This window comes from Pseudoalteromonas sp. SCQQ13 (assembly GCF_015864415.1).
GTDB classification, from domain to species: domain Bacteria; phylum Pseudomonadota; class Gammaproteobacteria; order Enterobacterales; family Alteromonadaceae; genus Pseudoalteromonas; species Pseudoalteromonas nigrifaciens.
In genome coordinates this window covers 346,029-389,517 of record NZ_JADYXG010000001.1, presented here as the reverse complement: position 1 = coordinate 389,517, position 43,489 = coordinate 346,029, and the positions used below count along the sequence as shown (strand labels likewise).

The 43,489-nt window shown below is 40.7% G+C and carries 38 protein-coding genes (1 of these 38 running past the window's edge); 20 read left to right on the top strand and 18 right to left on the bottom strand.

What is annotated here, in order from left to right; genetic code table 11:
• The 3 genes from I6F41_RS01665 to I6F41_RS01655 all read left to right on the top strand — a co-directional run.
• Window positions 1–833, top strand: an 833-nt coding sequence (locus tag I6F41_RS01665; RefSeq protein ID WP_197107621.1) for an HNH endonuclease, incomplete at its 5' end; no start/stop codon positions are given.
• Window positions 833–1,300, top strand: coding sequence for a methylated-DNA--[protein]-cysteine S-methyltransferase (locus I6F41_RS01660; protein WP_086994528.1), 468 nt, complete (start codon window positions 833–835; stop codon window positions 1,298–1,300). The genes I6F41_RS01665 and I6F41_RS01660, both read left to right, overlap by 1 nt.
• Before the next feature lie 91 nt (window positions 1,301–1,391).
• On the top strand, window positions 1,392–1,976 hold the full coding sequence (locus tag I6F41_RS01655) for a thymidine kinase (protein ID WP_011329924.1): 585 nt from the start codon (window positions 1,392–1,394) through the stop codon (window positions 1,974–1,976).
• Here I6F41_RS01655 and ltaE read toward each other — a convergent pair.
• Window positions 1,959–2,963, bottom strand: a complete 1,005-nt coding sequence (gene ltaE / locus I6F41_RS01650) for a low-specificity L-threonine aldolase (protein ID WP_197107619.1) — start codon at window positions 2,961–2,963, stop codon at window positions 1,959–1,961. The two genes, I6F41_RS01655 and ltaE, sit on opposite strands and share 18 nt — an antisense overlap.
• 22 nt (window positions 2,964–2,985) lie before the next feature.
• Window positions 2,986–3,918 (bottom strand): 23S rRNA (adenine(1618)-N(6))-methyltransferase RlmF, encoded by a 933-nt coding sequence (gene rlmF, locus I6F41_RS01645; protein ID WP_041454980.1) that lies wholly within the window; start codon window positions 3,916–3,918, stop codon window positions 2,986–2,988.
• Between the two features lie 130 nt (window positions 3,919–4,048).
• On the opposite strand from rlmF, the gene I6F41_RS01640 reads away from it, so the two are divergent.
• On the top strand, window positions 4,049–4,957 hold the full coding sequence (locus I6F41_RS01640) for an alpha/beta fold hydrolase (protein WP_197107618.1): 909 nt from the start codon (window positions 4,049–4,051) through the stop codon (window positions 4,955–4,957).
• Here I6F41_RS01640 and I6F41_RS01635 read toward each other — a convergent pair.
• From I6F41_RS01635 to I6F41_RS01625, 3 genes are all read right to left on the bottom strand, one after another.
• Window positions 4,926–6,368: a tetratricopeptide repeat-containing sulfotransferase family protein gene (locus tag I6F41_RS01635; RefSeq protein WP_197107617.1), complete on the bottom strand. Its 1,443-nt coding sequence runs from the start codon at window positions 6,366–6,368 to the stop codon at window positions 4,926–4,928. The two genes, I6F41_RS01640 and I6F41_RS01635, sit on opposite strands and share 32 nt — an antisense overlap.
• A 100-nt stretch (window positions 6,369–6,468) precedes the next feature.
• A complete protein-coding gene (locus tag I6F41_RS01630) occupies window positions 6,469–9,051 on the bottom strand; it encodes a TonB-dependent receptor plug domain-containing protein (RefSeq protein WP_011329929.1) in 2,583 nt (860 codons plus the stop codon).
• A gap of 326 nt (window positions 9,052–9,377) precedes the next feature.
• Complete coding sequence (locus I6F41_RS01625) at window positions 9,378–9,539, bottom strand: oxidoreductase-like domain-containing protein (protein WP_080516836.1); 162 nt, start codon at window positions 9,537–9,539, stop codon at window positions 9,378–9,380.
• Between the two features lie 103 nt (window positions 9,540–9,642).
• Here I6F41_RS01625 and I6F41_RS01620 point away from each other — a divergent pair, with 103 nt between their 5' ends.
• Together I6F41_RS01620 and I6F41_RS01615 are read left to right on the top strand one after the other, a co-directional pair.
• Window positions 9,643–10,065 (top strand): hypothetical protein, encoded by a 423-nt coding sequence (locus I6F41_RS01620; protein WP_041454912.1) that lies wholly within the window; start codon window positions 9,643–9,645, stop codon window positions 10,063–10,065.
• A gap of 83 nt (window positions 10,066–10,148) precedes the next feature.
• Entirely contained in the window at window positions 10,149–11,510 is a 1,362-nt protein-coding gene (locus tag I6F41_RS01615) for a leucyl aminopeptidase family protein (protein ID WP_197107616.1), read from the top strand.
• A 24-nt stretch (window positions 11,511–11,534) separates the two neighbouring features.
• Here I6F41_RS01615 and gloA2 read toward each other — a convergent pair whose 3' ends face one another.
• Window positions 11,535–11,921: an SMU1112c/YaeR family gloxylase I-like metalloprotein gene (gene gloA2, locus I6F41_RS01610; protein ID WP_179807158.1), complete on the bottom strand. Its 387-nt coding sequence runs from the start codon at window positions 11,919–11,921 to the stop codon at window positions 11,535–11,537.
• An 87-nt stretch (window positions 11,922–12,008) separates the two neighbouring features.
• On the bottom strand, window positions 12,009–13,088 hold the full coding sequence (locus I6F41_RS01605; RefSeq protein WP_011329933.1) for a ketoacyl-ACP synthase III: 1,080 nt from the start codon (window positions 13,086–13,088) through the stop codon (window positions 12,009–12,011).
• A 186-nt stretch (window positions 13,089–13,274) separates the two neighbouring features.
• Here I6F41_RS01605 and I6F41_RS01600 point away from each other — a divergent pair, with 186 nt between their 5' ends.
• The 4 genes from I6F41_RS01600 to I6F41_RS01585 all read left to right on the top strand — a co-directional run bounded on the left by I6F41_RS01600 (window position 13,275) and on the right by I6F41_RS01585 (window position 16,990).
• A complete protein-coding gene (locus I6F41_RS01600) occupies window positions 13,275–14,582 on the top strand; it encodes a metal-dependent hydrolase family protein (RefSeq protein WP_011329934.1) in 1,308 nt (435 codons plus the stop codon).
• A 189-nt stretch (window positions 14,583–14,771) separates the two neighbouring features.
• Window positions 14,772–16,031 (top strand): HAMP domain-containing histidine kinase, encoded by a 1,260-nt coding sequence (locus I6F41_RS01595; protein WP_197107615.1) that lies wholly within the window; start codon window positions 14,772–14,774, stop codon window positions 16,029–16,031.
• The gene (locus I6F41_RS01590; protein ID WP_197107614.1) at window positions 16,028–16,555 is read left to right on the top strand and encodes a response regulator transcription factor; all 528 of its coding nucleotides are present in this window, start codon (window positions 16,028–16,030) and stop codon (window positions 16,553–16,555) included. The genes I6F41_RS01595 and I6F41_RS01590 overlap by 4 nt, the downstream gene beginning before the upstream one ends.
• Window positions 16,556–16,711: 156 nt before the next feature.
• Window positions 16,712–16,990 (top strand): peptidylprolyl isomerase, encoded by a 279-nt coding sequence (locus I6F41_RS01585; RefSeq protein ID WP_011329937.1) that lies wholly within the window; start codon window positions 16,712–16,714, stop codon window positions 16,988–16,990.
• A 128-nt stretch (window positions 16,991–17,118) separates the two neighbouring features.
• On the opposite strand, the gene I6F41_RS01580 is transcribed toward I6F41_RS01585, so the two are convergent.
• The 4 genes from I6F41_RS01580 to I6F41_RS01565 all read right to left on the bottom strand — a co-directional run bounded on the left by I6F41_RS01580 (window position 17,119) and on the right by I6F41_RS01565 (window position 19,709).
• Window positions 17,119–17,781: a DsbA family oxidoreductase gene (locus I6F41_RS01580; protein ID WP_011329938.1), complete on the bottom strand. Its 663-nt coding sequence runs from the start codon at window positions 17,779–17,781 to the stop codon at window positions 17,119–17,121.
• 123 nt (window positions 17,782–17,904) lie between these two features.
• Entirely contained in the window at window positions 17,905–18,513 is a 609-nt protein-coding gene (locus I6F41_RS01575) for a flavin reductase family protein (RefSeq protein WP_197107613.1), read from the bottom strand.
• A gap of 66 nt (window positions 18,514–18,579) precedes the next feature.
• Complete coding sequence (locus tag I6F41_RS01570; RefSeq protein ID WP_197107612.1) at window positions 18,580–19,314, bottom strand: SDR family oxidoreductase; 735 nt, start codon at window positions 19,312–19,314, stop codon at window positions 18,580–18,582.
• Complete coding sequence (locus tag I6F41_RS01565; protein WP_182677991.1) at window positions 19,311–19,709, bottom strand: thiol-disulfide oxidoreductase DCC family protein; 399 nt, start codon at window positions 19,707–19,709, stop codon at window positions 19,311–19,313. Before I6F41_RS01565 ends, I6F41_RS01570 begins: the two co-directional genes overlap by 4 nt.
• 120 nt (window positions 19,710–19,829) lie before the next feature.
• Here I6F41_RS01565 and ppc point away from each other — a divergent pair, with 120 nt between their 5' ends.
• Window positions 19,830–22,475 (top strand): phosphoenolpyruvate carboxylase, encoded by a 2,646-nt coding sequence (gene ppc / locus I6F41_RS01560; RefSeq protein ID WP_182677989.1) that lies wholly within the window; start codon window positions 19,830–19,832, stop codon window positions 22,473–22,475.
• A 120-nt stretch (window positions 22,476–22,595) separates the two neighbouring features.
• Complete coding sequence (gene cdd, locus I6F41_RS01555) at window positions 22,596–23,525, top strand: cytidine deaminase (RefSeq protein ID WP_011329944.1); 930 nt, start codon at window positions 22,596–22,598, stop codon at window positions 23,523–23,525.
• A gap of 30 nt (window positions 23,526–23,555) precedes the next feature.
• On the opposite strand, the gene udp is transcribed toward cdd, so the two are convergent.
• Window positions 23,556–24,314: a uridine phosphorylase gene (gene udp, locus I6F41_RS01550; protein ID WP_011329945.1), complete on the bottom strand. Its 759-nt coding sequence runs from the start codon at window positions 24,312–24,314 to the stop codon at window positions 23,556–23,558.
• 417 nt (window positions 24,315–24,731) lie between these two features.
• Here udp and I6F41_RS01545 point away from each other — a divergent pair, with 417 nt between their 5' ends.
• The 7 genes from I6F41_RS01545 (at window position 24,732) to I6F41_RS01515 (ending at window position 36,513) form a co-directional block, all read left to right on the top strand.
• On the top strand, window positions 24,732–25,841 hold the full coding sequence (locus I6F41_RS01545) for an arginase family protein (protein ID WP_179807156.1): 1,110 nt from the start codon (window positions 24,732–24,734) through the stop codon (window positions 25,839–25,841).
• 142 nt (window positions 25,842–25,983) lie between these two features.
• On the top strand, window positions 25,984–27,285 hold the full coding sequence (locus tag I6F41_RS01540; protein WP_197107611.1) for a hemolysin family protein: 1,302 nt from the start codon (window positions 25,984–25,986) through the stop codon (window positions 27,283–27,285).
• A 594-nt stretch (window positions 27,286–27,879) separates the two neighbouring features.
• A complete protein-coding gene (gene gapS1, locus I6F41_RS01535) occupies window positions 27,880–29,484 on the top strand; it encodes a GapS1 family protein (protein WP_197107609.1) in 1,605 nt (534 codons plus the stop codon).
• A 522-nt stretch (window positions 29,485–30,006) separates the two neighbouring features.
• Window positions 30,007–31,170: an efflux RND transporter periplasmic adaptor subunit gene (locus I6F41_RS01530; protein ID WP_179807154.1), complete on the top strand. Its 1,164-nt coding sequence runs from the start codon at window positions 30,007–30,009 to the stop codon at window positions 31,168–31,170.
• Between the two features lie 12 nt (window positions 31,171–31,182).
• The gene (locus I6F41_RS01525) at window positions 31,183–34,314 is read left to right on the top strand and encodes an efflux RND transporter permease subunit (RefSeq protein WP_182683665.1); all 3,132 of its coding nucleotides are present in this window, start codon (window positions 31,183–31,185) and stop codon (window positions 34,312–34,314) included.
• Entirely contained in the window at window positions 34,314–35,726 is a 1,413-nt protein-coding gene (locus tag I6F41_RS01520) for an efflux transporter outer membrane subunit (protein WP_197107608.1), read from the top strand. Before I6F41_RS01525 ends, I6F41_RS01520 begins: the two co-directional genes overlap by 1 nt.
• A 151-nt stretch (window positions 35,727–35,877) precedes the next feature.
• A complete protein-coding gene (locus I6F41_RS01515; RefSeq protein ID WP_011329955.1) occupies window positions 35,878–36,513 on the top strand; it encodes a TetR/AcrR family transcriptional regulator in 636 nt (211 codons plus the stop codon).
• Window positions 36,514–36,572: 59 nt separating this feature from the next.
• Here the strand turns inward: I6F41_RS01515 and I6F41_RS01510 are convergent, their stop codons facing one another.
• The 6 genes from I6F41_RS01510 to I6F41_RS01485 all read right to left on the bottom strand — a co-directional run bounded on the left by I6F41_RS01510 (window position 36,573) and on the right by I6F41_RS01485 (window position 42,244).
• The gene (locus I6F41_RS01510) at window positions 36,573–37,676 is read right to left on the bottom strand and encodes a HupE/UreJ family protein (RefSeq protein WP_197107607.1); all 1,104 of its coding nucleotides are present in this window, start codon (window positions 37,674–37,676) and stop codon (window positions 36,573–36,575) included.
• A complete protein-coding gene (locus I6F41_RS01505) occupies window positions 37,673–38,698 on the bottom strand; it encodes a tetratricopeptide repeat protein (protein WP_197107606.1) in 1,026 nt (341 codons plus the stop codon). Before I6F41_RS01505 ends, I6F41_RS01510 begins: the two co-directional genes overlap by 4 nt.
• 59 nt (window positions 38,699–38,757) lie before the next feature.
• Window positions 38,758–39,264: an Ig-like domain-containing protein gene (locus tag I6F41_RS01500; RefSeq protein ID WP_089369205.1), complete on the bottom strand. Its 507-nt coding sequence runs from the start codon at window positions 39,262–39,264 to the stop codon at window positions 38,758–38,760.
• Between the two features lie 11 nt (window positions 39,265–39,275).
• The gene (locus tag I6F41_RS01495; RefSeq protein ID WP_197107605.1) at window positions 39,276–40,868 is read right to left on the bottom strand and encodes a DUF4331 domain-containing protein; all 1,593 of its coding nucleotides are present in this window, start codon (window positions 40,866–40,868) and stop codon (window positions 39,276–39,278) included.
• Window positions 40,869–41,039: 171 nt separating this feature from the next.
• Window positions 41,040–41,723 (bottom strand): anti-sigma factor, encoded by a 684-nt coding sequence (locus I6F41_RS01490; protein ID WP_197107604.1) that lies wholly within the window; start codon window positions 41,721–41,723, stop codon window positions 41,040–41,042.
• Window positions 41,720–42,244: a sigma-70 family RNA polymerase sigma factor gene (locus I6F41_RS01485; RefSeq protein ID WP_011329961.1), complete on the bottom strand. Its 525-nt coding sequence runs from the start codon at window positions 42,242–42,244 to the stop codon at window positions 41,720–41,722. The genes I6F41_RS01490 and I6F41_RS01485 overlap by 4 nt, the downstream gene beginning before the upstream one ends.
• Window positions 42,245–42,598: 354 nt before the next feature.
• On the opposite strand from I6F41_RS01485, the gene I6F41_RS01480 reads away from it, so the two are divergent.
• Window positions 42,599–43,489, top strand: the 5' portion of a protein-coding gene (locus I6F41_RS01480) for a diacylglycerol kinase family protein (protein ID WP_197107603.1). The gene runs 738 nt beyond the window's last position; 891 of the gene's 1,629 nt are visible here — the first part of the coding sequence; its start codon is at window positions 42,599–42,601; its stop codon lies off the right edge, out of view.

Genomic DNA, 43,489 nt, shown 5'->3' with positions numbered 1-43,489 from the left:
CTATCTTACCAATTTCACATTGGAAGGTTGAAACTGCTAGCTTCGATATACACAAGATAACTAACCCAATTGTGACTAGTGCCGGCTACCAGCAAGGCGCACTGCTGGGCTACTACAACGTTAAAGCCTACGTATTGCAGCGTGACAATTATAAATGTCAAAGTGGACGTAAAACGAAGCACAACGCCAAGCTGCACGTACACCACAAAGTATTTCGTTCTCAGGGCGGCACTGATGCACCCAGTAACCTAATAGCGCTATGCGAGACGTGCCATAATGATTTACATGTAGGAAAGTTTGAGCTGAAAGTGAAGCGCTCAAAGACTAAACATGCGACTGAAATAGGTATACTCAAAGCCCAGCTAAAACAGTGCTGGGATTTTGAAGAAACGTTTGGCTACGTGACCAAATTTAAGCGCGAACAAGTATTGGGCTTGCCGAAAACTCATTACTATGATGCCGTGTCAATTTGTTGTGAAGATGGCGAGCTTGTACAACAAGGCAAACATATTTTACGTAAACGTCATGTGGCTTCTGGTGACTACCAACAGACAAAGGGTATCCGCTCCGAAAAGCGGATACCAGTCGGCAAGCTATTTGGCCTAAAAAAACACGACTTTGTACAAACACCACAAGGTACTGGTTTTGTTAAAGGCAAGCGTAGCTCAGGCTACTTTGCCCTAGAAACTATTTTAGGTGATAAGGTTCACGCCAGCGCTAACATTAAGAAAAACACGGTTCGGATTTCTGCTCGAACCACTACGTTAACTCAACTAATGGAGGCGGCAATTCCTCTCGGCACTAAAGTACCGAGTATCCTTGCCGTAAACTGATGATAATTCAAACCTTACTACCGAGTCCTATCGACGATATTATTATTCAAGGCAGCGAAAACGGCGTGAGCTATGTGGGTTTTTATCCTCCTAAAAATTACCCCATTACAGCGCTTAGCGAAGTGACTAATGCCGCTATTTTATGCGCCGCAGCGCAGCTTAATGAGTATTTTGCTAAGCAGCGCACTACCTTTACAGTACCTTTAGATACCCAAGGAACCGTGTTTCAACAAAGTGTATGGCAGGCATTACTTAACGTTCCCTATGGGGAACTTAAAACGTATGGCGATATTGCTAAGGTATTAAACAACCCCAAAGCGGTGCGCGCTGTTGGCGCTGCTAATGGCAAAAACCCAATAAGTATTATTGTACCGTGCCACCGTATTATTGGTGCAAACGCAAAATTAACAGGTTATGCGGGTGGACTTGCAAGAAAACAATGGTTATTGCAGCACGAAACCGGATGATCAGTTCTTAATGCATAAAATGCATAAACCAAATTGGTATTAACGTTCGTTTGAGGTAGCATAAGCGCACTTTTTATCTGAAGGCACAGCAATGGCGCAATTATACTTTTATTATTCTGCAATGAATGCGGGTAAATCAACCACTTTATTACAATCTGCATTTAATTACCAAGAGCGTGGTATGGAGCCGGTGATCCTCACAGCTGCAATTGATGATAGAGCGGGAGTAGGCAAGGTATCTTCGCGAATTGGGCTGCAAGCCGATGCGCATATTTTTGATGAAAACAAAGATGTGTTTGCGCTTATACAGTCACTAAATCAAGATAAAAAACGCCATTGTGTACTAGTTGACGAATGCCAGTTTTTATCTAAAGAGCAAGTGATGCAGTTAACCGATGTGGTTGATGAACTGGGTATTCCGGTACTATGTTATGGCCTACGTAACGACTTTAGAGGTGAGCTATTTACCGGGTCGCAGTATTTACTTGCTTGGGCTGATAAGCTAGTAGAGCTTAAAACTGTGTGTCATTGTGGCCGCAAAGCCAACCACGTATTGCGTACCGATGAAAATGGCGATGCAATAGCCGATGGTAACCAAGTAGAAATAGGCGGCAACAACCGGTATGAATCGGTGTGCCGCAAACATTATAAAGCCGCGTTAAATATGGGCCGCTAATGCCTTTATAAAGGTGTCTATATCTGCTTTAGTTATGTCTAAGTGAGTTACTAACCTAAGTTGCTTACTTGGACTAAACAGTATTCCTTGCGCTTTTAAATTAGCTGCTAGCTGCTGTATATTTATATTAGGCTCGCAGCTGGCATAAACCATGTTGGTGGTGTTTTTCATGTTAACGTTAAAGCCATTAAGTGTACTTAATTGCTGCGCTAGGTAGCGCGCATTAGCATGATCATCGCTTAAGCGTTTTACATTATGCTCAAGTGCGTATTGCCCTGCTGCTGCTAACATTCCTGCTTGGCGCATACCGCCGCCAAGTACTTTTCGCCAGCGTCTTGCCTTGCTAATCAGCGCTTTTGAACCTAGCAATAACGATCCAACTGGCGCACCTAACCCTTTAGATAAACAAATCGAAACAGAATCAAAGTGCTGAGTAATGGCAGTTATATCCACATTAAGATCGGCTGCTGCATTAAACACACGCGCACCATCTAGGTGTAGCGATAAGCTGTGCTGGTTTACAAACTTGCGCGCTGCAGCAAGATAGTCAAGAGCAAGTACTTTACCGCCTATGGTGTTTTCAAGGCTTAATAAGCGAGTGTTGGCAAAATGATTATCATCAGGCTTTATTGCCGCCGCTATTTTATTAAAGCAAAGTGTACCGTCTGCTTCGTTTTCAATTGGCTGGGGTTGTATTGAGCCTAAAACGGCTGCGCCGCCGCCTTCAAATTTATAGTTATGGGCACTTTGGCCGCAAATGTATTCGTCTCCGCGCTCACAATGTGCCATTAACGCCAATAAGTTAGCTTGAGTACCTGAGCTACAAAAAAGTGCCTCCGCAAATTCAAAGCGCTCACATGCATATGCTTCTAGTTGGTTAACACTTTCATCATCGCCATATACGTCATCGCCTACAGGGGCGTTATACATTATATCGCGCATAGCTTTAGAGGGTTTAGTTACCGTATCTGAGCGAAAATCTATCATAGGGTTAATCCTTACTATATTATTATTCGAGTTCTTCGCAAATTTGCTCACGTGTGGCTTTATCAAAATAACTCCAAGCAATAAAACGACTAACTTTTTGCCCTTGTGCCATATCAACTATTTTATATTGGGCTATAGGGTGTTGTTTTAATTCTTGCTCTAAAGCCGCAATATTATCTTTTTTCGACACCAAAGAGGTAAACCACATTACTTGCTCTGCAACGGCTGCACTTTCTTTAATCATATTAGAGATAAATTGCACTTCACCGCCTTCGCACCATAGCTCGTTATTTTGGCCACCAAAGTTAAGTGTGCTGCTAGGTGCTTTGCCAAGGTTTTTCCATTTACGTTCGCTACCTTTAACAGCGTCTTCGCTGCTGGCATGAAAAGGCGGGTTACACAGCGTTAAGTGGTACAGATCTTTACTGTTTATAACTCCTTTGAATATATTTGCGGCATTTTTTTGCTGTTTTAAGGTTATTTTTAAATTATTAAATTGCGCAATTTGTTTTGCTACTTTAATGGCTGCAGGGTCAATATCGGTGCCAGTAAAATGCCAGTTATATTCATGCCCACCTGTGAGCGGGTAAACTAAATTAGCGCCGGTGCCAATATCTAATACTTTAACTTGACGGCCAGTGGGAATTTGCGTTTGGTTATCGTCGGCTAATAAGTCGGCCAAATAATGAATATAGTCTACTCGTCCCGGAATAGGTGGGCATAAGTTATGCTGTGGAATATCCCAAAAATCTACATTGTAATGGGCTTTTAAAAGGGCTTGATTAAGGGTTTTTACCGCTTTGTTATCGCTAAAATCAATACTTTTTGTACCTGCAGGTGTTGTAATAATAAAAGCAGAAAGTGCAGGATGCTGCTCAGTTAATAGGTCAAGATCGTAGCCATTTAAATGTTGATTACGAGGGTGTAGTTTTGCGCGTGAGGTGCTTGCTTTCATGATGATTATTTTTACAACAGGAATAAAAGTTAATTGTAACAAATACCGAGATAAAAACGTGATAATTTTCCCTATGGCTACGAGGTTGTTACTGGTAGGATGAGCTGTTAGCAATTAAAAAGGACTCACTGTGGCAATCACTCAGCAATCAGTATTTATAACATTAGCCGATCAGCAAACACTGCATTTACGTCGTATTAGTAGCGATAAGCCAAATGGCGCAGTGGCGTTTTTTATGCATGGCGCGGTAGAAAACGGTAAAATATTTTATACCCATAGCAACAAAGGCTTAGCGCCTTTTTTAGCCGAGCAAGGGTTTGTGTGTTATGTGGCTGATTTACGTGGTCGTGGTGAAAGTAAACCGGTTATAGACAAGCATGCTCGTTATGGTCAAACCGAAGCTATTTTAGAAGATATTCCTGCATTTATAGATAAAATAGAGCAGTTAGAGGGGAAAAAACCAGATTATTGGCTGGCTCACTCTTGGGGTGGAGTGTTAATGAATAGCGCATTTGCACGATTCTCAAATTATATTAACGACGTAAAAGCCTGTGCTTACTTTGGCACTAAGCGCTCGTTATTTAATAATCACCCTAAAAAGTTACTTCAAGCTAATTTCATTTGGTATTTTATGGCGCCGTTAATGGCTAAAAAGCATGGGTACTTACCGGCTAAACGCTTAAAGTGGGGCAGTGACGATGAAACACAAAAGTCGCATTGGCAAAGTATGCAGTGGGCTAAAAAAACACCTTGGATAGACAGTGACGATAACTTTGATTACGCTAAAGCCGTTGCACAATTAACCTTGCCACCAACGCTGCATATTGCAGGCGCAAAAGATAAAGCCCTCGCACAACCAATAGATATTCAAAAGTTTATGGAAGAGTCGGGTCCTGGGGTACAAAAAATGCAAATTTATGGACGTCGTTATGGCCATAAAATAGATTACGACCATATTAATATGTTAACCCATCCGCATGCGCGCAATGAGCAGTTTAAAGATGTACTTAATTGGTTTGCGACTGCGCCAAAAGCTTAAGTAATGGCGTTTTGTAGCGTTGCCACTTATCAACATTGTGCAGATTAACCGGTTCACGTATAGCGTGTTTGCTGAGTGTGGTAACCGCGATTTTTTGTTTATAAAATGCCAAGCAATTTTCTTCAAACGAGCAACCTATAAACCTAAGTAGTGCAGTGAGTTGGCCTTTGGGGTCCGTTACTAATTGCTCATAACTTAGGTTATATATTTGCAGTGCCGGAAACGCCTGCCAATGCGCCATTAACTTTTCGTACAAGCTATGGTATTGCTTAAACTCGGTTAACGAGCAAAAGTAAGGCTCGTTTTCGGCAAAATAATTACTAAATACCGAAAATGCCGTGGCATTAAAATCGCGGCTTAAATTAATAAATTTTGCATTTGGAAATAGCATATAAATAAGCCCAATAGCTTGATAGTTGCTTGGCAGTTTATTAATAACAAAGGGGCGAGAAGGGCTTGCTGTTTTTAATTTTGCTATATAAAGGTCGCGGGCCTTATTAATTAACTCATGTGTTAAATGATCTAAACAGTGTGGATAGCTAAAACCGGTTTTTTGTTCTAAAAAAGCCATCACATTACTACTTATACTAATACTTTCACCCATGCTTGAGCACTGGCTATGATTTACCAACATTTGTTCAAGTAGGGTTGAGCCGCTGCGTGGCATGCCAATTATGAATAAGGGGGTAATGCCACCTTTTACACTTTTATTCGCTGAGCTTAAAAGGGCAGCTGTATTGTATTTTATTATGTCGTCGTAAAAAGCAGTAAGAACTTGGGTATCAAATTCGCTTAGTTTTCGTTGTAATTGGTTAGCTAATACAAAGTAGTTAAACGCCTGATCAATATCCTCTAGTTTGTCGTAACTTTTTGCCAAAGCGTAATAGCACACCATTTTAAGGCGTAAATTATTAGTTTGCGTTAGCAAGTGATGCAAGTTACTGAGGTAGTTATGTTCTTTGTCAAAACGCCCCAATTGTACCAACTCTAACAAAATATACGCTGTAACAGGGTAAACGCCTAAGCTCAGTGCATGCGAAAAAGTAGTATGGGCTTTATCTAGCTCACCATACGTTAAATAGTGCTGGGCTAAATAGTAATGTGGGTCGGGGTTATTACTGGCTAAGTTTTTTGCGTACTCAAGCACTTTTAGCGCATCATTTGGTGAATTTACATTATTAAATGCATCAGCAAGTGCGTGTAGAGGTTCAAGCATATAAGGCAGGCGTTCACAGGCTTTTTGTAATAAATATACAGCATCATCATTACGCTCTAGGCGCAGTGCAATTCGGCCTAAACCAAACAGGGCTTCGCCGTTATCAGCATCGGCTTTAAGTATTGTTTTGTAGTAAAACTCAGCATCTTTAAGTTTGTTTTCTGCCAGTAACTGATTCGCTTTTTTAAGTAGCATTGTAACTTTAACATTCCTGTTGATTCTGTCTTGACTATCTATACAGCGAAAAAGGCGAAATGTCTTTCACATTTCGCCTTTACCTTATGACCAATAAGGATTAAAAAGTATAAGTTGCTTTAACGTAATAATAACCACCGTTAATACCAAATGGTGATGTTTCGTAGTATTGACCACCCCAATTATTATTAGGGATAAAGTCGCTAGCGCCACTAAAATCAAGTTTTTCAGCTTCTTGGTCAAGTAAGTTTTGTGCACCTACAGAAAAGCTCATTGATTCGTTTAAAAAATAAGTAATTTCAGCATCTAAGGTAACCGCAGCATCTGCCATTTTAGCTGTTTCGTCATAATCTACATGCACACCTTGGTATTCACCAAAGTAGTTTACGCGGGTAAACGCAGAGAAGCTTTCCCATTGTTGTGCCCAGCTTAGAGTTGCACGATGATTAGGTAAGTCATTCTCAAGACGGCTTACTTTAAACGGCCCTGTAATAATGGTTGAGCGGGTAACTTCGGTTTCATTCCAGTTGTACGCTAAGCTAAATGTTGAGCTGCCATTAAGTAACTCAGTTGAATAGTTAGCCACTAAATCAACACCTTGTGTAGTGGTGTCAAAGTCATTAGTAAAAAAGCTTACCTGTGCTAGGTTTTGTACGTTAGGAATACCCGAGGCAGTAAGTTTGTCTTTGTCTGCTTGGCTAAGTTCAATTTTATCAGATTGGCTAATGCGCTCATCAACTTTAATATTGTAATAATCTACCGTTAAAAATAAATCGCCTAGCGTGTACACAGCGCCAAAAGTATAGCTTTGTGATTCTTCAGGCTCTAATTCTTGCCCGCCAAGTTGTATCGCAATTGGGTTAGTAGGTGGTAATAATGCAGAATCTACTAATACACCACTACTAAGGTTTGTTTGTACGTTACTCACATTAGCTTGGCCAACGGTTGGCGCTCTAAAGCCTGTGCTGATTGAACCACGAATGTTTAAATCTTCAGTTAAGTGATACTGAGCCATTAATTTGTAGTTAGTAGTTGTGCCAAAGGTATCGTAATCTTCAAAACGAACGGCTAAGCCCATTAAAAACTCTTCAGTAAAGGGCGCTTCTATATCAACATAAGCGGCGTAGTTACGACGGCTATATTCACCGGCATCAGAGGGTTTAAAACCCGGAAAGCCATTTGAGCCAATACCAAAACCTTGATCGGTAAGTGGCCCTGCAATAAACGAGGCTTCATCGCCAGAGATCACAGTAAAGGTTTCTTCATGCCATTCTAGGCCTGATGCTATGTTTACATCGTATGCTAGGCCAAAATCAAAACCTTTGGATAGATCAAAGTTAAAGTTTTTCTCTAATTGTTCGTATTTACCTGGGCTAAAGTCACGTGGGCTTTCTGGGCCTAAAGACGCATTAATCGTGTCGTAAATAAAGTAGCGAGATTCGTTATAACCAACCGTGCCACTTAAATCGTAATATACATCCTTTAAAAAGCCATCAGTAAACTGACCTTTAGTACCAATAGTGAGTGACGCATCGGTAATATTACCGCCAAAGTTTGGTGTAAAACCACCTGGCAGCATTTCATTAAATGCAAAACAATCTGGGTTATTTGCCACCCCATTAATATAATCTGGATTATCAAGCACATTATCATCAATGGCAATAGTTGGGCAGTTGCCACTCATATCACCGGTTAAATCGCCAACGAGTAAAGTATCGCCGCCATCGTTTGAATAAGCACCGGGGCGAGTGTGAGGGTTACGGTAATAAAAACCACCTCTTACATCGCGCTCAGAGTAGTTACCAAACATGTAAAATTCTGAATTATTGGTTAGCTCTAAACCTACATTACCAAAAATTGAAATGTCGTCGTTAACTTCTGGTGCGCCCCATACTTGGGTAATAGGTGCTATGTCGGGTACGCCTGCATCATTAAGTGCTTTAGCATCAAAGCGTTGTACTGAGCGGCTGGTTGCATCTGCGGTTTTATATTGAAAGCTTAAATTTGCAAAACCATTGTCGGTAAAAGGAAGGCCAATATTGCCCGAAACTTGAGTGGTGTCGCCATCACCTTCGTAATACTCGCCCTTACGCACTTCAAGAGAGCCACCTTCAGAGGCATCTTTTAATACAAAGTTTATAACCCCTGCAATAGCGTCAGAGCCATATTGTGCAGCAGCACCGTCACGCAGTACTTCTACTTGCTTAAGGGCAATACTTGGAATAACCGAAATATCGGCACCTTGAGCACCATCGTTAATACCACCACCTAAAAAGGCGATAACAGAAGCGCGATGGCGGCGTTTACCATTTAATAAAATAAGTGTGCTGTCTGATGGTAAACCCCTAAGGTTAGCTGGGCGCACTAATGACGCTGCATCACTAATTGGCATAGAGTGTACGTTTAATGAAGGTATAGCGCCCTTTAATAGCTCTAGCATGTCGGTGTTACCTGACTTGCTTAGCTCTTCACCACCAATAATATCAATAGGAACCGGTGAGTCACCAATAGAGCGAGGTGCTGAGCGTGTACCAACAACAGCAATTTTTTCTAGATTTTTATTAACTTTGGTTGTTGTTTGCGCGTCGGCTGCAATAGCAGAGCCAGATATAAATAATCCGGCTGTAGTGGTGGCTAAGGCAAATTTAACTGCCTGGTTTAGCACATTACTTTTTAATTTCATTCTAAATATCCCCAGTTAGAATAGTTTTGTCAATCATGTTTGTGTAACACGAGTTATTTTTGTAGCGGACTAGTCACATTTCATGGGGAGTAAGGTAATACTTGCTGACTCCTTAAAGCTTAATAAATTAAGCCCACTTCCTGTGAGTCCAGCTTATAGACTATAGAGAAAAAACAAGTAGAGCAATTAATAATTAACTATTATTTAACAACAAGGGTGTTTTGTATGAAATTGCAACAATACAGTGTGTGCTGCTTGTAATGCGCAGTTTGATTAAGGAAACGGTTAAATTAAGGGGAGTTTGAATGAGGGTTTAAGTGTTTTTGTTACTTTATTGTTATTGCGTGTTGCTCATTTTCACGCTTCCAAATAGCGAGCTGCTGTTTATATTCATCCCATACGCATGGGCAACAACTTCCACCACCACAGCACTCGTCCGGCTTAGGTTTTTCTGGTTTTGCGACTGCAGGTAGTATATTTAATTGCATATTAAGATTTTTTAAATACTAAAAAGGCTGTAAATAATAAAGTATTGACCTTGGCATGTAAATTATTCTTTGTGAACTTGAATCCCTGTGTGAGAATACGCCAATGCGATTATATAAAGTCATACACCGCGCACCATGGCGGGTTGTTAAAATTAGTTCCAAGCGCCAGCAATTGCGTTTTCGTCGTGCTATGGTTGCGCTTAAAATTGCGCTTGCGCAAGAAAGACAAGAAACAAAAGAAATGCTTTCTATTTATAAACGCTACACACAAGGGCAAACAAATAAAGCCGAATTAAAGCGTGCAAACGAGCAATTTGTAGATATTTTAAAGGGTTTGGGTTTAGGGGTATTTGCCATATTACCGTTTGCGCCTTTAACTATTCCCTTGGTGGTTAAACTGGGCCGCTTAGTTGGCGTTGATGTTTTGCCTAGCTCCTTCAATATGAATCGTTCAGTTAAAGAGCTTGATCGTGAAATAGCTCAAGAAAATCAAAAACAAGACCCACAAAACTCATTAAAAAAGTAATCTATAATTGGCAAAATTAGCGATACCTTTTGCGTCTCCTTATTGTTATGCTTAGTGACCATTTATATTTTGTGAGTCATTTAATGAGTGCATTACTTCGTCATACTTCTTCTGGAATTCCTTTATCTTTTATCCTTAAAAACGAATTAACCGATTGGCTTACGCAGCAACCTACATTTGTACAAAACTGGTTAGCAAATAGTGGTTTTGAAAAGCAAGGGCTAGCATTAGTACCAAACCCTGAAACGGGTGAGCTTAACCATGTTTATTGCATAATACGCAGCAGTGATGACTTTTGGGCTGCAGGCGACTTAGCCACCAAGTTACCGGTAGGTTGTTATCAAATTCAAGGTGAAAAACACCTAATAGAGCAGCTTGCTTTAGGCTTTGTATTGGGTGGTTATGAATTTAGTGAGTACAAAGAAAAAGTCACCGCAAAAGCGCAGTTAGGTATTGCTGACAAAACACTTTACGAGCAAATAAAACAACAAGCCGACGCAATTGGTTTAGCCCGCGATTTAGTTAATACCCCGGCTGCCGATATGATGCCGCAACATTTAGCACAAGTCATGAGTGATTTAGCCGACACCTTTGATGGAGACTTTACTCAGTGGATTGGAGATGAGCTGTTAGAGCAAAACTACCCAACAATTCATATGGTTGGTCGTGCGAGTGAAAATAAGCCGCGTTTACTCGACTTAAAATGGGGCGCAAAAGACGCACCATTAATTACTTTGGTTGGTAAAGGTGTATGTTTTGACTCAGGCGGGCTTGACTTAAAACCGAGTGCCGGTATGCGTAACATGAAAAAAGACATGGGCGGCGCAGCGCATGTTATTGCGCTTGCTCAGCTTATAATGGCTGCTAATTTACCAATTAGATTACGCGTGTTAGTACCTGCGGTTGAAAACGCGGTTTCGCGTAACGCATTTCGCCCTGGCGATGTAGTAAAAACCCGTAAAGGCATTATGGTTGAAATTGACAATACCGATGCCGAAGGACGTTTAGTATTATGTGACGCGCTTAGCGAAGCCCAAAACGACGAGCCTGAGCTTATCATTGACTTTGCTACCTTAACAGGTGCGTGTCGAGTTGCTTTGGGCACTGAACTACCAGGGTTTTTCTGTACTGAGCGTACTATTGCTAATAGTATTATGGACGCAGGGTTGAGTGTAAGCGATCCGGTATGGCAACTGCCGTTATTTGATCAATATAAGTCATTTTTAAACAGTGATGTTGCCGATATGGCAAACTGTGCAAGCACCCCATTTGGCGGTGCAATTACCGCTGCACTGTATTTAAAAGAATTTATTGAGCCAACTACGCCTTGGGTACATTTTGATGTAATGGCATGGAACTTACGTGCTCTACCAGGTCGCCCAGTAGGCGGAGAAGCGTTAGGTATTCGTGCTGTATTTAATTACCTGCAAAACCGTTTTAACTAATAATCGAGTATTTAGTATGAGGTGTTAAACCTCATACAACTCAAGCGGTAAATTATCTGGATCGGCAAAAAAAGTAAACTTTTTGCCGGTTATTTCATCTTCTCTTATGTCCTCTACACTAACCCCTTGCGACTCTAAATACGCTTTAGCCACGTGCACATCACTTACTTTAAATGCCAAATGCCTTAACCCTTGTGCTTCAGGGTAACTTGGGCGCTCTGGTGCGCCAGCAAACGAAAATAACTCAATTTGACTGCCATCAGGTAAAGCTAAGTCTAATTTATAAGAATTTCGTGCGGCCCTAAAGTGCTCATTAATAATTTTAAGCTTTAATATTTTGCTATAAAAATGCTTAGCGCGAGGGTAGTCGCTGCAAATAATAGCGGCATGATGAATGCCAAGTAGTTTCATAACGCGCTCTCTAAATTGTGTAATTAAATACAAACACTAAAAACAAAAAACGCACAATTAAGTGCGTTTCAATAAGTAGCTGCCTATTTAGGTTGGCTCTGCTTCTTTACATGCTTTTACCGCTGGAGCAACTAACTCTAAGCCGGTTTTATCGCAAGGAGGAAGTTGTGCATCACTTACACTAATAGGTGTTACACGCTCGCCCCATTTAATATAACTAGCAGCCCACGTAAGGCCAGCGCCAAAGGCTGCCGACATAATATTTGAGTGTGGTTTAATTAAACCTTGCTCCACCGCCTCGCAAAGTGCAATGGCAATTGTCGCTGCCGATGTATTACCGTACTGGCCAATATTAACCATTACTTTTTCATCGGGCACTTTTAAACGGTGCTGAATGGCCTGAATAATACGTAAGTTAGCTTGATGCGGCACTAATACGTTTATATCGTCTAGGCTTAAATTTGCTTGGGCTAGTACGTCGTCGCATGCTTCACTCATGCCTTTTACAGCGCGCTTAAATATTTCACGGCCTTCGAATAGTAAATTAGATGGGCCAATCGGCTCATATTTATTTAAGTCACTACCAAAGTTTTCGATATGTAAAATATCACGATCTGTACTGTCACAACCGGTTTTAGTTGCAAGTAAACCTGCAGGTGTATCGGCAGCTTCAAGTACTACGGCACCTGCGCCATCGCCAAATAATACCGCACTGTCACGGCGCGACCAGTTTACATACCAAGTCATGCGCTCAGCAGCAATAACCACAGCTTTTTTAATCATACCGGCTTGTATTTGTGCTGTTGCTGCTTGTAGAGCATATAAAAACCCTGAACAAGCTGCGTTAGTGTCCATAGCGGCAGCGCCCACAGCGCCAATATTCTTTTGCACTAACGACGCAGTATTTGCCACCATAGTTGATGGCGTACAGGTGGCTAAAATAACTAAATCAATATCTTTAGCGTCAATACCGGCACAAGCAATCGCATGCTTAGCCGCAACAGTAGCAAGCTCTGCAGTACTTACATGGCTAACTCTGCGAGATTTAATACCTGTTCGTGATGTTATCCACTCGTCTGTGGTATCCACTATTTTGCTAATTTCGTCGTTACTAATGCTTGCTGGTGGAATGCATTTACCCCAACCAGTGATGTGTGCGTAAGGCATAGTGTGTTCTCTTAAAAAGTGGTCTGACATGTATTACTAATGAATAAGTTATACCAAAAAATGGCTTTTAACACTAGTAAATACCCAAGGAGATAAAAAATGATAGCTTATTAAAAGGGTTTTTGTAGCGTAAATGTAGCAATTTATAGTTAATTGGGTTAAAGGTAGAGCTTAAAAGGAGCAAGTATGAAAACTACACTAATAACTACATTTACTGCAATCACTTTAGCGTTAACAACAAATATGGCATTAGCACAACAACATAAAATTATTTATGCAGGCAGTGTAATGCTAGGCACAGAGCAAACGGTTAAAACTGAGCAAACACTGGTAATAGCCGATGATAAAATTTCAGCAATTAAAAGCGGCTATGTAAGTAAAGATGCACTGGGTTTGCCCGGCGCGCAAGTAATAGACCTTAAAAATCACTTTGTAATGCCTGGGCTAATAGACATGCACGTGCATGTTACTTTTGAGCGCGATGCCAATGTTAGCAGGCATCGCTGGACTACCGAATACGAAGCAGATAACGCGCTGCGTTCAATTAAATATTTACAGCGTACTTTAAATGCAGGCTTTACCTCAGTGCGAGACTTAGGCAGTAACTATCAGGTTATTTTTCCGCTAAAGCGCGCCATTGAGCGTAATGATATTAATGGTCCGCGCATTTTTGCCGCAGGCAATACAGTATCGCCCACTGGTGGGCACGCCGATTTACATGGCTATCGTAAAGATATAAGTGACGGTGTTGGTGCATCATTAGGTATTTGTAACGGCGCAGACGATTGCCGCAGAGCCACGCGCGAAGTGATTAAAAGTGGTGCCGATGTTATAAAAATTACCGCCACCGGTGGCGTATTAAGTAATACCGCCGCAGGCGTTAATCAACAATTAAGCGACGCAGAGCTTAGTGCAATTGTAGATACCGCGCATCATTTAGGACGTAAAGTAGCCGCTCATGCACATGGCACGCAAGGCATAAAAGCCGCGCTTAAAGCGGGTGTAAACTCAATAGAGCATGGCTCGTATTTAGATAAAGAGGCTATAGCACTGTTTAAAAAAACCGGAGCCTACTTAGTACCTACTTTGCTGGCTGGTGCCACAGTGAGCGAAGAAGCTATCAGTAATCCAAACATGCCAATAGCTATTGCAGATAAAGTGCGCGAAGTAACACCTAAAATGCAGGCATCGTTTAAATTAGCGCTAAAAAATGAGGTAAATATTGCCTTTGGCACTGACTCAGGCGTATCGCGCCATGGCCTTAATGCTAACGAGTTTAGCTTACTGGTAAGTAATGGTATGAGTGAAGCACAGGCAATTAAATCGGCAACCGTGAGTGCAGCTAAACTGCTTGGTCAAGATACTCAATTAGGCGATTTGAGTGTGGGTAAACAAGCCGACATTATTAGTGTTAATGCCTCGCCGCTAAAAAATATTGCAGAGCTTAAAAATGTGCAGTTTGTAATGAAAGCAGGGAAAATTTATAAGCAATAGCCACACTTGCTGTTAAGGCACTGGGTTAATATGGGGTCAATAAATATTGAGCTTAATAATTATTAACCCCAGTGCCGTGGCCTTTTAATACTTCACTTTGTACCTAGTTACAATGTTGATGAATGATGACTAAGTATTGCATAAGCATTAAAATAGCTTTTCTTAAAATTCAATTAGGTAACATGTGTTTTGTTAATTCGCACCGATCCGGCTATTAGCCGACTTTTAATGTTACGCAGTGGTGCCATAGCTGTGCAGCTTATTGCTGTGCTTATAGTGTACTTTTTATTAGATCATCAAATAGCATTAATGCCCTTACTGTTAGTGATTGCCCTAGAAGCGGGGTTTCAGTTAATGAGTGTGCTGGCTTATCGTAATGTAAGCCAAGCAAAACCGCTGGGCATGCTGATGCAATTAACCGCCGACGTGTTGTTTTTAACTATTTTGTTATCACTCAGTGGTGGCGCAACCAATGCATTTGTGTCGTTATTATTGCTGCCAATAATGATTGCAGCGGTAACGCTAAGTGGCAAAGGGCTTGCTTATATCGCGGTATTAGCCATTGCGGCGTATAGTGTATTACTGATAAAAATGCCCGAACATAACATGCACCAAATGAACATGAGCGGCCATTTTATTAGCATGTGGATTAACTTTGTTTTGAGTGCCAGTGTAATAGCGTTAGTGATTGGTGCAATGAACCGCGCCTTAAAAGAGCGCGAACGCACTATTGCTCAAGTGCGCGAACAACAATTACGCAGTGAACAGTTAGTAACGCTTGATGGCGCAGCAGCGCAAATAACGCATCAGCTTGCTACACCAATTGCTAACTTACAGTTACTCTTTGAAGAGTTATTAGAGGATCATCCAAATAACCTTGTAGTGCAGCAAATGCAAACTCCACTACAACAATGCGCTGCACAATTAGATAGTTTTAGAAAGCTCTCTGCTGCGCTGCGCCTTAATAACACCCAACAACACATTACAACGGCGCAATTACAACAGCAAATTACCGATACGCTATTGCTGCAATATCCCGATCAACAAATAAAGTGGATTATAAAAAACCAAACGGGAAGCGTTAATACCGCCATATTAAACAGTGATGCTATGTTGCTACCTGCTATTTTAAATTTACTCCAAAATGCAGCCACCGCTAATCAGCAGCAAGGTCAAAATGTGCTTGAGCTTACTTGGCTGCAAGAGGAGCATTGCGGCGAATATGTTTACTTGCTTATTCGCGATTTTGGGAATGGCTTTTCAGCAACCCAGCTCAGCAATTTAGGTGGGCAATTAATGCCTAGCGACCATGGTATGGGGCTGGCTGTGCTGCTTTCTAATGTGACCTTTGAGCGTTTAAATGGCTCGCTAACTTTATATAATCACCCCCAGTGTGGTGCAATTGCCAAAGTTAAATTAGCATCTGTTTTTAGCGAGCAAAGTGAATGAAAATATTAATTATTGAAGACGATATAAACCTTGCTAGTACCTTGGCAAGGCGGCTAACTAAATACGGTTTTAACTGCGAAATAGCGCATAACCAAAGTGAGGCACTCCTTAGTGCAAGGCGGTTTTTGCCCGCTACTATTTTGTTAGATATGAAGTTAGGTAACGACAATGGCTTAGCGTTAATAAAACCACTGCGCAGCTTGCTCACACACGCGCATATTGTATTACTCACAGGCTTTGCCAGTATTGCAACCGCAGTTGAAGCAATGCGCTTAGGAGCCAACGATTACCTTACCAAACCTGTTGATATGGCAACCTTACTAAAAGCACTTAACCAAGAGCGCGATACAGCAATAAGCTTAGATGTTGCAACCACAGTGATGTCGCCAGAGCGTTTAGAGTGGGAGCATATTCAGCAAGTGCTGCACAGTAATAATGGTAATGTGTCGAGCACCGCAAGGCAGCTCAATATGCATAGACGTACATTACAGCGCAAATTACAAAAAAAGCCAGTGCAGCACTAATAACGGTAGTGATTAAATATAATTTTAGGCTAAAGCGATGCTGGTTTTTTTTGAGCGCACTCAACACATCAATGAAGCACTATAGTAGCTGCCTGATTTAACTAGCTGTGCTAAAATCGCGGCGTTTAAATTTAACCGATATTACAAGGCTTTCACATGGCAAATACAGCGCACGCACTGCATATACTGGTAAAACATAAAGAAATTGCAGAAGATATTATTACGCAATTAGGTAAAGGTGCAAAATTTCAAACCTTAGCTAAAAAGTATTCGTCGTGTCCGTCGGGTAAAAAAGGTGGCGATTTAGGTGAATTTAGACGTGGGCAAATGGTGCCACAGTTCGACAAAATTGCGTTTAATGGCGCTATTTTAGAGCCGCATTTAGTTAAAACTAAATTTGGCTGGCATGTGATTAAAGTGCTTTACCGTACTTAATATTCTTTAAGTGCATGTATTAATTGCAGTTTAACAGGCTTAATACTTTAAATTAAATTAAATTAAATTAAATTAAAAGAAAAGGCTGCACATTGCAGCCTTTTTAAATTCTTTAATTCAGAGTTTAATTACTCAGCGTTTTGCTGTGCTTCTTCTTCAGTTATTTGCTTAAAGGCTTGCACAAATGCAGCGCTAGGTTGTCCGCCGGTAAGGGCGTATTGCTCATTTATGATAAAAGTAGGCACTGTGGTAATACCCATTTGCTGTATGTCACTTTGCTGGCTGCGTACTTCTTGAAAAAACTCACCACCGGCTAAAATTTCTTGAGCACGGTCTGTATCAAGGCCAACACTTGCAACAATATCAAGCAAAGCGGATTGCTCGTTTAAATTCACTAAGTCAGAAAAATGGGCTTTAAATAAAGCCAGTTTTAGCTCGGTTTGCTTATTTAAAGTGGCAGCCCATGCTAATAAACGGTGGCAATCAAAGCTGTTTATTATCATTCGCTTATCGTCAAAGTTAAACGTGAAGTCGGCATCTTTTCCGGCGTCTATTAAACGTTGGCGGTTATCTTTGCTTTGCTCTGGTGTTAAGCCGTACTTTTGCGTTAAATGTTCATTTAAGTCTTGGCCTTCAGGCGGCATATTTGGGTTAAGCTCAAACGGTTTCCAGCTAATTTCTGCGTTTATTTCACCGTGTAATTCACTGAGTGCTTTTTCAAGATTTTTATAACCAATAATGCACCATGGGCACATTACATCCGACACAATATCAATTTTAAGCGTTTTCATTATTTTCCCTTAGGGCAAAGCGGTAAAGCGAATATAGTGAGTATATTGGGATTAATTGCGGTTTATCAATCATGATTACTCTACAGTGTATTAAAAGCTGCAAATAATGTATGCGCAGCCTGATTACTTTTTAGCATAAGGCAGGCGCATTAGTTTGTTAGTGCTGTGGTAGCTGTCGAGCCCGCTTATAGCTACCGTATCTATGGCCTGTAAGTCTAAAAAGCCATCGCTTTGTAGTGCTGCTTCGTCTAAATATACGTCCATTATTTCGCCAATCACAAGCTCAGTACCATTGACTGCTAAATGCTGATGTTCAATGTATTTTACCGCATATTTTAAGCGGCTTTGTTGTACAAATGGGGCACTAAATTCATTTAAATACTCAGGGGTTAAACCGGTGGCAGCAAACTCTGATTCGTTTTTATCATAACGAGCCGAGGTTTGATGTGCTTGCTGATAAATAGCACTATTAACATGATTAATAGTATAAACACCGGTTGCTAAAATATTTTCGAAAGTGTGACGGGGTACGCTATGGGGGCGCATTATCATACCAATTAATGGCGGGTGCGCACCTAAATGAATAACAGAGCTAACAATCGATAAGTTAGTATTGGCTTGGCTGTCTTGAGTGCCAATTAGGTTAGCGCTTTTAAAGCCCGACAACGAGTTTATAAAGTGGGTACGCGTGTGTTTTTCAAGTGCTGCAATGCGCGCTTTAGTAAAATGCATTAAAAAATCCTTACTATGAAATACTTACCATGGAATACCTCCCATGAAATACTTACCATGAAATACCTACCATGAAATAGTGATGCCTTGCCAATCTAGGTAGGCGGGTTCACCGTTAAGTTCTAAATTAGGGTTGTTGTTAGTCAGTTCAAATAATTGCTGCGCTACAAACGCAGCAGTAAAAAGCTTGTTTGGCGGTACATTTTTTTGAAAAGGCTTAGACAGCTCAGTGTCGGTAGTACCGGGATGAAATAAAATGAGCTTAGTGTTTTTAGCGCGCCTTGCCAGCTCCACGGCGGCAGTTTTAAATAACATATTAAGCGCCGCTTTTGATGCACGATAGGTATACCAGCCGCCAAGTTTATTGTCGTTTATGCTGCCAACCCGGGCGCTTAATGCGGTAATAGTGCAGTGGGTTTTAGGTGTTAATAATGGTAATACACTTTGCAGGCATAGCAGGGGGGTAAGCGCATTAACTTGCAATAGTTGATTAAAATAATCGCTGTTAATGTCCTCTAGCTTTTTTTCTGGCATGTGTTGCTGATTATGTAAAAGGCCATTAAAAATAATTACCTGATGTAAATCAGCCTGCTGGTTTTGTAGTGTAGCGGTAACATTGTTTAAGCTTTGCTTTGAATAATCGCTTTGCAGTTGCGTTATATTATTTAGGTTATTGTACTGCGCCTTGTGCGCGGCTGCGCTTACGCAAACAATATGGTACTGGGTTACTTGGTTATTTAAATGCGCTATATAAGCTTGTGCAATTGCACTACTTGCGCCAAATAAAACAATTGTTTTCATTTATCACCTGCGCTTTTGGTTTTACATTGATTATTTTTACACTGTGAGTTTGGCATTAAAAAACGACTTATAGGCTGGCGATACTTAGCAAAAAAAGTGTATGTGCAATCAGCAAAAAATCGAATTATGGGCAAGCGAATAATCTTCAACCAAGGATATTTACCTACAGTTTTCCATGCTTGGTAGGTTACATCAAGGCCATAGATCATTATTCCAGATGGCATTCTTGCGTGTAATAACGCCATAGCTATACTTTTATCTACATTAGGAAAACGCGTATTAAAGTCAGTGGCATTAAGGTCCTCTAATATTATTTTATTATTAATGTCAGCACGCTTTAAATGTTGCATTTCGGCGTTACACAATGGGCAGTTAGCATCGTAAAAAATGATCATGTTATTGCTTTGTAATTATTTTACATATGCTTTTTTACGACACACCATTGCAAATGGATCTATTAAATAACCGCGCATAGTGATATTAATAGTGCTCCATGAAACAAAGGAGACTGAGAAATGAGTGAACAATATGCCGCCTTGCGAGGCAATGTAAATTTACTAGGCCAATTATTAGGGCAAACAATTAAAGATGCCCAAGGCCAAGCAATTTTAGATAAAGTAGAAGAAATAAGGGCTTTATCAAAGTCATCTCGCAGTGGCAACGAAAACGACCGTAAAACACTAATAAAAGTATTACATGCGCTCAGCGATGAAGAGCTGTTACCGGTTGCCCGTTCATTTAATCATTTTTTAAACCTTGCCAATGTTGCCGAGCAGTTTCATACCGTTTCGCGTTTTAATGATGTTGGTTTTTGCCAGCTAAATCCTCTCACTCAAACATTAAAAACGTTAGCAACAAAAGCAAATAATGGCCAACTTAATCACAATCATTTGGCCGACACACTCTCAAAACTCCACATAAACTTGGTGCTAACCGCGCACCCTACAGAAGTAACACGCCGCACAATTATTAATAAGCACGTTGAGTTAAGTGATTGCTTAGCTTCATTGGAGCGAACTGATAACTTAGCACAAGAGCGCGAGGCTATTTTAAACCGTATTGCGCAGTTAATTAGCCAAGCATGGCACACCGACGATATTCGTCGCTCGCGACCCACCCCTGTTGATGAAGCAAAATGGGGCTACGCGGTGATTGAAAATAGCTTGTGGCATGCAGTGCCGCGTTTTTTACGTGAGTTTAGCCAGCATGTAAAAGAGCATTTAAGCTTAGAGTTACCAATAAACTACAGCCCAATAGAGTTTACCTCGTGGATGGGCGGAGATCGTGACGGCAACCCTTATGTAACCGCACAAGTAACCAAAGAGGTGCTTGATCATGGTCGTTGGATGGCACTGGACTTATATGGCCGCGATCTAGAAACGCTAAGTACAGAGCTGTCGATGTCTGATGCCAGTGATGAGCTAATAGCCCTTGCGGGGCAAGAATTTGAACCTTATCGCTGCGTGATTAAAACACTTAAAAACCAAGTGTTAGAAACCGTAATGCATTTAGGGGCAAAAATAAAAAATCAGCGCAGCGAAGCCCAAGACTTAATTACCGATATAAACCAAATAAAACATCCAATTGAGGTGTGCTATCGCTCGCTATTAAAATGCAATATGAAAGTAGTTGCTGATGGCCTATTACTGGATGTATTACATCGTATTAATAGTTTTGGTTTGCGGTTAGCTAAATTAGATGTACGCCAAGATTCATCGCGCCATGGTGATGTGTTTTCAGAGCTTACGCGTTACTTAGGTTTAGGCGATTACAACCAATGGCAAGAGCAAGACAAACAAGCCTTTTTACTCACTGAGCTTAACTCTCGCAGGCCGCTAATACCTAAGCGTTGGCAGCCAAGCCCAGAGGTGCAAGAAGTACTCGACACCTTTGACGTGATTGCACAGCAAGACGAGCAAACATTTGGCTTATATATTATTTCGATGGCGCGCACAGCCTCCGATATTTTAGCGGTACAATTGCTGTTAAAAGAAAGTGGTTGTAGCTTTAAATTACCGGTTGCGCCGTTATTTGAAACCTTAGATGATTTAAATGATGGCCACAATGTTATTACTACTTTGTTGGATAATGACTGGTACAGAGGCCAAATTAACAACACCCAAAACGTTATGATAGGTTACTCAGACTCAGCAAAAGATGCCGGTATGATGGCAGCTGGTTGGGCGCAGTACGAAGCAATGGATAAGCTAGTACAATTAGCCGACAAACGCGGCATAGAGCTGGTGTTATTTCATGGCCGTGGCGGTACGGTAGGGCGAGGTGGCGCACCCGCTGCACAAGCCCTACATTCACAACCACCGGGGTCATTAAAAGGTGGTTTGCGAGTAACTGAGCAAGGCGAGATGATCCGCTTTAAATTTGGTTTACCCGATGTTGCGCTACAAAGCTTAAATATTTACGCCGGCGCTGTACTGCAAAGTAATTTATTACCACCGCCAGAGCCTAAACCACAATGGCGCGAAGTAATGGCTTTGATCAGCGAAGAGTCGTGCGAGCATTATCGTAACGTGGTACGCCACGATGAAAACTTTGTACCTTACTTTAGAATGGCAACCCCAGAGCTTGAGCTTTCTAAACTGCCGCTTGGCTCGCGTCCTGCAAAACGCAACCCTACAGGTGGGGTCGAAAGTTTGCGGGCAATACCATGGATTTTTGCATGGAGCCAAAATCGTTTAATGTTACCTGCGTGGTTAGGCGCATTAACAGGATTACAAGCGGCATTGGCAAAATACGGCGTTGAAACCTTGCAAGAAATGAGCTTACAATGGCCATTTTTTAGATCGCGCCTAGAAATGCTCGAAATGGTATTTAGTAAGGCCGACAGCTGGTTAAGTGAGCATTACGATAATGCGCTGGTGGAAGATATGTACAAACCACTTGGTGTTACCTTGCGTAAAGAGCTCGCTGAAGCGATTAGTTTAGTACAGTCGCTTAGCCCGCAAAAAAGCTTATTGGCCGATCAGCCATGGATCAAAGAGTCAATTGCGCTGCGTAACCCTTATACCGATCCGCTTAATGTGTTGCAGGTAGAGTTACTTCGCCGTGCGCGCTCAAGCGACAACGGCAGTGAAGGCGATATAGATAACGCGTTAATGATCACCATGACCGGCATAGCAGCAGGTATGCGCAATACTGGTTAATAGCTAAATAAAAACAAGGGGGTTGCGCAGCGCCGTAACCCCTTATTTTGTGCATATGCGCTGGCATTTTATGCGCTAACCTTTTAAACTACTTAGCCATTGAATAACAAAAATTATATTATGGCTTCTGCAACCTTTTTAGTACAAGCAAACACCGCACTTAGTAATACCCACATCTCTTTAAGCGTAGCGCAAACACAGGCTTTACGTAGCCAATTAAAAACCCAGCGCGGTATTTTAAACGCAAATAATATTAACCAACTATGCGCGCAACTTAATGTAACAAACGACGCCTTATTACAAGGTTTAGTGCCTTTAGCGTCTGAGTTTGCGGTAGCACCCGTATCGAACTTTCATGTGGGTGCAATCGTTAAAGCACTTGATGAAAGCGGCGAGGTTAATTTTTACTTTGGTGCTAATGCCGAGTTTAACCGCCAAGCACTTAGTTTAGTGGTGCACGCAGAGCAGTCTGCAATTAATAATGCTTGGTTAAATGGCGCGAAAAAAATACTAAAAATAGCGATTAGTGACGCACCTTGTGGTTATTGCCGCCAATTTATGAACGAATTAGCTGATGCGCGTGAATTTGATATTTTACTGCCCGAGCAGCAATTTAAACTTGCAGACTTGTTACCGCATTCGTTTGGCCCCACCGATTTAGGCAATCAGTACAGCTTATTTAATCCAGCCCCGCAGGCTCGCTCATTTAACAATACAGAAGTAGAGCAACAGCTGGCAGCCTATGCGTTAGCAGCTTATGTACCGTATAGCCAAAACTACAGCGCAGTAAAAATCACTACGTTTAACAACGGTGACTTTTATGGCAGTTACGCAGAAAACGCTGCATACAGCCCTAGCTTATCGCCATTGCAAAGTGCATTAAGTCAGTTGTTTTTAGCCGGTTTGAGTTTTGATCAACATACCGTAAAGGGAATAACACTGTTAGAAACCGCTGGTCATGAAAACCAAGCAGGAGTGGCTCAAGCAGTGCTAGCAAGCTTTGTAAACTTGCCACCACTTGAGCTAATTAGTGCGCCATTAAGTGAGTAACTTGGCAAACTGACACACTAAAAAGTACTGTTACTTAGCGAGCAGTACTTTAGCGGCTTCTAATACTACCGCAACTGATTTTCTTTCAATTTCGCCGTGGTCAACATTAGGAATTTCTTGGCGAGTACGATTAACTAATACACCGGCTACGCACGCTGCTTGTAAACCAAGTGCCGCACACATAGTAAATAAGGTTGCCGATTCCATTTCGTAGTTCATCACACCCAATTTTTGCCACTCTTCACAGCTGCCTTGTAACGACTTTGGTACATAACCAGAGTGCGTATCGTAACGCTCTTGCCCTGGGTAAAATGTGTCGCTTGATGCAGTAATACCAATATGAAAATCGATATTAAGGTTTTCACAGGCTTTAACCATAGCTTGGGTAGCAAAAAAGTCAGATACCGCAGGGTAGCTAAGCGGCGCAAAATGCTGGCTTGCACCATCTAAACGCACAGAGGCTTGGCTAATTAAAATATCGCCTTCGTTAATGTGTGGTTGAATTGCGCCAGTAGTACCAATACGCAAAAAGCTGTGCACGCCAAGTTGGGCTAATTCTTCAACGGCAATCGACGTCGATGGACCGCCAATACCGGTAGAGCATATAACCACAGAATGGCCATTAAGCTCACCTAAATAAACATGAAATTCACGCGTTTTAGCCAGGCAAGTTGGGTTATCTAAAAATTGCGAAATACGTGCAGCACGATCCGGATCGCCCGGAACAATAGCCAGTTTTGCACCTTTAAGATCGTCAATACATAACCCTAAGTGAAATACCTTTTCCATAACTAAGCCTTTATAAAATTACTATCAATTTAGCATCATTACTATAATTGTTTGTTTAGTACAGGACGTATGTCCGTGTTGATTTGTTTTGATTTATTCACCCACATTGAATATTCAAGCATATATTAAAATTACCCGTAAAATGAGGCGGTTGACTTGTATAGGCAGACATTATATTGATCGTCTAAAGTAATGAGTAAATTATCATAAACAACAGGCACATTTACACTAAGTTGTTTTTATTCATATGGTTAGTTGTTATTTTTTGGATGGTATATACATTAGTGAAGCAAGGCTAATTTAACGTTAGTTTGCTTTTAGCAAGCAGTACTAATGTTATTGTTAGTATTTAAATATTAGCAATTTTGCATAACTAATCAGTACCACGCAAAACATATAGATTTATAAGGGTTTACCATGAGCACCGAATTTCAGGAATTTAAAAGCAAAATTGAGCATTGTTTGTGCGCACCAGGTGATGGTGTATATACAGTTAACACTGCAAAAGAGCGCAAAGCTGCATTAAGAAATAAGCTTTATGGGCAAACCGAAAACATTGGCCCATTATGGCGTGAGTCGCTTAACGAGTTACCCAATTCGCCGCATAAAGCGGTAATGCTAGGTATTAGCTCAGATTGTGGCGGCGGTATTTTACGTGGCGCAAACTGGGGGCCGTTATTTTTACGCTCAGCATTACTTGATCAGCAACCTCAGTGCCGCTCATTCGATTTAGGCGACGTACGCGTTATTCCTCATTTATTACATGATAAATACTTAAACAAAGCCACTATAACCAATTGCCAAAAAGCATTATACGGCAACGAAAATAACGACTATTACGTTAGCCCACTGTCGATCACTGAAGATGTGTGCGACAGCTTTTATGCAACATTTGAAAATAAAGGCATTTTTGGTATTGGCGGCGATCATTCAATTAGTTACCCATTAACAAAAGCGTATTTAAAAGCTAAGCGCGCACAAGGCAAGCGTACCGCAATTATTCATTTTGATGCCCATACCGACTTATTGGTTGAGCGCTTAGGCATTGATTTATGTTTTGGCTCTTGGTGTACGCATATTTTAGAGTTTTTACCTGCGCCACATCATTTAATTCAATTTGGTATTCGTTCAAGTGGTAAACCGAAAGAGCATTGGGAAAGCACCTTTGGTGTTAAACAACATTGGGCGCATGAAATTATAGAGCGCGGTGCAGCAGCCGTTGCCGCAGATGCCATTGCCCAGCTTAAAGCCGACAACGTTGACGAAGTGTATGTTAGCTTTGATATTGACGCCCTTGATGAAAAATATGCCTCTGCAACAGGCACACCAGAGGCAAACGGCTTAACGCCGCAGCACGCACTGGATATTTTATCAGCCATAGCCGATGAATTTCCGATCACCGGTGCCGATATGATGGAAATTGCGCCTTTTACCGACAGCTCGCTAGTAGGGCAGTCAAGTTCAGAAACCACCTTACGAGAAGGCGCTAAAATTTCGGCGTTTTTGATTAGTGCGATGAACAAGTAATCTTAAAGCAGGTCGAAAGGCCTGCTTATTGTATTGATAATAAAAGCCTTTTAATAAATATTAAATTTAAATTGCCCCGTTTAAAAAAGCGACTATAATCCAGCTGCTTTTGCTATAAAAGCGTATTCTATTGGAGCTATAAATGGGTGATTTAGTCGGGATTGGCTTATTAATCTTGATCAGTGCGTTGTTTGCAATGTCGGAAATTGCGATTGCAGCATCGCGTAAAATAAAATTAAGAGTAATGGCTGATGAGGGCAATGTTCAAGCAGCTGCAGTATTAAAGCTACAAGAACAACCTGGGGCATTTTTTGCCATGATCCAAATAACCCTTAATGCTATTGCTATATTAGGCGGCATTGTGGGTGAGCAAGCACTTTCGCCTTATGTGCAAAATGTTTTGCAGTTTTTTTATCAAGGCCCATTACTGGCACAAATTAGTTTTTTACTGTCGTTTTTAACCATTACTTCACTGTTTATTTTATTTGCAGATTTACTACCTAAACGTTTGGCAATGATTTTGCCAGAGGCCGTTGCTGTGCGCGTGGTAACAATAATGCGCTGGGTTACCTATGCCTTAACGCCCTTGGTATTATTTTTTAATGGTTTAACAAATATTATTTTGCGTATTTTTAAAGTACCAAGCGAGCGCGAAGATATTGTAACCACAGAAGATATTGTTGCCATGATGGATGCAGGTGCAGAATACGGTAGCCTACAGCAACAAGAATACGATTTAATCGGTAACGTATTTGACCTAGAAGCGCGCTTTATATCGAGTGTGATGTCGCCGCGCGACCAAATAGTTTATTTTGATATTAATGAGTCGAGCCATGATATTGCTAACAAAATAATAGAGCATCCACATAATCACTTTTTAGTGTGTAACGATAATTTAGATAAGTTAATCGGCTCTGTAGAATCAAAAGATATTTTACGCCAAGTACTTAAAGGCGATGCAGCGAATATTAATAGCGAAATGCTCGAAAAAGATATTTTTTATCTGCCCGAAACCCTCAGTTTATCAGAGGCATTAAATGCGTTTAAAACAGCTGTACAGCCTTTTGCTGTGGTAGTTAACGAATACGCATTAGTGGTAGGCATAGTAACAGTAAAAGATTTAATGAAAGGCTTTATGGGCGACTTAATTACTCACAGCGATGATGAGTTAATTGTTGAGCGCGACCAAAACTCCTGGTTAGTTGATGGTTTAACCCCCATAGTTGAGCTGGCTAAAGTACTTGATATTGATGAGTTTCCTCATCAAAGTCATTACGAAACCGTGGCCGGATATTTAATTTATACCATGAAGCGTATTCCAAAACGTGCAGAGTATATTCAATACGCCGGCTTTAAATTTGAAGTGGTCGATGTTGAAGGCATTCGGGTTGAGCAGTTACTGGTATCAAAAATAGTACCCACGCCCGAGCCATCGCAAAGCTAAGTACAAACTAAGTTAGCTCGCTATTAGCAAGTAAAAAGTAGCAAGTAAACAGTCAAAATCACAAAGTAAAAACACCTTATTTTATTATTTTAAGGTGTTTTTACTTAGGTTGGTTTGAGCGCAGAGAAGCCCAACGAAAAAAGGCAGCCTCAATTAACATTAGCGTTTTGTATTATCGATTACCTAAAAAGTACCGAATGTAGGTCGGATAAGCGAAGCGCCATCCGACACAGTAAAATATCTTACCAATTATTATTATCAGCATTTTATATTGTCGAATACTTGAAAAGTGCCAAATATAGTCTTTGAACCTTAATAATCTATACTTTGAATTGTTGAGGTTATGTGCTCTTTACTTACGAATATTGTGCCCCAAAATGTTTTGGCAGTGTGACTGTAGGCTAATTCAAACAAAACCAGATTGACTAAATATTAGTAATACTACACAGTCTAGATATTAAGATCTTATCAAACCTCGATCGTAATGAAACTACAAGGAGAAATCCGTGCTCATGAAAGAAGCTGCTCATCAAATCACCTGGTCGCTCATAACTTGTTTAACCGTTTTTGCATTGTTGCTAGTGGGATTACTTGATGTCATTTAGTAGAGATGCCCATAAGATAAGAAACTCGATAACACGCTACACAAAAGAATCTGTAGTACAACATTTACTTACTCGACTACATACCGTATATCCTGATGAACCTCAAGCAATAGGTCGTCCTTGGATTGTCAGCCTAATGCTTGAGTGGACATTAGAACTAGAACCCATTAAAGGCGCTATTCCTGCGAATGAAAAAGATGTTTGGAATATATTGAACAAAATTTGGGCACTACAAGGAAAAGCTTTAAAATTTGCCGATGAAGATAATGTTTGGTTGTCTCTAAGGGCGTTCTTACTAACACAACTTAGATTTCAAACGAACCAGATAGTACACAACTATTTCTTGGTAAGGTTGTTCTCAATAATGTGCAATGAAGGTGCAAGTCGATCTTTTCGAGATAATTTCAAAGCTCAGACTGATATTGATTTGGAATGCTTTTATGTTTTGTCGGTGTTTTTCTTTTCTGTATTTTACTCGTCTAAAAAGCCAATCATTAAGTACGAAGAGTTCTTACCCAAACTATCACCAGCATATCCAGTAGCCGTGATTAAACAATACCTCAGCTTAGTTGGAGCTAACTTTGAACAGTTGCAAAAATTGATTAAACACCGAAGGAGAAAAACTAGAGGCGATGGAGATGTACGAGCGGAAGAGTATTTTTCTGAACCACTATTGCTTGAGAAACCAATACTCATTCTACCTGAGGGTATATCAACCGCTCATCCATATATTGCAAGTATCGGGTTGAGCGAGTTTGTTCTCAGAACTCTTAAGACTGCTGATTCGAGTGGTTTTAGAGACAAATTTACTAAAGAGTTTGAAAATTATTTAGCATATGTTTTTGATGCATATAATTTTGAGACGACAAGAGAAGAGCAACTGATGGAAGTTTACAGAGACAACAAAATTCAAGGTAAGGTTGTCGACTTCTTACATCAACGGAACGGAACTTCGATATTTATTGATGCAAAGGGCGTAGAACCCAACCAAAAAATTCTTGTGACTGACCAGCGCAACATTATTAAGGACAAGTTAAGAGATACTCATCTGAAAGGTATTAAACAAGCTGCTGAATGTGCAGATAAGTTAAAGGGCGTTGGTTTTGGTGATCTTGCTGATTTTGATAACAGATATGCTCTCATAGTGACTCACCAAGACTTCTACCTTGGTAATGGTGTTAAACTCGCCTCTTATATAGGGGGTGAGTATAGACAAAGGATAGATGAAGCAGTTGCTGGCAAGATACCTCTGAAAAACGTACACTTCTGTTGTGTTGCTGATCTCGAAGGAATACTAGCGCTTTGCAATGAGACTGAAACCGAAATTAGTGAATTTCTGGATTTTTGTAACATTGAAGAAGAAGCTCCAGAAACATCTAAATTTGAGATGCGTCAGCACATTCAAGCATATGCAGAGAAGCTAGCATCAGAGAAAAGCTCTCCTATCGGCAGCGATAGGCTAGTAGAAAACTATAAATACCTAACTTCTGAGCTTGCTGGCAAAATATCAAAATCTCAGCAGTATTGGAGCGAAGGCTCTGTGAAAATTCCAATTTACTTGCAGCACCTTAGAAAAATAAAAGAACTAGTGTAGTTAATTTTTAAGTCAGCTTCAGGTTGCCTGATTTTAAGTAAAACAGAAGTGATTATTTAGTCTAGTCCAAGGCATAGATAGCGCCAAACGCGATGGAAGAACTGCCTTTTATATGATTGTTGTTGCCGAGAAAGCTTGGCCACAGGTTCAGAGCTATTCCATACTTTATCGAATCTAAAACCAGTCATTTTTGTGCCGACTTGTAACTCAAAAATGTCCAAAAATGATTTTGATCGACCGTCTGCTGAGCGTTCTATGCAGCTCAACTAAATGTATATACCAATCACTAAACACTATTTAAAGCACAACCACGCTGAATTCAGCCCTATTTGGGCTTTACACAATGCCCTAGGGGAGTTTTGACTGTAAGCAAATAGTCGCTTTAGTCAACCAAATTTACATATGTTTACAGCATTAAATCTAGTTAAAAATAATTCTTAATTAGCATTGGAAAGTGCATGCAAATAATTTAGAATGAACGTTCATTCTAAAGTTTAAATTCAAGTTAAAAGGTAATTTAATATGCAGCGTTCCCGCATCGCGCTATTGGTATTTTCGGCCCTCGTTGGTTCTGTCGTTTTAACTGGTTGTGATCAGGCTGCTGAGCAACCTAAAGCTACTGCTTCTCAAGGCACTCCAGTAGGTGTAGTTACGATAAAAAGCCAAACACTTACACTTAAACAAGAATTACCAGGGCGTGTAAGTGCATATCAAATAGCAGAAATTCGTCCTCAAGTTAGCGGTATTGTGCAATCTCGTTTGTTTACAGAAGGTACGCAAGTAGAAAAAGGCCAAGCGCTATATCAAATAAATCCAGCCATTTTTGAAGCTGAGCTTGCAGCAAGTGAAGCAGCTGTAGCCCGCGCTGAGGCGAGTATTGCCAGCAGTAAATCAAAAGCTGCGCGTTATAAAGAGTTGTTGGCAATTAAAGCTGTAAGTCAGCAAGACTTTGACGAAGCAGATGCAACTGCTAAACAGGCAAAGGCTGAGTTACTTACTGCGAAAGCGCAATTACAGGCTGCACAAATTAATTTAGATTACAGCCATGTAGCATCGCCTATTGGTGGTCAAATTAGTAAATCGAGTGTGACTGTTGGTGCTTTGGTAAGTGCTAATCAAGCAATGGCATTGGCAACAGTCACGCAGCTTGATCCAATTTATGTTGATTTAACACAATCGAGTAATGAGTTAACCAAGCTTAAAAAAGCGTTGTCGTCGGGCTCGTTAAGTGTTGATGCAGATATTCAAACCGAGGTTGAGCTTTATATGGAAGACGGTTCGGTTTATCCGCATAAGGGCACCTTACAGTTTTCAGAAGTAACGGTTAATCCAAGTACGGGTTCGGTAACATTGCGAGCTAAATTTTCTAACCCTGAGAAACTACTTTTACCGGGTATGTATGCCCGTGCATCTATTGTTGAAGGGGTTCAAGAAAATGCTGTTTTGGTTCCGCAGCGTGGTGTAACGCGTAATACCAAAGGCCAGCCAACGGCTATGGTGGTAAGTGAAAATAATACAGTAGAGAGCCGAGTACTAGAAGTTGATAGAACAATAGGTTCGAACTGGTTAGTGACTAAAGGTTTATCTGCTGGTGATAAGTTAATTGTTGAAGGCTTACAAAAAATTCGTCCTGGCGCGCCAGTGATTGTCACTGAAGCAACACCTTTAGCCACTCAAGCGCAATAACGGAGAGTTTAAATGTCACGATATTTTATCGATAAACCGATATTTGCTTGGGTACTCGCTATTATTGTTATGTTAGCGGGTATTTTAGCAGTTAAAAGTTTACCTATTGCACAGTATCCTTCTATTGCACCGCCTGCGATTAGTATTACTGCAAATTACCCAGGTGCATCAGCGCAAACCTTAGAAGACTCTGTAACTCAAGTTATTGAGCAAAAAATGAAAGGGCTAGACGGCTTGTTATATATGTCGTCAACGTCAGAGTCGAGTGGCTCAGCAACGCTTACATTAACGTTTAATGCTGATACAGACCCTGATATTGCTCAGGTTCAAGTACAAAACAAATTAGCAACCGCAACGCCGTTGTTACCAGAGGAAGTACAACGCCAAGGTGTTGTAGTAGCCAAAGCGGCGCGTAACTTTTTATTAGTATTAGGTTTTGTGTCTAAAGATGGCAGCATGACTAATATTGATATTGGTGATTATGTAGCCTCAAACGTGCAAGATATTGTTTCTCGTGTTGATGGTGTAGGTGAAGCGCAGTTATTTGGCTCGCAGTACGCTATGCGTATTTGGTTAGATCCAGCAAAATTACAAAACTTTAAGTTAACGCCAAACGATATTGGCGCGGCAATTACTGCACAAAATGCGCAGGTTTCTGCCGGCCAACTCGGTGGTATGCCTGCGATTGCAGGGCAGCAGTTAAATGCGACAATAACGGCACAAAGCCGTTTGCAAACACCTGATCAGTTTGAAAACATTTTAGTTAAAACCAATAGTGATGGCTCAGTAGTGCGTCTAAAAGATGTAGCTAGAGTAGAACTGGGCGGTGAAAATTATGGTGTAGTTGCACGTTTTAATGGTGATCCGGCTGCGGGTATTGGTATAAAGCTTGCCAGTGGTGCTAACGCACTAGATACCGCAGAGGGCGTTAAAAAAGCATTAGAGGACTTAAAACCGTTTTTTCCTGAAGGTTTAGATGTTGTTATTCCTTACGACACCACACCATTTGTATCTTTGTCGATTGAAAAAGTAGTACACACGTTAATTGAAGCTGTGATACTTGTGTTTGTTGTAATGTATTTGTTTTTACAAAACTTTCGTGCAACGTTAATTCCTACTATTGCAGTACCTGTTGTACTACTGGGTACGTTTGCAATTTTGTATACCTTTGGTTATTCAATCAATACGTTAACTATGTTTGCTATGGTACTTGCCATTGGCCTGTTGGTTGATGATGCGATTGTTGTAGTAGAAAACGTAGAGCGTTTAATGACTGAAGAAAAACTCTCGGCATTAGATGCAACACGTAAATCAATGGACGAAATTAAAGGCGCATTGGTAGGTATTGCTATGGTGCTGTCGGCAGTATTTATTCCGATGGCGTTTTTTAGTGGCTCTACCGGTGTTATTTACCGTCAGTTCTCTATTACTATTGTGTCGGCAATGGGCTTGTCGGTATTAGTGGCACTTATTTTAACGCCTGCATTATGTGCAACCTTACTTAAGCCAAGCCATGTACACGATAAAACATCATTTATTGGACGTTTTTTCTCTGGCTTTAACCGTGGTTTTGATAAAACAAACCGCGGTGCACAAGGTATTGTTGGGCGTATGATCAGCCAATCAAAGCGCTACTTACTTATTTATGGTGTGCTTGTGGGTGGTATGGTATATGTGTTTTCAAGCTTACCAACTGCTTTTTTACCAGACGAAGACCAAGGTATATTATTTAACCAAGTAATGTTGCCTGCAGGCTCTACCATTGAGCAAACGTTAGGTGTAGTTGAAAAAGTAGAAAACCATTATTTGAATGATCAAGCCGAAGCGGTAAGTTCTATCTTTACGGTAACAGGCTTTAGTTTTGCCGGTTCTGGGCAAAACTCAGCAATTGGTTTTGTGAGCTTAAAGCATTGGGATGAGCGCCAGCGTGACGACTTATCGGTAAATGCAGTAGCAGGTAAAGGGATGGGGTATTTTTCAACCATAAAAGAAGCGTTTGTATTTGCTTTCCCACCACCGGCAATTGTAGAGCTTGGTACAGCTAATGGCTTTAATATGTTTTTACAAGACCGCGTAGGCTTAGGCCATGACGAGCTATTAAATGCACGTAATATGCTATTGGGTATGGCAAGTAAAAGCCCTGTTTTAGCGGGTGTGCGTCCAAATGGCCAAGAAGACATGCCAGAGCTGCAACTTGATATTGACCTTGCAAAAGCGGAAGCATTGGGCGTTACTCAAACCGATATAAATAGTACTTTGTCTACCGCATGGGGTAGCCGCTATGTTAATGACTTTATTGACCGCGGCCGCGTGAAAAAGGTATACATGCAAGGCGAAGCTGATTCGCGCATGGTGCCAGAGGACTTAAATAAGTGGTACGTGCGTAATAATAATGGCGATATGGTGCCGTTTGCAGCATTTGCTAGTTCGCACTGGTCTTACGGCTCACCACGCTTAGAGCGCTACAATGGTTTTTCTGCGATGGAAATTCAAGGTAGTGCAGCACCTGGCTATAGTACAGGGCAGGCTATGGATGAAATGGAGCGTTTAGTTAAGCAATTGCCAAACGGTATTGCCTCTGAGTGGTCAGGTATATCTTATCAAGAACGCTCAAGTGGTGGGCAAGCGCCTTTACTGTATGGCTTGTCGCTGTTGTTTGTATTTTTATGTTTAGCTGCGTTATACGAAAGTTGGTCAGTACCATTTGCTGTAATGATTATTGTGCCACTGGGTATATTTGGTGCGATTATGGCGGCATTAATAGGTAACTTATCAAACGATATTTACTTACAAGTAGGTTTGTTAACCACCATAGGTTTGGCTTCTAAAAACGCGATATTAATAGTTGAATTTGCTATTCATAAAATGGAAGAAGGCCTGAGCTTAGTGGATGCTGCAATAGCTGCTGTTAAACTGCGTTTACGCCCAGTATTAATGACCTCGCTGGCCTTTATTTGTGGTGTTGTACCTTTGGCTATTGCGTCGAGCGCAGGGTCGGGTGCACAAAATGCGCTGGGTATCTCTATTATTGGTGGTACTTTAGCTGCCTCTACCTTAGTGGTGTTATTTGTGCCTTTGTTTTTTGTTTTAGTACGTAAAACATTCTCAAGTAAATCGGCAGTAGCAACGAAGGAGAGCGAATAATGAACTTAAAAACATTAGGTTTAAACGCACTTACTTTAGCTGTATTAACGGGGTGCCAACTTGCCCCAGAGCAACAAGAAATAGCTTTACCTGTGCCTGATGCGTATGCATCGGGTGCAGAGCAAGCGCAAGCTACGCAGCTAAATTGGCAGCAGTTTTTTAATGATGAAAAACTGCAAGCGTTAATTGCACAGAGCCTTGAGCATAATAAAGACTTACAAATTGCTGCATTAAATGTGCAGCGCGTGCGTGGCTTATATCAAATAGAAGACTCGGCATTATTTCCATCGCTTGATATAAATGGCTCTGGATCGCGTCAGCGCTTGCCGGGTGATTTATCGAGTACTGGTGAGCCGCGTATTAATTCGCAGTACAGTGCTACCGTAGGTATTACCTCGTATGAGCTTGATATATGGGGCAAGGTGCGCAATCAGTCAGCGCAAGCACTGCAAACCTTATACTCTTCGCAGCTGAGCCAATACAGTATGCAAGTGTCGCTTATTGCTGAGCTTGCTAATGCCTGGCTTAACTATGCAACCGACCAGCAGTTATTAGCACTGGCCGAGGAAACCCTAACGTCGCAACAGTCGTCGTTATCACTTACTCAACAAAGTTTTGATTTAGGTGCTGCATCAGCAATTACCCTAGAGCAACTTAAAAGTACGGTTGCTACAGCTAAAGTTGATATAGCAAAGTATAAGCGTTTATTAAAACGCGATAAAAATGCGCTTGATTTACTAGTAGGTAATAGCGTTGCCAGTGATTTACTGCCAAATGCATCACTTAATCATTTACTCGACTTACCAGAAGTACCGGTTGGTTTACCGTCTGATTTACTCACGCAACGCCCTGATATTAAAGCGGCTGAGCATCAGTTGTTAGCGGCTAATGCAAATATTGGTATTGCGCGTGCTGCGTTTTACCCAAGTATTAGTTTAACCGCTAATGCGGGTACTGCATCAAGCGACTTAAGTGGTTTATTTGATGGTGGCTCGGGTACGTGGAGTTTTGTACCGACTATTAATTTGCCTATTTTTAATATGGGCCGTAACCAAGCTAATTTAGATGTTGCTAAAGCGGCGCAACAAATAGCGCTTACCACCTATCAGCAAAAAATTCAGCAAGCGTTTCGTGAAGTTGCTGACGTACTTGCAGATAGAGAAGGTTATAACGCCCAACTAAGCGCACTTGAGCAGTTAGTGCAAAGTCGTCAAGCAACCTTTGATATTTCGCAAGCGCGTTACGACAAAGGTGCCGACAGTTACTTGCAAGTTCTTGATTCGCAAAGAACTTGGTACAGTGCCCAACAGCAGTTAATTACGGGTAAGCAAGCATTACTTGCCAGTAAAATTAACTTATACAAAGCAGTTGGCGGCGGTTGGCAAGTTACCTCACCAGCGGTGCAAGATTAAGTAGTCTATATGGTCTATAGCTTTTGCTATAGGCCATCACTAGAATGTTAAATTTATAATACTTCTAATTTAACAGCGCTTTATTTGCTGTAACTAAATATTTAGATGCAATTGGTTTTTATAATAGACAGGTTAAATAGTGGAGTTGTAAGTGACCCATAAAAGTAAAAGACATGCAGATCCTGCATTAGTCGAAGCACGGCGCACACAAGTACTAGATGCTGCAGCAGACTGCTTTCGTCGCAAAGGCTATCATGGGGCAGGCATGGCTGAAATTGCAAGAACTGCGGGTATGAGTGCCGGCCATATCTATAACTACTTTGAAAGTAAAGAAGCAATAATAGAGAGTATTATTGAGCAAGATATGCAAGAAATGTTTTCTATATTTCAAGAGTTTGAAGAGCAGCCTGGCGATATCCTCACAATACTTTTAGGCAGTTTGCACAAAGGAGTGCAAAGGCATATGGATACCGGGGCGTGTGTAATCGATTTAGACATGATGGCAGAAGCGGCCAGAAACAATAAAGTGGCTACGTTACTACACGAGGCTGATACCCAAGCGCGCGATAGAATGAGACAGTTATTAATTAGCGACAGAAGCTTGTTAAAATCACACTCAGAGCAAGAACTCGATAGCCGTATTAATGTTATTTTTTCGATGATGGCGGGCTTATTTCTTCGAAAAATGCTCTACCCAGAACTCACCGAAGAAACAGTATTAATAGCACTTCGCCCAGCGATGAAAACGCTACTCATGCCTTTTGAAGTGCATGACGAAGTACTGTAAAAAGTACTGTAAAAATCACTATAAAAAGTACTCAAAATTGGTATTAGGGCGGTTACAGGTTAAAACCGCTCGACTGACCATTGTAATGCAATCAGTGCTATAGCAAATGAACCCACCGGCATTAACCATTTTTTATACCACTGATAGCCTCTTATGCTGATTAACACCGGCAATGCTATGAGTAAAATACTGAGCTGACCAATTTCTACCCCTAAGTTAAATGCTACAATACTCAATAGCTGATAATCGCTCGACAACCCCAACTCACCCAATACACTGGCAAACCCCATGCCGTGCAATAAACCAAAGGCAAATGTTACCCAACCTAAACGTAATACCAGTGGCCATACATTATTAAGTGCAGCAAAAAGTACTGACAGGGCAATACCTAGCTCTACCCAGCGGCTATTAGGCGATACTAAATTCATAGCGGTTGCAGTAAGCGTAATTGAATGGGCTAGGGTAAAGGCGGTAACTATCCACGCGGTGTGTTTAATAATTTGTTTTTTTGAGCTAATACCTTGCCATTGTTTTTCGGTGCGGGTAAGTACGCAGGTAAGTAATAAGGCGATTAAAAATAAAATATGATCAATACCAATCCAAATATGCAATATTCCTTGATATACATATTGATTAAAGGTGCTTAAGTAGCTTGATTGGCTAAAATTAAATGTTTGTTTTGCGTTAGCTGCGCTAAACACTCGCGATAAATTATTAATATTTACAATGGCTTTGTGGTTACCATCGGTATTAAAAAAGGCGCTGTAATGTAAGCTAGTTTCAGTTTGATCAGCGCAGCTAAACAGCAGCGGTATTACTAAATAGGGTTGATTAAAGTGACTATCTAATTGATACGCCCCTTGGGTAGAGAGCGTGCATGCCTGTTGTTGCTGAATTAGCTGTAAATTAGCATACACAAAACTATTAATAGAGCTGCGTTTGGCTTTTATTTCAGCCCAGGTTATTTGTTTATCGTTATTAATATCGAACGCCACGACTTGCTCTAAATCGGTTATATTTACTTGCCACTGACCACTATACTGATTTTGGCTAGCAGCGGTATTATTTAAAGTTATATAGCCGGTACTTAACTGATGAGCAAAGCTATTAGTGGCCACTAATAGCTTTGCTAAAGTGAGAATAAATACACAAAATGTTTTCATAGTGTTGCTCGCTGCATGGCTTTGGCTTGTATTAATAATTGCTTATCGGTGCTCATTTTAGCTTGTTGCCAATTTATATTGGCCCAGTACAGAGCTTTATCACTATTTGGCGCTACTGCAATATAATAGTGGGCTAGATCACTGGCATGAAAGGTATCTTGACGCAGTTCGCGCAGCGCCACACGGCTTTTCATCATTGTTTGCCACTTTGTACTAACCGCATTAGTATTTTTTTCAGCAATAGCCAACCTGAGTAGAATAGCATCTTCTAAATTACTGTTATCTGTTAGCAAACCAGCTAAAGTATTGAGCACTTGCTGCGTGTTATTAAGTGCTAATTGAGTATCGGCCCACAGTACAATAAGGCTCACCGGCGCAGACTGTAAATCGACATGGCTAATGTAGCTCAGCGCAGTTTGGTAATTATTTAATCGATAGCTCATTTCACTTAGTACATGGGCAGTGGCTAAGCTAATATTTTTATTATGGGTAATCTTTTTTAATGCATTATAACTTTGTATTAGTTGCTCTTGCTGGCTTTGTACATCTAACACGCAAGTACTTACGGTAATAAGGCTTACTTGCCCAATTAATGCCGTACAATGCCCTTTGGCAGCAGTAAATTCACCTTTGGTCATGTAAATATTAGCCAGTAATAAATGACTATTACTGTGATTTGGCTCAGCAACTAATACTTCAGTGGCAATTTTAATTGCAGCATCAAATTGGTGCTCTTTTTGTAGAACTCGTGCATATAAATAACCAATTAGTGGAGTGGGGTTTTGGCTATACAAAGTTGCTAAATGTGTTTTTAACACACCTTGCAAACGTTCAGTTTGCCCAGCATATTGGCTATTTATAACTAGTTCGTTTATTTCAGCAACAGACAGTTGAGCTACTATATTTGAGTTGCTAGGGGCAATAATATCATTATCGGCGGGGGTAAAAGCACTGGCAAATACATTGCTTGAAAATAACATACCCACAAGTAGCAAAATTAATTTGGTGTAAGATAATTGCATTTTATAGTCCTTTTGAAAAAGCCATCCGTGGCCTGTCAGCTTTGATTATGACTTACTGATTAATTACCTGTTGCAGGGTGGAGGCCACCAACATCTGTTTCGGTGTTGGTAAATACTCGGCCGTTAATAGACAGTGGCTCAGCGTTAGCAGGTTGATTAAATGCATCGGTTGCAAACTGAGCAAAGTCGACTTGCAACGCTTCAATAGTAATACTTATCGTTGCTGTTACTTGGTTGTTAACCCCATCAGACACACCAAACATAAAGCTATCTGACCCTGTTTGTTCTTTATTGGGCGTGTAGGTGTATGTGCCATCGGTATTTACAACTACGCTGCCGAGTGTGGGCTGTGTTGTTATGCTGTAGGCAAGTGTGTCGCCATCGGCATCTGCTGCGTCAAGCATGTCGTTAATAGCCACCTCAGTTTGCGTGGTAACCATGGCATCGCTTGCTGTGGGAGCAACATTAACAGCCACTGTTGGCTCGTTGTCATTATCGCTACCACAGCCGCTCATTGCTAAAACACTTATAAGCAAATATGCCTGTGTATATTTTAAATTACGCATTGTTTTACTCCTTATTTAGAACCCGCAAGTGGGGTAGTAAGGTAGGGAAAGCTTGCATCCATCATAGTGGCATTTACAGGTGCACCATCGGTAAATTGCACAGTACCTACTTCAGCATCCTCTGGTTTACAAAGCCCTAAATCAGTGTCTACGCCTGCTACCGGGATAGGGTGACATAAACGACCCATAACAACTCTTAGTGCTATATCAACAACGTCATCACCTGGGCGACGGCCATTTGGAAATCCGGCTAAATCATTACCTACTACCCCAAATGTTGATTGTTCAGCTTGTGCTGTTGCTGCAATTTTAGTGTTTAAACGCAGCATTTCTGATGGCGTTACTGTTGTTTGCTGGTTAACACCGGAAAAACCAGTTAAAAATGCGGTTATAAGGTCATTACGTGGAAAGTTTGTAGGTGCAAGCGTTGCAAAATTTGTCCCTAGGGTGGTATTAACCGCATCTTTAAATAAAATATTTAATAGTTCAGGCAGTGAAGGATGCGACACATAATCTAAAAATTGGCCATCATCTTTAGGATGCGCAGTAGAGAAGGTGTCTTTATCTTTAATACCAATTACTAGCTCATTAACCAGTGGGTTACCTAAACGCGAAACTTGCGTTAATGCGCCGCCGTTAACTGCGTTATTTGCAAACTTAGCATTAGGATTTAAAATACGCGCTTGCGGTAAGCTTGCTGTTGTCCACGAACCAATTACGCCATTACCTGAGCCAACCACACAGCTTTTAGGTACTTCAATTGCTATAGAGGTAATGTTTTTATCAGCTAAATCATCGTTATCTGCCGATTGTGTTATGCCACCAGGAAAGCCCGAGCCATCACCAGCACCCGCAGCACTGTCGCCTTCAACGGGTACGTAGTTTACTAAATCAAAGGTTTTGCCTAGGTTAACTACAAAAGGGTCTTTACGTTGACCAACGAACACTTTAGCCATGCCATCACAGTTCGCAATAGCGACTTGATACATAAATTGGTCGGCATACATTTGGTAATCTTGCTTTGAGGTAAAGGTTTTATTACCTACATAATCAAGCGGTTTATTAAAAGTAGTTGAGCTAGTAGTAGTGTTACTAAGCTGTACGCTAGTGCCTGTTTTTTGCGGACCGTTGATCATTCTTACGGTGTAAGATTCACTAAAGTTAGCTGCACTATCATTACCTGCCGTAATACCGCCGACATTTTTTAGTGGTACAGATACAGTACGCTGATTGCCCTCAGGGCCTACGGTTAATTGCACACCTTGATTATTATTAGGCAACATACTTTTAAAGTTAAATGCAAAAGTAATATCTTCAACAGCGTCACCATCGTTATCAATGTGAATGCTGTAAGTAGCATCTGGATCCATGGCAAAGTAATTAGGACCACCGTAGGCATCTTGCAATGGAATGTAATTAGCAATCAAGGTAACAAAGTCACCACGACCTTGCTCATAACTATTAAAAACATAAAAATCGGTAGAGTCTAATGTTGGAAAACGACTGATATTAGGCGCTTCTCTATGGCTTGATGCTTCACTTGGTGCACTTGCAAAAGTAGCACATATAACAACTGCGAGTATTGATGGAGTAAAAGCTTTCATGACTTTGTCCTTTAGTTTTTGATTGAAGTCATTAGTAATACGAGGCAGGGTTTAAATTGGATGCAAGAAAGTTAACTTATCTTTAATTTATGTGCTTTATTTGTTAATTATTGCTATTTTTAGCTCTAATACCTTATTACTGAAAAAAGATAAAAGAGCTGTTTTTAGTAATTATAAAAGTACTAATTCGGTGGTATAGAGTACTTCGCTTGGTGAGCCGTTTGGCGAGCCGCCAATAGGTTCTAAACTTACAGCCAATAGAGCAACATTACTGGCTTTAAAGCGGCTGTTTTTAGCTAGCGTTTTGCTACCTGTTTTAGGGAGTAAGCCCAGCGATATTGGTGCGTCTTGGTCTTTTAGTATCATCCACAGCTCATAGTCTTTATCTGTTTTAGCAACAAGCTGACTACTTGCCTTAATTGATAAAGCCTGCTCATTAACATCAATAAACCATAACGGTTGCTGCGCTTTATTTTGCACTAATGCAATTTGCTGAATATTGCTAACATTAGTGGCCGGTTGCATTACTAAAAAGGCTAATACAATTGAAGCTGCTGTAGCAACAAACGACCAAGTGCGCCAAATTGAAGGTTGTGTACGAATTATTGTTTTCGTTGGTTGGGGCTGGTTTTCAATTTGTTGTAATATTTTTGGCCATAAGTCGTCACTTGGTGCTAGTGGCGTAATAGCGCTGGCTAAATTATTTAAATTTTGCTCCCACATTGTTGTGGCCTCACGTGCTTTGCTGGAGTTGAGGAGTAATCGCTGAAAACGCTTACGGGTTGAGCTTGATAGCGTACCAAGTACATATTGCCCTGCAAGTGCATTTAATACCTCGGGTTTATTATAATTCATAGGGTTAAACACCTTTGTAGCTGAACTAGTCCACGGCGGATCCAACTTTTTACCGTACCTAAAGGCGTGTCGATATGTTCAACTAATTCACTGTGGCTTAAGCCTTTGTAATAGGCCAAGTGAATCGCTTGTTTTTGCTGTGGCTCTAATTGCTCTATACAGCTTACGAGTTTGGTGTTTTCGGCATAACTTACCTCAATATCGTGCTCGTTTATATCGTCGTCGCCTAGTGATTGCTCCTTGCGCACTTTGTTGTAGCGCAGCGCATCAAGGCTTCGGTATCTAACAATGCTGATCATCCAGCTAATAACCGTTCCCTTAGATGAATTATACTCAGATGCGTTATGCCAAATTTTAATAAAAGCTTCTTGCAATACTTCTTCCGCATGCGCTCTGTTTGTTAACATATTTAAAGTTATAGCAAATAATTTTCCGCTGGTTTGCTGATAAAGATTAGCGAATGCGTGTTTATCGCCTTGAGCGGTTGAACACAAAAGGGGGAGTAAATCGTCGTTTTCCATGATTACCTTAATATTTTTATTATTAGTTAAATAAACGTGTGAGAGTTGTTTGTGGATGCAAAAACATGCTTAGATGTGCTTATAGATTAGCTGTAATACAGCTCAATACAAGTAAACAAAGAGTATTGCTGTTACTTTATACCAGTGTGAACAATTAACCTACTATAGTGTAAAAGTAGCTACGGTTTATAAGTGGGCTAATAAAAGGCTTAATAAATAAAAATTAAAATGTTAATTATCAATAACATAACTAGCGAGGAATAAGTAAATGCTGGCGTGAAATTTGCTTTTACAATATTAAGGCATGATTAATAAATATAACAACAACGAGCATATATTATAAAAGGAGAACATATGTGGGCTGCAATTAGTTACTTACTATTGGCATTTATACTCATATTTATTGGCTGGGAAGTTAACTCAATTTACTTTTCGATTGTATTTTATTGGAGTGCATTGTCACTACTTTTAGTGGGGGGCGCTTATATATTCGATATAGCAAAAGTGTTTAGAAAACGAGAAAACGGCGTTATCCCTTTTTATATTCGCTGGGCGTTTATTCCTTTTTTATTTGGCGCACAATTATACAATGCGTGGGCTCGTAAACACGATAAAGTGCCGCCTATTCAAAAGATTAATGAACATTTGTTTTTGGCATGTCGATTATTTCCCTCTGACATAGATACGCTAAAAGAAAACGGTATTACCGCAATACTTGATGTAACGTGCGAGTTTGACGGTTTAGAGTGGAGCTCTACGCAAGAAAACATTAATTATTTAAACATTCCGGTACTCGATCATAGCGTTCCTACGCATTCGCAGTTAAACCAAGCAATTAATTGGATCCATCATCATGTACAAAAAGATCGCCGTGTGGTGGTGCATTGTGCTCTAGGGCGCGGGCGCTCTGTGTTTGTAATGGCGGCCTACTTGCTTAGCCAAAATAAAGATGCCGATGTGCATCAAATACTGGCACAAATAAAAGAAACTCGCGAGACAGCTAATCTTAATAAACGCCAATTACATCACTTAGCTAAGCGCCATAAAAAAGGTGAGTTAGTAATTAAAAACAAAGCATTTTTGATTGCAAATCCAGTGTCGGGCACAAAAATGTGGCAAGACAAACAACACCTAATTATTGCTAGTTTATCGGCTTATTACGACTTAACCGTATTAACAACCTCAAAAGAAGTTAACGGCGTAGCGCTTGCTAAAAAGGCAATAAAAGAGCAGCCAGATATTATT

What these genes read in the sequence shown, in the direction of transcription:
- I6F41_RS01575 (WP_197107613.1), bottom strand. Translation starts at nt 18,513, where the DNA reads ATGCATTTTACTAAAGCGCGCATTGCAGCACTTGAAAAACACACGCGT.
- I6F41_RS01500 (WP_089369205.1), bottom strand. Translation starts at nt 39,264, where the DNA reads ATGCGTAATTTAAAATATACACAGGCATATTTGCTTATAAGTGTTTTA.
- udp (WP_011329945.1), bottom strand. Translation starts at nt 24,314, where the DNA reads ATGGAAAAGGTATTTCACTTAGGGTTATGTATTGACGATCTTAAAGGT.
- ltaE (WP_197107619.1), bottom strand. Translation starts at nt 2,963, where the DNA reads ATGATAGATTTTCGCTCAGATACGGTAACTAAACCCTCTAAAGCTATG.
- ppc (WP_182677989.1), top strand. Translation starts at nt 19,830, where the DNA reads ATGAGTGAACAATATGCCGCCTTGCGAGGCAATGTAAATTTACTAGGC.
- I6F41_RS01625 (WP_080516836.1), bottom strand. Translation starts at nt 9,539, where the DNA reads ATGCAATTAAATATACTACCTGCAGTCGCAAAACCAGAAAAACCTAAG.
- I6F41_RS01540 (WP_197107611.1), top strand. Translation starts at nt 25,984, where the DNA reads ATGGGTGATTTAGTCGGGATTGGCTTATTAATCTTGATCAGTGCGTTG.
- I6F41_RS01510 (WP_197107607.1), bottom strand. Translation starts at nt 37,676, where the DNA reads ATGAAAACATTTTGTGTATTTATTCTCACTTTAGCAAAGCTATTAGTG.
- I6F41_RS01620 (WP_041454912.1), top strand. Translation starts at nt 9,643, where the DNA reads ATGCGATTATATAAAGTCATACACCGCGCACCATGGCGGGTTGTTAAA.
- I6F41_RS01570 (WP_197107612.1), bottom strand. Translation starts at nt 19,314, where the DNA reads ATGAAAACAATTGTTTTATTTGGCGCAAGTAGTGCAATTGCACAAGCT.
- I6F41_RS01490 (WP_197107604.1), bottom strand. Translation starts at nt 41,723, where the DNA reads ATGAATTATAATAAACCCGAGGTATTAAATGCACTTGCAGGGCAATAT.
- I6F41_RS01485 (WP_011329961.1), bottom strand. Translation starts at nt 42,244, where the DNA reads ATGGAAAACGACGATTTACTCCCCCTTTTGTGTTCAACCGCTCAAGGC.
- I6F41_RS01615 (WP_197107616.1), top strand. Translation starts at nt 10,149, where the DNA reads ATGAGTGCATTACTTCGTCATACTTCTTCTGGAATTCCTTTATCTTTT.
- rlmF (WP_041454980.1), bottom strand. Translation starts at nt 3,918, where the DNA reads ATGAAAGCAAGCACCTCACGCGCAAAACTACACCCTCGTAATCAACAT.
- gapS1 (WP_197107609.1), top strand. Translation starts at nt 27,880, where the DNA reads ATGTCATTTAGTAGAGATGCCCATAAGATAAGAAACTCGATAACACGC.
- I6F41_RS01520 (WP_197107608.1), top strand. Translation starts at nt 34,314, where the DNA reads ATGAACTTAAAAACATTAGGTTTAAACGCACTTACTTTAGCTGTATTA.
- I6F41_RS01530 (WP_179807154.1), top strand. Translation starts at nt 30,007, where the DNA reads ATGCAGCGTTCCCGCATCGCGCTATTGGTATTTTCGGCCCTCGTTGGT.
- I6F41_RS01545 (WP_179807156.1), top strand. Translation starts at nt 24,732, where the DNA reads ATGAGCACCGAATTTCAGGAATTTAAAAGCAAAATTGAGCATTGTTTG.
- gloA2 (WP_179807158.1), bottom strand. Translation starts at nt 11,921, where the DNA reads ATGAAACTACTTGGCATTCATCATGCCGCTATTATTTGCAGCGACTAC.
- cdd (WP_011329944.1), top strand. Translation starts at nt 22,596, where the DNA reads ATGGCTTCTGCAACCTTTTTAGTACAAGCAAACACCGCACTTAGTAAT.
- I6F41_RS01590 (WP_197107614.1), top strand. Translation starts at nt 16,028, where the DNA reads ATGAAAATATTAATTATTGAAGACGATATAAACCTTGCTAGTACCTTG.
- I6F41_RS01495 (WP_197107605.1), bottom strand. Translation starts at nt 40,868, where the DNA reads ATGAAAGCTTTTACTCCATCAATACTCGCAGTTGTTATATGTGCTACT.
- I6F41_RS01630 (WP_011329929.1), bottom strand. Translation starts at nt 9,051, where the DNA reads ATGAAATTAAAAAGTAATGTGCTAAACCAGGCAGTTAAATTTGCCTTA.
- I6F41_RS01605 (WP_011329933.1), bottom strand. Translation starts at nt 13,088, where the DNA reads ATGCCTTACGCACACATCACTGGTTGGGGTAAATGCATTCCACCAGCA.
- I6F41_RS01505 (WP_197107606.1), bottom strand. Translation starts at nt 38,698, where the DNA reads ATGCAATTATCTTACACCAAATTAATTTTGCTACTTGTGGGTATGTTA.
- I6F41_RS01580 (WP_011329938.1), bottom strand. Translation starts at nt 17,781, where the DNA reads ATGAAAACGCTTAAAATTGATATTGTGTCGGATGTAATGTGCCCATGG.
- I6F41_RS01525 (WP_182683665.1), top strand. Translation starts at nt 31,183, where the DNA reads ATGTCACGATATTTTATCGATAAACCGATATTTGCTTGGGTACTCGCT.
- I6F41_RS01600 (WP_011329934.1), top strand. Translation starts at nt 13,275, where the DNA reads ATGAAAACTACACTAATAACTACATTTACTGCAATCACTTTAGCGTTA.
- I6F41_RS01565 (WP_182677991.1), bottom strand. Translation starts at nt 19,709, where the DNA reads ATGATCATTTTTTACGATGCTAACTGCCCATTGTGTAACGCCGAAATG.
- I6F41_RS01655 (WP_011329924.1), top strand. Translation starts at nt 1,392, where the DNA reads ATGGCGCAATTATACTTTTATTATTCTGCAATGAATGCGGGTAAATCA.
- I6F41_RS01635 (WP_197107617.1), bottom strand. Translation starts at nt 6,368, where the DNA reads ATGCTACTTAAAAAAGCGAATCAGTTACTGGCAGAAAACAAACTTAAA.
- I6F41_RS01585 (WP_011329937.1), top strand. Translation starts at nt 16,712, where the DNA reads ATGGCAAATACAGCGCACGCACTGCATATACTGGTAAAACATAAAGAA.
- I6F41_RS01660 (WP_086994528.1), top strand. Translation starts at nt 833, where the DNA reads ATGATAATTCAAACCTTACTACCGAGTCCTATCGACGATATTATTATT.